Annotated in this window: 44 protein-coding genes, 2 pseudogenes and 1 riboswitch (1 of these 47 running past the window's edge); of the genes and pseudogenes, 31 read left to right on the top strand and 15 right to left on the bottom strand. The window is 72.7% G+C overall.

What is annotated here, in order from left to right; all coding sequences use genetic code 11:
* The 4 genes and pseudogenes from mqnE to ACWGIS_RS27535 all read left to right on the top strand — a co-directional run.
* A protein-coding gene (gene mqnE, locus ACWGIS_RS27550; protein ID WP_355783973.1) for an aminofutalosine synthase MqnE crosses the window boundary here: on the top strand, nt 1–1,081 show its 3' portion. The gene continues 83 nt to the left of window position 1, outside the view; 1,081 of the gene's 1,164 nt are visible here — the last part of the coding sequence; its start codon lies off the left edge, out of view; its stop codon occupies nt 1,079–1,081.
* Between the two features lie 7 nt (nt 1,082–1,088).
* Nucleotides 1,089–1,610: pseudogene (locus tag ACWGIS_RS27545) on the top strand (N-acetyltransferase family protein); the annotation flags it as partial.
* A gap of 134 nt (nt 1,611–1,744) precedes the next feature.
* The gene (locus ACWGIS_RS27540) at nt 1,745–2,047 is read left to right on the top strand and encodes a DUF4229 domain-containing protein (protein ID WP_453365143.1); all 303 of its coding nucleotides are present in this window, start codon (nt 1,745–1,747) and stop codon (nt 2,045–2,047) included.
* Nucleotides 2,048–2,097: 50 nt separating this feature from the next.
* The gene (locus ACWGIS_RS27535; protein ID WP_453365142.1) at nt 2,098–2,745 is read left to right on the top strand and encodes a TetR/AcrR family transcriptional regulator; all 648 of its coding nucleotides are present in this window, start codon (nt 2,098–2,100) and stop codon (nt 2,743–2,745) included.
* Here ACWGIS_RS27535 and ACWGIS_RS27530 read toward each other — a convergent pair.
* Nucleotides 2,742–3,728 (bottom strand): MaoC family dehydratase, encoded by a 987-nt coding sequence (locus tag ACWGIS_RS27530; protein ID WP_453365141.1) that lies wholly within the window; start codon nt 3,726–3,728, stop codon nt 2,742–2,744. The two genes, ACWGIS_RS27535 and ACWGIS_RS27530, sit on opposite strands and share 4 nt — an antisense overlap.
* A gap of 643 nt (nt 3,729–4,371) precedes the next feature.
* Nucleotides 4,372–5,688 carry a 3-oxoacyl-ACP reductase gene (locus ACWGIS_RS27525; protein ID WP_453365140.1) on the bottom strand — a complete coding sequence of 439 codons (1,317 nt, stop codon included), beginning with the start codon at nt 5,686–5,688 and terminating at the stop codon, nt 4,372–4,374.
* Nucleotides 5,689–5,773: 85 nt separating this feature from the next.
* Here ACWGIS_RS27525 and ACWGIS_RS27520 point away from each other — a divergent pair, with 85 nt between their 5' ends.
* Nucleotides 5,774–7,081 carry an acetyl-CoA C-acetyltransferase gene (locus tag ACWGIS_RS27520; protein ID WP_453365139.1) on the top strand — a complete coding sequence of 436 codons (1,308 nt, stop codon included), beginning with the start codon at nt 5,774–5,776 and terminating at the stop codon, nt 7,079–7,081.
* A 238-nt stretch (nt 7,082–7,319) separates the two neighbouring features.
* Nucleotides 7,320–9,215, top strand: a complete 1,896-nt coding sequence (locus tag ACWGIS_RS27515; protein WP_453365138.1) for an AMP-dependent synthetase/ligase — start codon at nt 7,320–7,322, stop codon at nt 9,213–9,215.
* 94 nt (nt 9,216–9,309) lie between these two features.
* On the opposite strand, the gene ACWGIS_RS27510 is transcribed toward ACWGIS_RS27515, so the two are convergent.
* On the bottom strand, nt 9,310–9,513 hold the full coding sequence (locus tag ACWGIS_RS27510; protein WP_010986243.1) for a cold-shock protein: 204 nt from the start codon (nt 9,511–9,513) through the stop codon (nt 9,310–9,312).
* Nucleotides 9,514–9,868: 355 nt separating this feature from the next.
* Between ACWGIS_RS27510 and ACWGIS_RS27505 the strand changes: the two genes are divergently transcribed.
* The 5 genes from ACWGIS_RS27505 to ACWGIS_RS27485 all read left to right on the top strand — a co-directional run bounded on the left by ACWGIS_RS27505 (nt 9,869) and on the right by ACWGIS_RS27485 (nt 15,259).
* A complete protein-coding gene (locus ACWGIS_RS27505; RefSeq protein WP_453365137.1) occupies nt 9,869–10,717 on the top strand; it encodes a menaquinone biosynthetic enzyme MqnA/MqnD family protein in 849 nt (282 codons plus the stop codon).
* A gap of 65 nt (nt 10,718–10,782) precedes the next feature.
* Nucleotides 10,783–12,585 (top strand): protein kinase domain-containing protein, encoded by a 1,803-nt coding sequence (locus ACWGIS_RS27500; RefSeq protein ID WP_453365136.1) that lies wholly within the window; start codon nt 10,783–10,785, stop codon nt 12,583–12,585.
* A 58-nt stretch (nt 12,586–12,643) separates the two neighbouring features.
* Nucleotides 12,644–13,381, top strand: coding sequence for a prepilin peptidase (locus ACWGIS_RS27495; RefSeq protein WP_453365135.1), 738 nt, complete (start codon nt 12,644–12,646; stop codon nt 13,379–13,381).
* A 71-nt stretch (nt 13,382–13,452) separates the two neighbouring features.
* Nucleotides 13,453–14,652, top strand: coding sequence for a cyclic dehypoxanthinyl futalosine synthase (gene mqnC / locus ACWGIS_RS27490; RefSeq protein WP_453365134.1), 1,200 nt, complete (start codon nt 13,453–13,455; stop codon nt 14,650–14,652).
* Nucleotides 14,653–14,659: 7 nt separating this feature from the next.
* Complete coding sequence (locus tag ACWGIS_RS27485; RefSeq protein ID WP_453365133.1) at nt 14,660–15,259, top strand: imidazolonepropionase-like domain-containing protein; 600 nt, start codon at nt 14,660–14,662, stop codon at nt 15,257–15,259.
* A gap of 20 nt (nt 15,260–15,279) precedes the next feature.
* Here the strand turns inward: ACWGIS_RS27485 and ACWGIS_RS27480 are convergent.
* Nucleotides 15,280–16,262 (bottom strand): annotated as a pseudogene (locus tag ACWGIS_RS27480) (hydrolase).
* Between the two features lie 7 nt (nt 16,263–16,269).
* Here ACWGIS_RS27480 and ACWGIS_RS27475 point away from each other — a divergent pair.
* Both ACWGIS_RS27475 and ACWGIS_RS27470 read left to right on the top strand, forming a co-directional pair.
* Nucleotides 16,270–16,965, top strand: coding sequence for a demethylmenaquinone methyltransferase (locus ACWGIS_RS27475; RefSeq protein WP_453365132.1), 696 nt, complete (start codon nt 16,270–16,272; stop codon nt 16,963–16,965).
* Nucleotides 16,966–17,111: 146 nt separating this feature from the next.
* Nucleotides 17,112–19,811: a zinc-ribbon domain-containing protein gene (locus tag ACWGIS_RS27470; protein WP_453365131.1), complete on the top strand. Its 2,700-nt coding sequence runs from the start codon at nt 17,112–17,114 to the stop codon at nt 19,809–19,811.
* A gap of 178 nt (nt 19,812–19,989) precedes the next feature.
* On the opposite strand, the gene ACWGIS_RS27465 is transcribed toward ACWGIS_RS27470, so the two are convergent.
* A complete protein-coding gene (locus ACWGIS_RS27465) occupies nt 19,990–20,496 on the bottom strand; it encodes a GNAT family N-acetyltransferase (RefSeq protein WP_453365130.1) in 507 nt (168 codons plus the stop codon).
* 47 nt (nt 20,497–20,543) lie between these two features.
* Between ACWGIS_RS27465 and ACWGIS_RS27460 the strand changes: the two genes are divergently transcribed.
* Nucleotides 20,544–21,878 carry a geranylgeranyl reductase family protein gene (locus ACWGIS_RS27460; RefSeq protein ID WP_453365129.1) on the top strand — a complete coding sequence of 445 codons (1,335 nt, stop codon included), beginning with the start codon at nt 20,544–20,546 and terminating at the stop codon, nt 21,876–21,878.
* Nucleotides 21,879–22,228: 350 nt separating this feature from the next.
* Here ACWGIS_RS27460 and ACWGIS_RS27455 read toward each other — a convergent pair whose 3' ends face one another.
* On the bottom strand, nt 22,229–23,056 hold the full coding sequence (locus tag ACWGIS_RS27455; protein WP_453365128.1) for a C40 family peptidase: 828 nt from the start codon (nt 23,054–23,056) through the stop codon (nt 22,229–22,231).
* Between the two features lie 713 nt (nt 23,057–23,769).
* Between ACWGIS_RS27455 and ACWGIS_RS27450 the strand changes: the two genes are divergently transcribed.
* The 15 genes from ACWGIS_RS27450 (at nt 23,770) to recQ (ending at nt 42,328) form a co-directional block, all read left to right on the top strand.
* Complete coding sequence (locus ACWGIS_RS27450) at nt 23,770–24,129, top strand: NADH-quinone oxidoreductase subunit A (RefSeq protein ID WP_007383963.1); 360 nt, start codon at nt 23,770–23,772, stop codon at nt 24,127–24,129.
* Nucleotides 24,130–24,142: 13 nt separating this feature from the next.
* Nucleotides 24,143–24,697, top strand: coding sequence for a NuoB/complex I 20 kDa subunit family protein (locus ACWGIS_RS27445; RefSeq protein WP_355779461.1), 555 nt, complete (start codon nt 24,143–24,145; stop codon nt 24,695–24,697).
* Entirely contained in the window at nt 24,694–25,434 is a 741-nt protein-coding gene (locus ACWGIS_RS27440; RefSeq protein ID WP_453365127.1) for an NADH-quinone oxidoreductase subunit C, read from the top strand. Before ACWGIS_RS27445 ends, ACWGIS_RS27440 begins: the two co-directional genes overlap by 4 nt.
* On the top strand, nt 25,431–26,771 hold the full coding sequence (locus ACWGIS_RS27435) for an NADH-quinone oxidoreductase subunit D (RefSeq protein WP_453365126.1): 1,341 nt from the start codon (nt 25,431–25,433) through the stop codon (nt 26,769–26,771). Before ACWGIS_RS27440 ends, ACWGIS_RS27435 begins: the two co-directional genes overlap by 4 nt.
* Nucleotides 26,772–26,800: 29 nt before the next feature.
* The gene (nuoE, locus tag ACWGIS_RS27430) at nt 26,801–27,622 is read left to right on the top strand and encodes an NADH-quinone oxidoreductase subunit NuoE (protein ID WP_453365162.1); all 822 of its coding nucleotides are present in this window, start codon (nt 26,801–26,803) and stop codon (nt 27,620–27,622) included.
* A complete protein-coding gene (gene nuoF / locus ACWGIS_RS27425; RefSeq protein ID WP_453365125.1) occupies nt 27,622–28,992 on the top strand; it encodes an NADH-quinone oxidoreductase subunit NuoF in 1,371 nt (456 codons plus the stop codon). Before nuoE ends, nuoF begins: the two co-directional genes overlap by 1 nt.
* Nucleotides 28,989–31,493, top strand: coding sequence for an NADH-quinone oxidoreductase subunit G (locus tag ACWGIS_RS27420; protein WP_453365124.1), 2,505 nt, complete (start codon nt 28,989–28,991; stop codon nt 31,491–31,493). The genes nuoF and ACWGIS_RS27420 overlap by 4 nt, the downstream gene beginning before the upstream one ends.
* Entirely contained in the window at nt 31,490–32,866 is a 1,377-nt protein-coding gene (gene nuoH / locus ACWGIS_RS27415; RefSeq protein WP_453365123.1) for an NADH-quinone oxidoreductase subunit NuoH, read from the top strand. Before ACWGIS_RS27420 ends, nuoH begins: the two co-directional genes overlap by 4 nt.
* Nucleotides 32,859–33,509 carry an NADH-quinone oxidoreductase subunit NuoI gene (nuoI, locus tag ACWGIS_RS27410; RefSeq protein ID WP_453365122.1) on the top strand — a complete coding sequence of 217 codons (651 nt, stop codon included), beginning with the start codon at nt 32,859–32,861 and terminating at the stop codon, nt 33,507–33,509. The genes nuoH and nuoI overlap by 8 nt, the downstream gene beginning before the upstream one ends.
* The gene (locus ACWGIS_RS27405) at nt 33,506–34,321 is read left to right on the top strand and encodes an NADH-quinone oxidoreductase subunit J (RefSeq protein WP_453365121.1); all 816 of its coding nucleotides are present in this window, start codon (nt 33,506–33,508) and stop codon (nt 34,319–34,321) included. The genes nuoI and ACWGIS_RS27405 overlap by 4 nt, the downstream gene beginning before the upstream one ends.
* Entirely contained in the window at nt 34,318–34,617 is a 300-nt protein-coding gene (gene nuoK, locus ACWGIS_RS27400) for an NADH-quinone oxidoreductase subunit NuoK (RefSeq protein ID WP_006133113.1), read from the top strand. The genes ACWGIS_RS27405 and nuoK overlap by 4 nt, the downstream gene beginning before the upstream one ends.
* 14 nt (nt 34,618–34,631) lie before the next feature.
* On the top strand, nt 34,632–36,596 hold the full coding sequence (nuoL, locus tag ACWGIS_RS27395) for an NADH-quinone oxidoreductase subunit L (RefSeq protein ID WP_453365120.1): 1,965 nt from the start codon (nt 34,632–34,634) through the stop codon (nt 36,594–36,596).
* A 5-nt stretch (nt 36,597–36,601) separates the two neighbouring features.
* Nucleotides 36,602–38,173, top strand: a complete 1,572-nt coding sequence (locus tag ACWGIS_RS27390) for an NADH-quinone oxidoreductase subunit M (RefSeq protein WP_453365119.1) — start codon at nt 36,602–36,604, stop codon at nt 38,171–38,173.
* Nucleotides 38,170–39,819: an NADH-quinone oxidoreductase subunit NuoN gene (gene nuoN, locus ACWGIS_RS27385; protein WP_453365118.1), complete on the top strand. Its 1,650-nt coding sequence runs from the start codon at nt 38,170–38,172 to the stop codon at nt 39,817–39,819. The genes ACWGIS_RS27390 and nuoN overlap by 4 nt, the downstream gene beginning before the upstream one ends.
* Nucleotides 39,820–40,054: 235 nt before the next feature.
* On the top strand, nt 40,055–42,328 hold the full coding sequence (gene recQ / locus ACWGIS_RS27380; RefSeq protein WP_453365117.1) for a DNA helicase RecQ: 2,274 nt from the start codon (nt 40,055–40,057) through the stop codon (nt 42,326–42,328).
* A 39-nt stretch (nt 42,329–42,367) separates the two neighbouring features.
* On the opposite strand, the gene ACWGIS_RS27375 is transcribed toward recQ, so the two are convergent.
* From ACWGIS_RS27375 to fahA, 7 genes are all read right to left on the bottom strand, one after another.
* A complete protein-coding gene (locus ACWGIS_RS27375; RefSeq protein ID WP_453365161.1) occupies nt 42,368–45,382 on the bottom strand; it encodes a fumarate reductase/succinate dehydrogenase flavoprotein subunit in 3,015 nt (1,004 codons plus the stop codon).
* Nucleotides 45,383–45,405: 23 nt separating this feature from the next.
* Complete coding sequence (locus ACWGIS_RS27370; RefSeq protein ID WP_453365116.1) at nt 45,406–46,353, bottom strand: ABC transporter ATP-binding protein; 948 nt, start codon at nt 46,351–46,353, stop codon at nt 45,406–45,408.
* Nucleotides 46,337–47,248 carry an ABC transporter permease gene (locus ACWGIS_RS27365; RefSeq protein ID WP_453365115.1) on the bottom strand — a complete coding sequence of 304 codons (912 nt, stop codon included), beginning with the start codon at nt 47,246–47,248 and terminating at the stop codon, nt 46,337–46,339. The genes ACWGIS_RS27370 and ACWGIS_RS27365 overlap by 17 nt, the downstream gene beginning before the upstream one ends.
* Nucleotides 47,245–48,603, bottom strand: coding sequence for an ABC transporter substrate-binding protein (locus ACWGIS_RS27360; RefSeq protein WP_453365114.1), 1,359 nt, complete (start codon nt 48,601–48,603; stop codon nt 47,245–47,247). The genes ACWGIS_RS27365 and ACWGIS_RS27360 overlap by 4 nt, the downstream gene beginning before the upstream one ends.
* A 36-nt stretch (nt 48,604–48,639) precedes the next feature.
* A complete protein-coding gene (locus ACWGIS_RS27355; RefSeq protein WP_030790138.1) occupies nt 48,640–48,867 on the bottom strand; it encodes a 4Fe-4S dicluster domain-containing protein in 228 nt (75 codons plus the stop codon).
* A 97-nt stretch (nt 48,868–48,964) separates the two neighbouring features.
* Nucleotides 48,965–49,744 (bottom strand): GntR family transcriptional regulator, encoded by a 780-nt coding sequence (locus ACWGIS_RS27350; protein ID WP_453365113.1) that lies wholly within the window; start codon nt 49,742–49,744, stop codon nt 48,965–48,967.
* A gap of 258 nt (nt 49,745–50,002) precedes the next feature.
* Nucleotides 50,003–51,235 carry a fumarylacetoacetase gene (gene fahA, locus ACWGIS_RS27345; RefSeq protein WP_453365112.1) on the bottom strand — a complete coding sequence of 411 codons (1,233 nt, stop codon included), beginning with the start codon at nt 51,233–51,235 and terminating at the stop codon, nt 50,003–50,005.
* Nucleotides 51,236–51,610: 375 nt separating this feature from the next.
* On the opposite strand from fahA, the gene ACWGIS_RS27340 reads away from it, so the two are divergent.
* On the top strand, nt 51,611–52,486 hold the full coding sequence (locus ACWGIS_RS27340; protein WP_453365111.1) for an HAD family hydrolase: 876 nt from the start codon (nt 51,611–51,613) through the stop codon (nt 52,484–52,486).
* Here the strand turns inward: ACWGIS_RS27340 and ACWGIS_RS27335 are convergent.
* Together ACWGIS_RS27335 and ACWGIS_RS27330 are read right to left on the bottom strand one after the other, a co-directional pair.
* On the bottom strand, nt 52,480–53,214 hold the full coding sequence (locus ACWGIS_RS27335) for a LysM peptidoglycan-binding domain-containing protein (protein WP_453365110.1): 735 nt from the start codon (nt 53,212–53,214) through the stop codon (nt 52,480–52,482). The genes ACWGIS_RS27340 and ACWGIS_RS27335 overlap by 7 nt on opposite strands.
* A 3-nt stretch (nt 53,215–53,217) precedes the next feature.
* Nucleotides 53,218–53,377, bottom strand: a riboswitch (cyclic di-AMP (ydaO/yuaA leader).
* Nucleotides 53,378–53,834: 457 nt separating this feature from the next.
* Nucleotides 53,835–55,859: a CocE/NonD family hydrolase gene (locus ACWGIS_RS27330; protein WP_453365109.1), complete on the bottom strand. Its 2,025-nt coding sequence runs from the start codon at nt 55,857–55,859 to the stop codon at nt 53,835–53,837.
* A gap of 523 nt (nt 55,860–56,382) precedes the next feature.
* Between ACWGIS_RS27330 and ACWGIS_RS27325 the strand changes: the two genes are divergently transcribed.
* Nucleotides 56,383–57,393, top strand: coding sequence for a polyprenyl synthetase family protein (locus ACWGIS_RS27325; RefSeq protein ID WP_453365108.1), 1,011 nt, complete (start codon nt 56,383–56,385; stop codon nt 57,391–57,393).
* Nucleotides 57,394–57,671 lie beyond the last annotated feature (278 nt).

Below are 57,671 nucleotides of genomic sequence, written 5' to 3'. Positions count from 1 at the left end.
CGAGTCGGACGACCTGGCCTGGCTCGGCGGTCTCGCGCACGAGGTGCGGACGCGCAAGAACGGCGACGTCGTCCACTTCAACGTCAACCGTCACCTCAACATGACGAACGTGTGCACCGCGTCCTGCGCGTACTGCTCGTTCCAGCGCAAGCCGGGCGAGAAGGACGCGTACACGATGCGCATCGAGGAGGCCGTCCGGCTCGCCAAGGCGATGGAGGGCGAGAACCTCACCGAGCTGCACATCGTCAACGGCCTGCACCCGAACCTGCCGTGGCGCTACTACCCGCGGTCGCTCAGCGAGCTGAAGAAGGCCCTCCCGGACGTCTCGCTGAAGGCGTTCACCGCCACGGAGATCCACCACTTCGAGACCATCTCCGGGCTGAGCGCCTCCGAGATCCTCGACGAGCTGATCGACGCCGGCCTGGAGTCGCTGACCGGCGGCGGCGCCGAGATCTTCGACTGGGAGGTCCGCCAGCACATCGTGGACCACCGGACGCACTGGGAGGACTGGTCGCGCATCCACCGCCTCGCGCACGAGAAGGGTCTCAAGACCCCGTGCACGATGCTGTACGGCCACATCGAGGAGCCGCGCCACCGCGTGGACCACGTGCTGCGCCTGCGCGAACTCCAGGACGAGACCGGCGGCTTCCAGGTCTTCATCCCGCTGCGCTACCAGCACGACTTCGTGGACGTGAAGGACGGCAAGGTCCGCAACCGGCTCCAGGCGCGCACGCAGATGGCGACCGGCGCCGAGGCCCTCAAGACCTTCGCGGTCTCCCGGCTGCTCTTCGACAACGTGCCGCACGTGAAGGTGTTCTGGGTCATGCACGGCGTGCAGACCGCCCAGCTCGCCCTCCAGCACGGCGCCGACGACATGGACGGCTCCGTCGTCGAGTACAAGATCACGCACGACGCCGACAACTACGGCACGCCGAACAAGCTGACCCGCGAGGACCTGCTCGACCTGATTCGCGACGCCGGCTTCCGCCCGGTCGAGCGCAACACCCGGTACGAGATCATCCGCGAGTACGACGGCCCCGACCCGGCGCGCCGCGAGTCCCCCCAGCCCATGCGGGTCTGACCTACCGATGGGACTGACCTTCCGCCTGGACCCGCCCGTGGGCCCGGAGCTCCGTGACGGCGTGCTCGCGCTGTGGACGGACGTCTCCAACGCGGGCGGCTCCGTGGGCTTCGTACCGCCCGTGACGGCCGAGGACATCCGGCCCGAGTGGCTCAAGCACCTCGCCGCGATGGCCGAGCGGCGCACCCGCCTCCTCGTCGGGTACGACGAGGACGGCGCGGTCGCCGCCACCGCCTTCCTCTCCCTCAACACGCACCGGCTGATGCGGCACTGGCTGTGGCTCTACACGGTGATGGTGCACCCCCGGCACCAGGGCCTGGGGTACGGCCGCGACCTGCTCGCCGCCGCCGAGGAGGCCGCCGCCTCCCTGCCCGGCATCGAGGCGATACGGCTCACCTGCCGCGGCGGGCAGGGCCTGGAGCGCTTCTACGCCTCCTGCGGCTACCAGGAGGTCGGCCGGGTGCCGGGCGCGATCCGGGTCGCGCCCGGCGACGACCGCGACGACGTCACGATGCTGCTGCCGCTGGCCGCCGCCGGCAACCGAGCCCCCGGCGAAAGATCCGCTTTGGGCCGTGCTTCACTGGAGAGTGCCCCTTCGGGACCTCCCCGCGCCCCCGGGAACGCGGGACGGGAGATCCCCACGGAACGGAAGAGTGGATTGAGATGCTCCGCTACACACTGATGCGCCTCGGTGTCTTCGTGGGTTGCTTCGTGGTCGTCTGGGGCCTCGTCTACTCCGGCATCGCCCCGCGCGGCCTCGGCGACTCCAACTACATGTGGGTCGTCCTGCTCGCCCTGGTGATCTCCGCGCCCATCAGCTTCGTCGTGCTGCGCGGCGAGCGCGACCGGGCCTCCGCGCAGGTCGTGGCCCGGGTCGACCGCGCCAAGGCCAACCTGGAGCGCAACCGCACGCAGGAGGACGTCGTCGACGACGCCGCCCGCGGCGCGCACGGCGGGGCCTCCTGACGTTCCGCTCCCGCCCCCGGGCGTGAGCGGCCCCTCGTACGCTTGCCCGTATGGGTGCTGTGAAGAACAAGCGGATGCCGCGTGCGGTGCGGGAGCGGCAGATGCTCGACGCCGCCGTACAGACCTTCGGTCAGCGGGGGTACCGGGCCGCGTCGATGGACGAGATCGCCGATCTGGCGGGCGTGTCCAAGCCGTTGGTGTACCTGTACCTGAACTCCAAGGAAGACCTGTTCACGGCATGCATCCGGCGTGAGGCGAAGGCACTGACCGCGGCGGTGCGGGCCGGCGTCCGGCCGGGGCTGCCCGCCGACCGGCAACTCTGGGACGGACTGCGGGCGTTCTTCGAGCACACCGCGCGCAACCCCGACGGCTGGGCGGTGTTGCACCGGCAGGCCCGTACGCACGGGGAGCCGTTCGCCGCCGAGGTCACCGCGATGCGGGAGGAACTCGTCGCGTTCGTCACCCAGTTGATCGTCATCGCGGCCCGCGAGGCGCACCGTGACCCCTCCCTCGCCGAGCGCGAGGTCGCCGGGCTCGCGGAAGCCCTCGTCGGCGCCGCCGAGTCCCTCGCCGCCTGGGCCAACGCCACGCCGGGCGTCTCCGCCAAGCAGGCGTCGGCCACCCTCATGAACTTCGCCTGGGCGGGACTCGGCGAGCTGATGGCGGGGCGTCCCTGGGCGCCCCCGTCGGAGCACTAGCCGTCGTCTCCGGTCGCCCGCCGCTGCCGCTCGCCGTCCGCCGGGAGGGTGCCGAGGTCGCGGGCCTCGCCGGTCAGGTGCAGGCGGTCGCCCTCGCCCCGGAGCGCGAAGGCGGTCCCCTCCGACGTGTACGTCACCGTGCCCGGAAGCAGGACGGGAGCCTTGAACTCGGCGCGTACGTGGAGTGCGCCGCCGGTCGGGTGCTCCGCCAGGCAGCGGGCGACCGTCCACATCCCGTGGGCGATGGCCCGCGGGAAGCCGAAGAGGCGGGCGGTGAGGGAGTGCAGGTGGATCGGGTTGCGGTCGCCGGAGACGGCGGCGTAGCGCCGGCCGGTGTCGGCGCCCACCCGCCACGTGGCCATGACGGGCGGGCGCTCCGACCCGGGTGACGCGGGCGCCCGCCTACCGGGCGCCTGCCTCTCGGGCGCCTGCCTCGCGGGTGGCGGCGGAGGGGCGGGGTCGGCCGGGTGGGCCGTGCGGTGGCGGGCCAGGTAGGTGCTGCGCGACTCCCAGACGACCGTGCCGTCGGTGGCCGCCTCGGTCACGACGACCGCCTGCGTGCCCCGGCGGTGCGGCGCCAACTCCTCGATGAACACCGTCAGTTCGTACTCCGCCCCGGTGCCGAGGGGCTGGTGCCGGGTGATCTCGATCGAGGTGTGCACGAGGCCGAGGAGCGGGAGCGGGAACGAGCGGGCCGCCATGAGCCGCATGGCGAGCGGGAAGCCCAGGACGTGCGGGTACGTCACCGGAAGGGCGTCGGCGCCGGTCGCGAAGCCGCACACCCGCTCGTACGCCGCCAGGCGGGCCAGGTCGATGCGGACGCCGGGCAGGGTCAGGCGCGTCGGCGTGTGCGCGGCCCCGGGCCGGGGGCGCCGCTTGAGCAGGGAGAGGGCGGCGCCCCGGGCGAGGAGGGGCGTGAGTGCGGGGGGTGCCGTCAGGACGGTGCGGTCGGTGGGGGCGGTGCGGGCGGTGCGGTTCTGCACGGGGGCTCCTGGGCGTCGGTGCGTGTGGTGCGGTGTCCTCTGGTGGGCGTCGGGCGCTTTCCCCCGGTGGGTGGGTCGGGGCCGTGCCGGTACATCCGGCAGTCGGTTGTTGGTGTCGGCGTCCGTCACCGGCGTTCCTCGGTTGCTTACGTCCCGTGCCCGACGGCCATGTGATGTACCGGCACGGCCCCTTCGGTGCCAGGGCGGCTTGCGGTCCGTGGGCGGCTGAGCCACGGGGGCCCGGGCCCGGTGGCTCGGGTGCGGGGCCCGCCCTGGCCGAGGGCGGGGGTCTCTCCGCTTCCGCTGCGGGCAATCGTGCCGCTGGGGGCGATGGGGGAGGGTGGGCGCAGGCGGCTCCCCGCCGGCGCCGGGCTCGCCGACCCACTTCGACGCGGGCCCGAGTGCTGGGTGCTGGTGGAGGAGAGGGGAGTTGGCCACTCGGGCGGTGCGGCGGGGGCGCCGGGTGTGCCGGCCCGGCTCGTCGCCGACTGCAGCGCCGGGTGACGGTGCGGGCGAGGCGAGTTGGCCCGCCCGGGCGGTGCGGCGGGGGGCGCCGACCCGCCTCGATGTCCGCTGCAACGCCCGGGTGCTGGGCGGGGGAGGGGAGCAAGCCGGGCTCTCCGGTGGGCCGGGCGCGTCAGCCCTACGCTCCGAGGAGGCTCTGGCCGCACACCCGTAGCACCTGCCCGTTCACGGTCCCGGAGGCGGGATGGGCCAAGTAGGCCGTCGTCTCGGCGACGTCGACCGGCAGGCCGCCCTGCCCGAGGGAGTTCATCCGGCGCCCCGCCTCCCGGATGAGCAGCGGCACCGCGGCCGTCATCCGGGTCTCGATGAAGCCCGGGGCGACCGCGTTGACCGTGATGCCGTGCTCGGCGAGCGCCCGCGGGGCCAGTGACCGGACGAGTCCGGCCACGCCCGCCTTCGCGGCGGCGTAGTTCGTCTGGCCCGCGTTGCCGGCGAGTCCCGCGATGGACGCGGTCGCCACGATCCGCCCCCCGCGCCGCAGCGCCCCGGCGGCCAGCAGCGCGTCCGTCGTGCGCAGCACGCTCGCGAGGTTCACGTCGAGGACCGGACTCCACCGCTCCGCGGGCATGTTGACGAGCCGCCGGTCCCGGGTGACGCCCGCGTTGTGGACGAGGACGTCGAGCCCGCCGGGCAGCGCCCCGGCGATCCGGGCGCCCGCGTCGGCCGCGGTGATGTCGAGCGCCAGCGCGCTGCCGCCGAGCCGCTCGGCGACCGCCGCCAGTTCGGCGCCCGCGGAGGGGACGTCGAGGCACACCACGGTGGCCCCGTCCCGGGCCAGCGTCGCGGCGACCGCCTCGCCGATGCCGCGCGCGGCTCCCGTGACGAGCGCCGTCCGCCCGGCGAGGGGCCGCGACCAGTCCTCGGGCGCCGTCACCTCGCCGCCGCCGACCTCGATCACCTGCCCGCTGACGTAGGCCGACTTGGGGGAGAGGAGGAAGCGGAGCGTCGATTCCAGGGCGGCGGCCGTCGCGGTGCGGGTGACCCGAACCAGCGTGACCGTGCGGCCGCCGCCGATCTCCTTGCCCAGCGAGCGCACGAACCCCTCCAGCGCCTGCTGGGCCGCGGCCCGGTGGTGGTCGGCCGGGTCGGGCGGCGTGCCGAGGACCACGACCCGCCCGCTCGCGGCGATGGAGCCGGCCACGGGATGCAGCGCGGCGTGCACCTCGGCGAGTCCGTCGAGGTCGGCGACGCCGGTGGCGTCGAGCAGGACGGCCGCGGGCCGGGCGGCCTCCGCCCGCACCTCCAGACCCGTGCGGGCCGGCACGTCCGCGAGGTCGAAGCCCGGTTTCCCCGCCGTCAGGTGCAGCAACGGCCCTTCCAGGGCGGGACGTTCGGCCGACCAGCGGTGCAGCGCGGCGGGCTGCGGCAGCCCGAGTCCGCGGGTCAGGAAGCGGCCCGGCGCGGTGCCGGCGAAGCGCAGATAGCGGTCGGCCATTGTCCAACTCCCAGCGAGGACGTTACTTTACTCCGGAGTAAGGTTACCGCTGGTAAGGCTACGTCAGGGTCAGGAGCAGGTCGAGATGAATCCCATCGGTCCGGCACGGGCGCCCCTCGGCGCGGCGGCCGCACGCCCCGTCGCGGTCGTCGGCGGCACCCGCATCCCCTTCGCCCGCTCCGACGGCCCGTACGCGACGGCCTCGAACCAGGAGATGCTGACCGCCGCCGTCGACGGCCTCGTGGAGCGCTTCGGCCTCCAGGAGGCGAGCGCCGTCGGGGAGTTGGTCGCCGGCGCCGTCCTCAAGCACAGCCGCGACTTCAACCTCGCCCGCGAGACCGTGCTCGGCTCGCGGCTGGACGCCCGCACCCCCGCGTACGACATCCAGCAGGCCTGCGGCACCGGCCTCCAGGCGGTGATCGCCGCCGCCAACAAGATCGCCCTCGGTCAGACGGAGTCCGCCGTCGCGGGCGGCGCCGACACGGCGAGCGACGCGCCCCTCGGGGTCAACGACGCGCTGCGCCGCATCCTGCTCGAAGCGCGCCGCGCCAAGTCGCCCGGCGCGCGCCTGAAGGCGCTGGCCCGCATCCGGCCCCCGCACCTCGTCCCCGACGTCCCCCGCAACGCCGAGCCGCGCACCGGCCTGTCCATGGGCGAGCACGCCGCCGTCACCGCCCGCGCCTGGGGCGTCTCGCGCGAGGCGCAGGACGAACTCGCGGCGGCGAGCCACCGGCGGCTGGCGGCCGCGTACGACCGGGGCCTGTTGGACGGTCTGGTGGTCCCCTTCCGCGGGCTCACCCGGGACCAGAACCTGCGGCCGGGTTCCACGGTGGAGAAACTCGCCTCGCTCAAGCCGGTGTTCGGGACCGGAGCCCCCGGTCCGACCATGACGGCGGGCAACTCGACGCCGCTCACGGACGGCGCGGCGGTCGTCCTGCTGGCGAGCGAGGAGTGGGCGGCGGCCCGGGAGCTGGAGCCGCTCGCGTACCTGACGGCGTACGAGACCGCCGCGGTCGACTTCGTCGGCGGCGACGTCGCGGGCGGCGAGGACGGGCTGCTGATGGCGCCCGCCCACGCGGTGCCGCGGATGCTGGAGCGGGCCGGACTCGGCATCGAGGACTTCGACTTCGTCGAGATCCACGAGGCGTTCGCCTCCCAGGTCCTCGCCACGCTGGCCGCCTGGGAGAAGCGCGGACTCGCCCCGGTCGACCGCGCCCGCCTCAACGTGGCCGGCTCGTCCCTGGCCACCGGCCACCCCTTCGCCGCGACCGGCGCCCGCGTCGTCGCCACCCTCGCCGCGCTGCTCGCGGAGCGGGGCACCCCGGGCCGCGGACTGATCTCCGTCTGCGCCGCCGGCGGGCAGGGGGTGACGGCGATCCTGGAGCGCCCCTGACGGCCGCGGGCGCCCGGCAGCCGCGATGCCCGGCCGTCACGGCGCCCGGGCCTACCGCCGGTAACAACTCGCACGCCGCCCGCCCCGGAGCCCCACAAGCCCCACACGCGAGCGCCGTACGATCCCCGTCTCACCCGGCGCGGCGGACGCCGCCCGCCTGAACTCCCCGACCCCCGGCGCCGTACGAGGGAGCGCGACCCTCGTCCCTCCCGGGTCCCCGCAGCCAAGGAGCCGCCCCGTGTCCAGCCTGTACGCGTCCCCGCCCCCGCCCGCGGAACCGGAGATCAAGCGGCTGGACGGCGTCGTGCGCGAGGTGTCCCTGCCGCCCCTCGTCGCACCGGTCACCCACGGCTCGCTCGCGGACATCCCCTTCGACAACGCGGTGGCCGCGCCCGGCGCCCCCGTCCTCAGCCGCAAGGACCAGGACGGCCGCTGGCGTGACGTGAGTGCCGCCGAGTTCGCGGCGGAGGTGCTCGCGGTCGCGAAGGGCCTGATAGCCGAGGGCCTGGTGCCGGGCGACCGCATCGCCATCATGTCGCGGACCACGTACGAGTGGACGCTCCTGGACTTCGCCGCCTGGGCGGCCGGCCTGGTCACCGTCCCCGTCTACCCGACGTCCTCCGTCTTCCAGACCCGCTGGATCCTCCAGGACTCGGGGGCCGTCGCCCTCGCCGCGGAGTCCGTCGCCCAGGCCGCCGCCCTCGGCCCCGAGCGCGACCGCATCCCCGACCTGCGGCACATGTGGGTCTTCGAGAAGGGCCACCTGGAGCGGCTCGCCGAGCTGGGCCGCGAGATCCCCGACCAGGAGGTCGCCGTACGCCGGGGGGTGCTCGGCCCGGACACCCTCGCCACCCTCATCTACACCTCGGGCACCACCGGCCGCCCCAAGGGCTGCGCCCTCACCCACGGCAACTTCTTCGCCGAGATCGACAACGCGATCGAACTGCTCTACCCGATCTTCAAGGCGCGGACCTCGGAAGCCGCCTCCACGCTGCTCTTCCTGCCCCTCTCGCACGTCTTCGGCAGGATGGTCGCCATCGCCTGCCTGCGGGCCCGGGTCAGACTGGGCCACGCCCCGAGCCTGCGCACCGACGATCTCCTCGCCGACCTGGCCGGCTTCAGGCCCACCTTCCTGCTGGCCATCCCGTACGTCCTGGAGAAGGTCTTCAACACCGGCCGCGCCACGGCCGAGAAGCTGGGCCGCGGCTCCTCCTTCGACCGCGCGGCCGCCATCGCGCGCCGCTACGGCGAGGCCCTGGAGGCCCGCCGCCACGGCACCGGTCCGGGCCCCGGACCCGGCCTGCGCGCGGCCCGCGCCCTCTACGACCCGCTCGTCTACCGCCGGATCCGCAACGCCCTGGGCGGCCGGGTCCGCTACGCGATCTGCGGTGGCTCCCCGCTCGGCCGCCGCATGGCCGCCTTCTACGCCGGCGCCGGCATCGAGATCTACGAGGGCTACGGCCTCACCGAGACCACTGCGGCCGCCACCGTCACCCCGCCGGCCAAGCCCCGGCTGGGCACCGTCGGCCTGCCCGTGCCGGGCACCCGGGTGCGCGTCGCCGCCGACGGCGAGGTGCTGCTGAGCGGCGGACAGGTCTTCCGCGGCTACTGGGACCCGCACGCGGGCGGGGTCGTCGACGCGGCGCCGGACGGCTGGTTCGCCACGGGCGACCTCGGCGAACTGGACGACGACGGCTATCTGACCATCACCGGCCGCAAGAAGGAGATCCTGATCACGGCCGGCGGCAAGAACGTGGCTCCGGCCCCGCTGGAGGACTGGCTCCGCGCCCACCCGCTGATCGCCCAGTGCATGGTCCTCGGCGACCGCCGCCCCTACATCACGGCCCTCATCACCCTGGACCCCGAGGGCATCACCCACTGGCGCCAGATGAACGGCAAGCACGGTGTGCCGCCGCAGCTCCTGCTGGACGACCCGGACCTGCACGCCGTGCTCCAGCGCGCCGTCGACGAGGCCAACAAACTCGTCTCCCGCCCGGAGTCCATCCGCCGCTACGCCATCCTGCCCGGCGCCTTCACGGAGGAGGCGGGTCAGCTGACCCCGTCGATGAAGCTGCGCCGCGAGGTGATCCTGCGGGACTTCTCCCGCCAGGTGGAGGCGATGTACGAGCGGTGACGACAGGCAGGAGCCCCGCACCGGGCTGGTGCGGGGCTCCTTGGGTACTACTGATTGTTCCGGATCAAAGCACTGGGCTCATGGAGCCGAAGGCTTAGAGCGGGGTGACGTTCTCCGCCTGCGGACCCTTCGGGCCCTGGGTGACGTCGAAGGAAACCGACTGGTTCTCTTCGAGAGAGCGGAAACCGCTCGCGTTGATGGCGGAGTAGTGGACGAAGACGTCCGGGCCGCCGCCTTCCTGGGCAATGAAGCCAAAGCCCTTTTCGGCGTTGAACCACTTCACGGTTCCGGTAGCCATAAGCCCTCCTTGGGCCCAAAGGGTTGCCCTGCTCCAGAACCTGCAAGGTGTAAACAACAGCGTGTTGACAACTGCATTCATCTGAAAACGACGAGAGCCCGCGGTCACATGCTCCGCAGGCTCTGTACTGCAAGGGAAACCAAACTGCAACTTGCGGCGAGCCTAGCATGCGGGCAGCCGAAAGCAACAGAGGGAAAGATCACGTCACCCGGATGTTTGACGATCCTCTGATCGGGGTTGACGTCGCGGTGCCGACTCGCTGTCACGAGGGTTGACACAAGAGGTCCGGAGGGTTTCCGCAACCACTCGGGGACCCGGAGCCTGCACCGTACCGCATGGGGGCTAGCCTCGCGATGTGGACAATTCTCGCACCCGGCCGCGCGTCGGCCACATCCAGTTCCTGAACTGCCTGCCCCTGTACTGGGGGCTCGCGAGAACGGGCACGCTCCTCGACTTCGAGCTCACCAAGGACACCCCGGAGAAGCTCAGCGAGAAGCTGGTGCGGGGAGATCTCGACATCGGGCCGATCACGCTCGTCGAGTTCCTCAAGCACGCCGACGAGCTGGTCGCCTTTCCCGACATCGCGGTCGGCTGCGACGGCCCGGTGATGTCCTGCGTGATCGTCTCGCAGGTGCCCCTGGAGCAGCTGGACGGTGCCCGGGTCGCCCTCGGCTCGACCTCGCGCACCTCCGTGCGCCTCGCCCAGCTGCTGCTGGCCGAGAAGGTCGGGGTCCAGCCGTCGTACTACACGTGCCCGCCGGATCTCAGCCTGATGATGCAGGAGGCCGACGCCGCCGTCCTCATCGGCGACGCGGCGCTGCGCGCCAACCTCCTGGACGGCCCGAAGTTCGGCCTGGAGGTGCACGACCTGGGCGCGCTGTGGAAGGAGTGGACGGGCCTGCCGTTCGTCTTCGCGGTGTGGGCGGCCCGGCGCGACTACCTGGAGCGCGAGCCCGTCGTCACCCGTAAGGTCCACGAGGCCTTCCTCGCCTCCCGGGACCTCTCGCTCGACGAGGTCGCCAAGGTCGCCGAGCAGGCGGCCCGCTGGGAGGCCTTCGACGAGAGCGTCCTGGAGCGGTACTTCACGACGCTCGACTTCCGCTTCGGCGGCCCGCAGCTGGAGGCCGTCACGGAGTTCGCCCGCCGGGTCGGCCCCACGACCGGGTTCCCGGCCGACGTCGAGGTACGGCTGCTGGAGCCCTGAGGCTCCCGGCCCCGGCGGCACTACCCTGCTGGGGAACGCACGCGTACGGGGGAGAGGTGGGCGTGATGCAGCCGCTGGAATCCGGCGAACCCACCGTCGTGGGGCCCTACCGGCTGCTCGGCCGGCTCGGCTCCGGCGGTATGGGCCGGGTCTATCTGGGCCGCAGCGCGGGCGGGCGCACGGTCGCGGTCAAGATGGTGCACCCGCACTTCGCGCTGGACGAGGAGTTCCGGGCCCGCTTCCGGCGCGAGGTGGACGCCGCGCGCCGGGTGGGCGGCGCCTGGACGGCCCCGGTGCTGGACGCCGACCCCGGGGCGCCGGTGCCCTGGGTCGCGACCGGGTACGCGGCGGGTCCCTCGCTGGCGGGCGCGGTCGCGGACGGCGGAGCGCTGCCCGAACACTCCGTACGGGTGCTCGGCGCGGGCCTCGGCGAGGCGCTCGCCGCGGTGCACGCGCTCGGGCTGGTCCATCGCGACGTCAAACCGTCCAACGTGCTGCTGACCCTCGACGGCCCGCTGCTGATCGACTTCGGCATCGCCCGGGCCACCGACGGCACGGCCTCCCTGACCTCGACGGGCGTGTCGGTCGGCTCGCCCGGCTACATGGCGCCCGAGCAGATCCTCGGCAGGGGGGTCGCCGCCGCCGCGGACGTCTTCTCCCTGGGCGCGGTGCTGGCGTACGCGTCGACGGGCCGGTCGCCCTTTCCCGGCGAGTCCTCCGCCTCGCTGCTCTACAAGGTGGTGCACGAGGAGCCCGAACTCGGTGAACTGGCGGGCGAGCTGCGGGAGCTGGTGTCCCGCTGCCTGGCGAAGGACCCCGGTGCCCGGCCCGCCCCGGAGGAGGTCGCCCGGCGGCTGGCCCCGCAGGGCGCGGCCCGGCTGGTCGCGACGGGCTGGCTGCCCGGGCCGCTGGTGGAGCAGGTCAGCCGGAGCGCCGTCCAGCTGCTGAACCTGGAGGCGGGCGACGCGGCGCCCTCGGGTCCGGTCGGCTTCACCAGCCCCTCGGTGGGCGGGGTGCCCGGACCGCTGTCCGCGGCGGGCGCGGGGTCCGCCCGGGACGCGGTGCCGTCCGAGGGGGCCTTCGCGGCGGGAGGCTCCGGCGGGCGGTTCGGGCAGCCGCCCTCGGGGGTGTTCGGGCCGCCGCCCGCGATGCCCTCCGGGTCCGTGCCGGTGCCGCGCATCCCCGACGGGCCGCCGCGTCCCTTCCCGGCGGCGGCGGGCACCGCGGGGCCCCAGGACTCCGTACCGGCCCGTGAGCACACGGGCCCGCAGCAGGACGGCCGGCCCGGCAGGCTCTCCGTGAGCGTGGCCGCGACCTCCACGACCGGGGCCAACGGGCGCGGCAGGAAGCTGAGTTGCACGGTCGCGCTCGGGGTCGTCGGGGCGCTGGCCGCGGTGACGGTGGGGTCGGTGTTCCTCCTCCGCCTCATCCAGGGCGACGGCTCGGGCGGCAACGACACGGCGGGCGGGAGCCCGTCGGCCTCCGCGAGCACGCCCTTGCCCGGCGGCGCCGCCGGCCGCATCCCGGCGTCCTACCTCGGCACCTGGGAGGGGGACGCCCGCGCGCTCGACGGCGCCCTCGCCGCCGGCACGATCCGCGTCACCGTGCGCCAGGCGTCGCCCGGGGAGGAGTTCGGCACGTTCCGGCAGACCGACCAGCTCGGCGGGACCTGCGACGACGTCCTCGTCCTGAAGAAGGTCACCGCCAAGCAGCTCGTCGCCACCAGCGTCGCCGACAAGTCCAACGGCTCGCACTGCACGACGGGCCGGCACGAGGTGCGGCTGACCCCGACCGGCGACGACCTCGCCTACGAGACGGACAACCGGGCGGCCGGCGACCCGACCGCGCGGATGTCCCGGGTCAAGTAGCGGGCCCGGGGCGGTTTTCGGGGTTCATCCGCGCCACCCGCCCTCGTAGGGTGGGCGCGTGGATCTCGACGTGTGGCTCACCGCGCTCGCCGCCGGATGGGGTGCGGCCGCCGGGCTGCTGGTGCCGCGGGCCGCGTACCGCTTCGCCGTCGCGCCGGACGAGCCCTGGCGGGACCGCTGCCCCGACGGACACGCGATCACCGGTGTCGCCGGCGGCTGGCTCGGCCCGGCGCGCTGCCCGGACGGCGGCCGGTACGGGCCCGCGACCGCCGCCGTCTGCCTGGCCACCGCCCTGGTCTGCGCCGCCCTGGCGCTCGCCACCGGGACGCGGCCCGAGCTGCTCGCCTGGCTGCTGCTCGCGCCGCTCGCGGTGCTGCTCGCCGTGGTCGACTTCCGGGTGCAGCGGCTGCCCGACGCGCTCACCCTGCCGCTCGCGGGCGCCGCGCTCGCCCTGCTCGGCGTGGCCGCGCTGGCGCCGGAGCACGCGGGGGACTGGCCGACCGCGCTCCTCGGTTCGCTCGCGCTCGGCGTCGCGTACTTCGTCCTCTTCCTCATCAGCCCCCGGGGGATGGGCTTCGGGGACGTGAAACTGGCCCTCGGACTCGGCGCCGTGCTCGGCTGGTACGGGTGGAGCGTGCTGTTCCTCGGGACCTTCGCCGGGTTCCTGTTCGGCGGTCTGTACGGGCTGGCTCTGGTCGTGGCGCGGCGGGCCGGGCGCAGGACGTCGATCCCCTTCGGCCCGTTCCTGCTCGCGGGAGCCTTCGCGGGCCTGCTGATCGGGGCGTACGCGGCCTGACGTCGGGGCGCCGGGAGCGCTGGCGTAGGCTGGTTCGGTCCGTCCACACCCTTACGAAAGGGACACACCCGGTGACCGAGAAGGCCGACCTCCAGTCCGTCCTCGACCGTGCCGCCGAGGGTGGGCGGATCACCCCCGACGAGGCGCTCGACCTCTACCGCGACGCCCCGCTGCACGCGCTGGGCGCCGCCGCCGACGCCGTACGCCGCCGCCGGTACGCCGGGACCGAGCAGATCGCGACGTACATCATCGAGCGCAACATCAACTACACGAACGTGTGCGTCACGGCGTGCAAGTTCTGCGCCTTCTACGCGGCCCCCAAGGACACCGCCAAGGGCTGGACGCGCGACCTCGACGACATCCTGCGCCGCTGCGCGGAGACGGTCGAGCTCGGCGGCACGCAGATCATGTTCCAGGGCGGGCACCACCCGGACTACGGCGTCGAGTACTACGAGAAGCACTTCGCCGCGATCAAGCAGGCGTACCCGCAGCTCGTCATCCACAGCCTGGGGGCCAGCGAGGTCGAGCACATGGCCCGCATCTCCGGGGTCTCCGTGGAGGAGGCGATCCAGCGCATCCACGCCGCCGGGCTCGACTCCTTCGCCGGGGCCGGCGCCGAACTGCTGCCCGCGCGGCCCCGCAAGGCGATCGCCCCGCTGAAGGAGAGCGGCGAGCGCTGGCTGGAGATCATGGAGATCGCGCACGGCCTGGGCGTCGAGTCGACGTCCACCATGCTGATGGGCACCGGCGAGACGAACGCCGAGCGCATCGAGCACCTGCGGATGATCCGTGACGTGCAGGACCGCACCGGCGGCTTCCGCGCCTTCATCCCGTACACCTACCAGCCCGAGAACAACCACCTCAAGGGCCGGACGCAGGCCACGCTCTTCGAGTACCTGCGCATGATCGCCATCGCCCGGCTGTTCCTCGACAACGTCGCCCACATCCAGGGCTCGTGGCTGACCACCGGCAAGGAGGTCGGCCAGCTGTCGCTGCACTACGGCGCGGACGACCTCGGCTCGATCATGCTGGAGGAGAACGTGGTCTCCTCGGCCGGTGCCAAGCACCGCTCCAACCGCATGGAGATCATCGACCTGATCCGCAAGGCGGGCCGTGTCCCGGCCCAGCGGACCACGACCTACGAGCACATCGTCGTGCACGACGACCCGGCGGACGACCCGGTCGACGAGCGCGTCGTCTCGCACATCTCGTCCACGGCGATCGAGGGCGGCACGGCTCATCCCGAGCTGAAGCTGCTGGCCTCCAACTAGGCGCAAGGTGCTGACACTTCACGTAGCCGAGCAGTCGCCCGAGGCGGCGGTCCTGGTCGACGGGGCAACCGTCGCCGCCGTCGGCCCGTACGAGGAACTCGCCGCCGCCCACCCGGACGCGAAGGTGCGGCGCTGGCCCGGCATCCTGACGCCGGGACTGCTCAACCCGTACGCCCCGGAGCTCCTGGAGGCCATGTACCACCCGGACCCGCGCGAGGCCGACGGCTTCGGCACCGAGCCCATCGGCGGGGAGCGGGCCCGGCGGATCTTCCGTGCCGATCCCGCACGCGTCGGCGCGAGCGCACGGCGCGGGATCCAGCGGCTGCTGGCGCACGGCACGGTGGCGGTGGCCGGGGAGCTGCGGTCGCGGGCCGTGGCCGACGCGGTGCGCAGGGTCGGCCTCGCGGTGGGACGGCGGCCGGACCGGCTCCCGGGTCCGGCGGCACTGTCCCCGGCCCCGCTGATCGTGCTGCCGGCGCTGGTGCCCGGCGGTCCCGCCCGGTTCGCCGTGTTCGACGTCGCGGACCGCGCCGAACTGGTCCGGCGTGGTGCGGGGACCTGCGTGGCGACCGTGATCGGCGGACGGCTGGTGTACCGGAGCCGCTGATCACGGCATCCGGCGCCGGCTCAGCCCGTGAACGCCTCCGCGAAAGCGCCCGGGCTCTGCTCCACCCCAAGTCGGTGGCCGCGTCGTCGGACGAGGAGTCGTCCTCGTCGCACGGGCGGTCGCGGAAGGCGGACCACATCGACAGCCACGCGAGATCCTTGTGCACGGCGAACGCGCGCACCTGCGCCGCGTCGGCGAGGGTGAACGTCTCGCCGGCGACGTCGTTGACGCCGATCATCGAGGTGAGGGCGAGGCCCCGTCAGGCCGCCGCCGACGAGAGGCCGAAGACGTCCGCCGGCTGGTCGTGGGCGGCCTCGGCGGAGGCCAGGGCGTAGTCGCCCTTGTCACCGGCGTACGAACTGCCGTAGTTCATCGTCATGATGTCGACGGTGGAGACCTTCACGGCGTGGTCGTTCGCGGACTCCAGGAGCGCCAGGCCGTCGGCGTCGAGGCCCGACGGCATCACGGGCAGCGTGAACGAGACCTCCAGGTCGCCGCGTTGCTCCTGGAGCAGCCCGATGGCCTCCGAACGCCGGGCGACGGAGGCGGAGTCGGTCAGTTCGTCGCCCTCGATGCCGAAGTCGGCCCGGGTGGCCCCGGCCGCGTCCGGCGCGGCGCCGTAGGCGGCGGCCAGTTCGGCGGCGCTGCCGCAGGTGGACGCCAGTTCCTTGCCGGACGCCCCGCCGAAGGAGACGCGGACCTCGGCACCGGTGTCCGTGAGCGCCCGGAGGCGGGACGTCACCGCCGGGTCTCCGATGGCGTGCGTCCCGTTCCACTCCGGCGTGCGGCGGCTGCCGTCGGAGATCACGAACGCCAGGTTGTACGTCGCCGGTGAGCCGGCGGTGTCCGGGGCGGCGGCGGCCGTGGCGCTGACGTAGGGCTCGCCGGGTGGGTCGAGGACGTCGCGGCGCGCAGGAGGCCCCGGCTGCTGCCCTGAGCGGCGGCCCGATCGACCGGCGTACGGGCCGGGCGCCTGGGACGCGCCCGGCCCGTACTGCCACAATGGGCGCGTGACCCGCGCATCCCTGGACAAGCAGCCGCACGAAGTCGCCTCGATGTTCGACGACGTGGCGGAACGGTACGACCTGACGAACGACGTGCTGTCGCTCGGTCAGGCCCGGCTCTGGCGGAAAGAGGTCGCGAAGGCGGTCGACGCCCGGCCCGCCCAGAAGGTCCTGGACCTGGCGGCCGGCACCGCCACCTCCTCCCTCCCCTTCGCCCGCACCGGCGCCTACGTGGTGCCCTGCGACTTCTCGCTCGGCATGCTCCAGGTCGGCAAGCGGCGCAACCCCTGGCTGCCGCTGACGGCGGGCGACGCGACGAAGCTGCCCTTCCGGGACGACACCTTCGACGCGGTGACGATCTCCTTCGGGCTGCGCAACGTGCAGGACACGGACGCCGCCCTGAGCGAGCTGTACCGGGTGACCAAGCCCGGCGGGCGCGTCGTGATCTGCGAGTTCTCGCACCCGACCTGGGCGCCCTTCCGGACCGTCTACACGGAGTACCTGATGCGCGCGCTGCCGCCGGTCGCCCGCTCGGTGTCCTCCAACCCCGACGCGTACGTCTACCTCGCCGAGTCCATCCGCGCCTGGCCCGACCAGCCGGCCCTGGCCCGGCGCCTGCAGAAGGCGGGCTGGTCGAAGGTGGCCTGGCGGAACCTGACGGGCGGGGTCGTGGCGCTGCACCGGGGCCACAAGCAGGGCTGAGCGCGCGTCCGGGGCCCGAGGCGACGTCAATTCACCCGTACGAGTGGGGCGTTGTCGGGAACCGGTCAATGGGAAACTCGTGTCCGTTGATAACGCCTGACTTCGTCCGGTCACGGCCCGAGTTCTCTGGATGACGGAGCGTTCCCATGGCGTCGTACTGCCCGCACTGCGGTGCACCCGCTCCCGACGAGGCGCGCTTCTGCATGAAGTGCGGCCGTGAGCGGCTGCCGGTACCCGCGGGGGATCCGCCGCCGGCACCGCCGGCCGCCGCCCCGGAGCCGTCGGCCGCTCCGGCCGCCCCGGAGTCACCGGCCGCACCGGAGGCGCCGGCCGTGCCGGAGGCGCCGCCCGGGCCGCCCGCCGTCGCGCCCGCTCCCGAGGCGTTCGCCGCGCCCGGTGCTCCGCCGTTCCCGGGAGCCGTGCCGCCGGGACCGCCGCCACCCTTCCACCCGCCCACGCCCTCCGGACCGTCACCCGTCGGCGCCTTCCTCGGCCGTGCGCTCAAGGGCGACTGGGCCGGGTCCGCGCAGGCCGCGCTGTGGCCGGTCGGGCTGCTGCTCGTCGCGGCCGTGGCCCTGGCGATCCCCTCCTACGGGCAGGGCGACGACGTGGTCGTCGGGTTCGGCGACCGGATGCGGATCGCCCTGGCCGTGCTGCTCCAGGCCCTCGGCGGCGGATTCGAGGTGAAGGAGGCCGCCGACCCGATGTTCGGCACGGACGGCGGCAGCGGGTTCGGCTCCGAACTCGGCGGCGGGGCGCAGCTGTCGCTGGTCCCGCTGACCGTCACCGCGCTGTGGCTGGCCGCGTACGCGGTCGGTGTGCGGACGCTGCGCGGGCGGCTGGCCGTACGCCCGGAGCGCGGCGCGACCGCCGGGCTGGAGGCGGCCCTGCGGGTGGCGCTGCTGGTGACCGGCGCCGTGCTCGTGTTCGGGCTGTTCGCGCAGCCGACGGTGGCCGACGAGGTGGAGATCTCGGCCTCGCCGTGGCCCGCAGCGCTCGGTGCCCTGCTGCTCGGACTCGCCGTCGGCGGCGGGATGCTGCACCGCGACGACCTCGCCCAGTGGCTCGCCGTCCGGCCGGGGCCGCGGGCGTTCGTCCGCGCGACCGGCACGGCCCTGCGCGCGCTCGCCGTCGTCCTGGTCCTGTGCTCCCTCGTCGCCCTCGTCCGGCTGGCCCAGACGGACGACTTCGGCGACGGGTCCGAACTCGACGGCTCCGGCGTCTCCCCGTACCTGATCGTGCTGCTCCTGCTGCCCAACCTCGCGGTACTGGTCCTCGGTCTGTCCTGGGGCGCGCCCGTCGAGGTGGAGGCCCGCGGCAGCTCACCGTACGGCGGCGGGTACGAGCACCGCGCCTTCGGGCTCTCCGACCTGGGGGACGCCGTCAACTCCTGGGCCGTCGTGGGCGCGCTGGCCCTCGGCCTCGTCTGCGCGCTGACCCTGGGAGTCCTGGCCGCGCGGCGCTCCGCCGACCGGCGTGAGCAGCTGCTGTCGGCGGGTGTCTTCCTCGGGCTGTTCCTGCTGCTGGCCGGGACCGGGGGCCTGGGCGTGGAGGCCGCGGGCGGTCTGTCCGGCGGCTCGGACCAGGGCTCGGGCTTCGGCTCGGGAGACGCGCTCGCGGGCGGCTTCGGCATCGGGGTAAGCGTCCCGGACGCGCTGCTCTTCGGGCTGCTCTGGATCTTCGCGGCGGCCCTCCTGGCGCCGTACCTGCTGCGGATGACCGGGGCGCGGACGGCCCCGACCGCCCCGCCGCTGCCCCCGCCGCCCGCGGGCCCCGCCGGATTCGGGGCACCCGGGATGCCTGGGGTGCCCGCGCCCGCCTCCGCTCCCGGCGACCCGCACACCGTGCGCCTCGGCCACCAGGCGCCGCCAGATCAGGCCCCGCACGACCGGACTCAGGCCGATCGGGCCGCGCACGACCAGGCCGCGCACGGCCAAGCCGCGCACGGCCAGTCGGGGCCCGGGGAGGCCCCGCACGGCCAGGCCGGGCACGACCGGACCCCGCCCGTCCCACCGGTGCCCTACGTCCCCGCCATCCCGGCGCCCCACGCGGCCCCGGCACTCCCCGCACACGCGCTGCCCGTCCCGCCGGGGGCTCCCGCCGCCTTCGCCCCGTCCTCCCTCTCCGCGGGCCCCGTCACCCCGAAGCCGCGGGGCAGGGCACTCGTCTGGGTGGTCACCCTCGTGGTGGCGTTCGTCGTCGGGGGAGGTGCCGCGGCCGGCGTGCTCGTGTGGCAGGACAGCGAGTCGGAGGGCACTTCGGACAAGGCGCCCACGAAGGTGACGCCCGCGGACGAGAACACCCCCGCTCCGCCCGCGGAGTCCGGCGGGTCCCCGTCCCCGTCTCCGTCTCCGTCGCCTTCGGACGAGGCCACGGAGGGGCCCGCGGCGGCCTCCGGACTCCCCGACGGCTACCAGCGGTTGACCGACCCGATGGGCTTCTCCTTCGGCGTCCCCGAGGTGTGGGGCCGCGAGGGCGTCAAGAACGGCAACCAGGTGACCTACGCGGGATCGACCGGGATCGCCCACCTCCAGGTCGGGGTGATCGCGAACGCGGGCTACACCTCGTACGACAACTTCGTGACCCTGGAGAAGACCGCGAAGCGCAAGAACACCGGCTACAAGCGGGTCAAGCTGGAGCGCAACACCTTCCAGGGGCGGGCGGGGGCGATCTGGGAGTACACCTACACGGACGAGACCGGCCGGACCGTCCGCGCGAAGGACCAGGGCTACGTCGCCGACAACGGCACCGAGTACGCGATCATGATCGTCGGCCTCGACGAGCAGTGGGACACCGGCCTCTCGGAGACCTTCCGTATCGCCCTGGAGTCCTGGCGACTCACCTGAGCACTACGAACGGGCCGCCCGGTCCGTCCGGTTCGCGGCGCGGGCCGGACGGCGGCGGACCGGGCGGGCGCCGCGCGGGCCGCCCGTCCCGCCCGAGCCCGGCCGGGACAGGCACCGCCGGGTACCGCTGGGCACCGCCCCCGGTCCGGAGGCGCCCCCGCGGGCCGGCCGGAACCGTTCAGAGGGCCAGCCGGTAGCAGTGGCCCTCCTGGCGCGAGGCCGGGGTCGTGAACCGCTCGGCGAGCTCCATGCCCAGACGTCTGGTCACCGAGATGGACCGCTCGTTGCGGGCGTGGACCATCGCCACGACGCCCGGTACGCCCGCCGAGCGCACCCGGTCCAGCGTCGTGCGCGCGGCGGCGGTGACGTAGCCCCGGCCCCAGAACCGGCGCCCGAGCCGCCAGCCGATCTCGACCTCGCCCCGGGGCCCCCACTCGTGCGGCCAGGGCTGGGCGCCGGTGAAGCCGAGCACCTCGCCGTCGGCGCCGGTCACCGTCCACAGGCAGAAGCCGCGCTCGGCGTCGTGCCGGCGCTGCCGCGCGGTCAGCTCCTCGTACACGGACACCTCGGCCGGCACGCCCCCGTGGAACTCCATCACCTCCGGGTCGGCGAAGAGCCGGTGCCAGGCGAAGGCGTCCTCGTCGGTGGGTACACGAAGCCGTACTACGGGGAGAGCTCGGTTCACGGGGCAGCCCTTCAGCCGGGTGATCAGTACCGCTGCATAGACTGCCCATGTCCAGTGCCCGTCAGCACGCAGTTTCCGAACCTTGGGGAGAACCCGCCGTGACCGAGCCCCTCTCCGAAAACACCGCCGATGTCATCGTGGTCGGGGCCGGGCCGGCCGGTTCCGCGACCGCGTACCACCTGGCCAAGGCCGGACTCGACGTCCTGCTGCTCGAGAAGACCGCGTTCCCGCGGGAGAAGGTGTGCGGCGACGGCCTGACCCCGCGCGCCACCAAGCAGCTCGTCGCGATGGGCATCGACATCTCCGAAGAGGCCGGCTGGCTGCGGAACAAGGGCCTGCGGATCATCGGCGGCGGCGTCCGGCTCCAGCTGGACTGGCCGGATCTCGCCTCCTTCCCCGACTACGGACTCGTCCGCAAGCGCGACGACTTCGACGAGCAGCTGGCCCGGCAGGCGCAGAAGGCGGGCGCCCGGCTGTACGAGCGCTGCAACGTCGGCGCCCCGGTCCTGGACGACCGCACGGGCCGCATCACGGGCGTGCACGCCAAGCTGGGCGAGGAGAAGCGCGAGGTCACCTTCCACGCGCCGCTCGTCGTGGCGGCCGACGGCAACTCGACCCGGCTGTCGCTGGCGATGGGCCTGCACCGCCGCGAGGACCGTCCGATGGGCGTCGCGGTGCGCACGTACTTCACCAGCCCCCGGCACGAGGACGACTATCTGGAGTCCTGGCTGGAGCTGTGGGACCGCCGGGGTGCCGAGGACCGGCTGCTGCCCGGCTACGGCTGGATCTTCGGGATGGGCGACGGCACGTCGAACGTCGGCCTCGGTGTCCTGAACACCTCCGACTCCTTCAAGGAGCTGGACTGGCGCGAGGTCCTCAAGGCGTGGTGCGCCTCGATGCCGGAGGACTGGGGCTACACCCCGGAGAACATGACCGGCCCGATCCGCGGCGCCGCCCTCCCCATGGCCTTCAACCGCCAGCCGCACTACACCAAGGGGCTGCTGCTCGTCGGCGACGCGGGCGGCCTGGTCAACCCGTTCAACGGCGAGGGCATCGCGTACGCCATGGAGTCCGGCCAGATCGCCGCGGACGTCATCGTGCAGGCGCACGCGCGCTCCACGCCCGGCCAGCGCGAACTGGCGCTCCAGCGCTACCCGCGCGTCCTGAAGGACACCTACGGCGGCTACTACACGCTGGGCCGCGCCTTCGTGAAGCTCATCGGCAACCCGAAGGTCATGAAGATCGCGACGCAGCGCGGTCTCAGCCACCCGATGCTGATGAAGTTCACCCTGAAGATGCTCGCGAACCTCACCGACCCGACGGGCGGCGACGCGATGGACCGCATCATCAACGGCCTGTCGAAGGTCGCGCCGAAGGCGTGATCGCCCGCTGAGCCGGGTCATCCCGGACGCACCGGCCCGCCCGCCCCGGCAGACCCGCCGAGGCGGGCGGATCCGTGTTCAGGAGGCTTGAGAGGGGCCGGAGTTGCCTCGTGTGCCGCTTCGGCCTCATAAGACACCTAAGTCCCATCTGCCCAATTAGCCCCACCGAACGCGGGAACGGCCGCGTCCGCCGCCCCCGGAGGCGTGGGGGCGGTGGGCCGCCGCCTCGGCCCGGCGGAGCCGCTGAGGGCCCGCCGAGGGCCGTTTGGGACCCGCGGACCCCGGGGCCGGACGCACGCGAAGGCCACCTTCCCGCCCGGAAGGTGGCCTTCGATGTGAAATGCCCCTGGCTACAGCACCCGCACCGCGCCGGTGGCCGGGTAGCCCGAGAGGTCCTGGATCACCACGCCCTTGGAGGGGTTGGCGGCGTCCAGGTACTGGCCGTTACCGATGTAGACGCCGACGTGGTACGCCGATCCGGCCGAGCCCCAGTACAGGATGTCCCCCACCTGCACGTTGGAGAGCGACACGGGGGTGCCGGCGGTGGACTGGGCCTCCGAGACGCGCGGCAGGTCGACGCCGACCTGCTTGAACGCGGCCTGGACGAGCCCGGAGCAGTCCCAGGCGTTGGGGCCGGTGCCGCCCATGACGTAGGCGTCGCCGACCTGTGCCTTCAGGAAGGCGACGACGGTCGCGACGCTGCCGGTGGCGGCGACGGGGACGTCGGCGTCGGCCGACGCCGCGAGGGTGGTGCGCTGGGACGACCGCGAGGCGGCCTGGGTGGCGGCGGCCTTGCGCTCGGCCTCGGCCTTCTTCCGGGCCTCCGCCTTCTTCTTGGCGTCGGCGAGGTCGGCCTTGGCCTGCTTCGCGGCCTTGGCCGCGGCCGCGTCGCGCTCGGCCTGCAGCTCGTAGTTGGCCGCCGCCTGCTGGGTGGCGTCCGCGGACTGCGCGACCTGAGTCGACAGGTCGGCCGTCAGGGTCGGCAGTTCGATGGTCTGCGTCACGGGCTCGGCGGCACTCGCCGCACCGGACGCCCCGGCCACTGCCAGGGTGCTGAGAACGCCACCGGCAACTCCGGCGCGCATCGCGAGACTCGACGCGTTGCGGCGGGGCTTCCGGTGGCTGCGTATGTGAGCGGTGTGGGACATGGGTACAAGCGGTACCAGGGGCTCCTCCATACCTTCAAGAAACGTGTGGTGCGCCACAGTTGTTCAACGGAGGGCCGAAAAGCGGGCGCTGCGCCCCTCATTGACGCCGTAACGGGCATTGCGGACAGAGTCGATCACGCCTGTGATCATGGGCTTTCGGAATTACGCCCGAATTGCCCCGCGCCTACCACTGGTTGAGGCCAGTGGCCAAGCCCCGTTTATCCGGAGCCGACGCCGGTGTGACGCACGTCACGGAACGGCGCCCCCGGCCGACGCGTCCCGCGCGAAAACGCGACCGCCCTCCGCTCGTGAACGGGTGCACGTGTCCACATCCGTCCGTCCCGCTCCCCCTGATGTGTGAACGGGCCCCTCTATCAAGGGATCTGGTCCAGCGCCAATTTGCCTGCGATCGCGGCGGCTTGATAATGCGCCAGGGCTCCGACCAGCGGTGACGAGCGAAAATGTCACCTCTTGGTGATCACTTGACTGCTTCGCGTATGAAGATCACCGCTCATCCGACTTCATGATCCTTCGACTGGTGGTGGAGATCACAAAGTCCTTGGTGACCCCCGTGTCGCAGATCACAGACCGGCAGGCATAGGATGCGGGGCAGTTGGGCTTGTGACCTGCTTCACATGTACGCGATCTTCGTCGGGACGCACGGGGTTCGTGGGACGGGTGGGGCGGGGGCTCGCCCGGCACAACCGCCAGCAGTCAGTGCCGACTGAGAGGAGCGAGGAGCGGTGAACGCGTATGCGCCCATCCTCGTACTGGGAGCCCTCGGGGCAGGCTTTGCGATCTTCTCCGTGGTCATGGCCACGCTGATCGGTCCGAAGCGGTACAACCGGGCCAAGCTCGAGGCCTACGAGTGCGGCATCGAGCCGACCCCCACGCCGGCCGGCGGCGGGCGTTTCCCCATCAAGTACTACCTGACGGCGATGCTCTTCATCGTCTTCGACATCGAGATCGTCTTCCTCTACCCCTGGGCCGTCACCTTCGACGCCCTGGGTGTTTTCGGGCTCGTGGAGATGCTGCTCTTCGTGCTCACCGTCTTTGTCGCGTACGCGTACGTATGGCGGCGCGGCGGCTTGGAATGGGACTGAGGGGCCTTAAGCCATGGGACTCGAAGAAAAGCTGCCGAGCGGCTTCCTGCTGACCACCGTCGAGCAGGCCGCGGGCTGGGTGCGCAAGTCGTCCGTCTTCCCCGCCACGTTCGGACTCGCCTGCTGCGCCATCGAGATGATGACGACCGGCGCGGGCCGCTACGACCTGGCGCGCTTCGGCATGGAGGTCTTCCGCGGATCTCCGCGCCAGGCGGACCTGATGATCGTCGCCGGCCGGGTCAGCCAGAAGATGGCGCCGGTGCTGCGGCAGGTCTACGACCAGATGCCCGACCCGAAGTGGGTGATCTCCATGGGGGTGTGCGCATCGTCGGGCGGGATGTTCAACAACTACGCCATCGTGCAGGGCGTCGACCACATCGTGCCGGTCGACATCTATCTGCCCGGCTGCCCGCCGCGGCCCGAGATGCTGATGGACGCGATCCTCAAGCTCCACCAGAAGATCCAGACCTCCAAGCTCGGCGTGAACGCCGAGGAGGCGGCCCGCGAGGCGGAGGAAGCGGCGCTCAAGGCGCTCCCCACCATCGAGATGAAGGGCCTGCTGCGGTGAGCGACGCGAACGGCAACGGGGTGAACCCCGAGAAGGACCTCGGCGCCTCCAACCTCCCCGGCCAGCGGGGCGACCAGGGCGAGGAGATCCGCGTCCAGCGCGGCATGTTCGGCGCGCACAACGGCGGCGACACCTCCGGCTACGGCGGCCTGGTCCGCTCGATCCGGCTGCCCGGCCCGGCCACCCGCCCCTACGGCGGCTGGTTCGACGAGGTCGCCGACGAGCTGGAGGGCGCCCTGGAGGAACAGGGCCTCGTCCCGGAGAACGCGATCGGCAAGACGGTCGTCGACCGCGGCGAGCTCACCTTCCACGTCGAGCGCGAGCACCTGGAGCGCGTCGCGCGGACCCTGCGCGACGACCCGGCCCTGCGCTTCGAGCTGTGCACCGGCGTCTCCGGCGTGCACTACCCCGAGGACAAGGGCCGCGAGCTGCACGCCGTCTACCACCTGCGCTCGATCACCCACAACCGGCTGATCCGCCTGGAGGTCAGCGCCCCGGACTCCGACCCGCACGTCCCCTCGCTGGTCGCCGTCTACCCGACGAACGACTGGCACGAGCGCGAGACGTACGACTTCTTCGGGCTGATCTTCGACGGCCACCCGGCGCTGACGCGGATCATGATGCCGGACGACTGGCCCGGCTTCCCGCAGCGCAAGGACTATCCCCTCGGCGGCATCCCCGTCGAGTACAAGGGCGCCCAGATCCCGGCTCCGGACCAGCGGAGGTCGTACTCATGAGCACGCAGACCCCTTCCGGGGCATCGGCCGCCTCGGCCCGCGAGACGACCGAGGGCACCGTCTACACCGTCACCGGCGGCGACTGGGACGAGATCGCCCAGGCCGCGGCCAAGTCCGACGACGAGCGCATCATCGTCAACATGGGGCCGCAGCACCCCTCCACGCACGGCGTGCTCCGGCTCATCCTGGAGATCGACGGCGAGACCGTCACCGAGGCCCGCTGCGGCATCGGCTACCTGCACACCGGCATCGAGAAGAACCTCGAGTACCGGACGTGGACGCAGGGCACGACGTTCGTGACGCGCATGGACTACCTGACGCCGTTCTTCAACGAGACGGCGTACTGCCTCGCGGTGGAGAAGCTCCTCGGCATCGAGGACCAGATCCCCGACCGCGCCACGATCGTCCGGGTGCTCCTGATGGAGCTGAACCGGCTCTCCTCCCACCTGGTGTGCATCGCCACCGGCGGCATGGAGCTCGGCGCCACGACGATCATGATCTACGGCTTCCGCGACCGCGAACTCATCCTCGACATCTACGAGCTGATCACCGGCCTGCGGATGAACCACGCGTACATCCGGCCCGGCGGACTCGCCCAGGACCTGCCGCCCGGCGCGGTGGACCAGATCCGCGAGTTCGTGAAGAAGATGCACAAGAACCTTCCCGAGTACGACAAGCTCGCCACCGGGAACCCGATCTTCAAGGCCCGCATGCAGGACGTCGGCTACCTCGATCTGGCCGGCTGCATGGCCCTCGGCGCCACCGGACCCGTCCTGCGCTCGGCGGGCCTGCCGCACGACCTGCGCAAGACCCAGCCGTACTGCGGCTACGAGACCTACGACTTCGAGGTCCCGACCGCCGACACCTGCGACTCCTACGGGCGCTTCCTGATCCGCCTGGAGGAGATGCGCCAGTCGCTGCGCATCGTCGAGCAGTGCCTGGACCGGCTCCAGCCCGGCCCGGTCATGGTCGCCGACAAGAAGATCGCCTGGCCCGCCCAGCTCGCGCTCGGCCCCGACGGCCTCGGCAACTCGCTCGACCACATCAAGAAGATCATGGGCACCTCCATGGAGGCCCTCATCCACCACTTCAAGCTGGTGACCGAAGGCTTCCGCGTCCCGCCGGGACAGACGTACGCGGCCGTCGAGTCGCCCAAGGGCGAACTGGGCGTGCACGCCGTGTCCGACGGAGGCACCCGCCCCTACCGGGTCCACTTCCGCGACCCGTCCTTCACCAACCTCCAGGCCATGGCGGCGATGTGCGAGGGCGGCCAGGTCGCCGACGTCATCGTCGCCGTCGCGTCCATCGACCCCGTGATGGGAGGCGTCGACCGGTGACCACCACTCCCGAGGGTGTCAGCCTGGGCATGCCGCAACTGCCCGCGCCCGACTACCCGGACGACGTCCGGACCCGGCTGGAGACCGACGCGCGCGAGATCATCGCCCGCTACCCGGACTCCCGCTCCGCGCTCCTGCCGCTGCTGCACCTCGTGCAGTCCGAGGAGGGCCACGTCACGCGCACCGGACAGCGGTTCTGCGCCGAGATGCTCGGCCTGACCACCGCCGAGGTCACCGCGGTCGCCACCTTCTACTCCATGTACCGCCGCCGGCCCAGCGGCGACTACCAGGTCGGCGTCTGCACCAACACCCTGTGCGCGGTGATGGGCGGCGACGCGATCTTCGAGGCGCTCCAGGACCACCTGGGCGTCGGCAACGGCGAGACCACCGGCGACGGCAAGGTCACCCTGGAGCACATCGAGTGCAACGCGGCCTGCGACTTCGCCCCGGTCGTGATGGTCAACTGGGAGTTCTTCGACAACCAGACCGTGGACTCCGCCAAGCGCCTCGTCGACGACCTGCGCGCCGGAGCCCCGGTCGAGCCGACCCGCGGCGCCCCCCTGTGCACGTTCAAGGACACCGCCCGGATCCTGGCGGGCTTCCCCGACGAGCGCGAGGGCGCCGTCGAGGCCGGCGGCAGCGCGGGCCACGCCTCGCTGACCGGTCTGCGGCTGGCCAAGGGCGAGACCGGCGCCGCTCGGGTCGTCCACCCGCGGGGCTCCGGCCCCAAGGACGCGCCCCCGCACGAGCCGTCGCCGACCGAACACCTCAGCTCGCACGACGCGCCGCAGGACACGTCGGCCTCCGACCCGTCCCACCCGGCGGGTCCGGCAGCCGAGGAGGGGGAGTGATGACCGTGTCCACTCAATACGGAGGAACCTCCCAGCCGGAGGCCGGCGGCAGCCCCGAGAAGCTGCTCGCGCCCGTGCTGTCGGCGTTCTGGGACGAGGAGAAGTCCTGGACCCTGGACGTCTACCGGCGGCACGAGGGCTACGAGGGACTGCGCAAGGCGCTCGCCATGTCGCCGGACGACCTCATCGCCTACGTCAAGGACTCCGGTCTGCGCGGCCGCGGCGGCGCCGGCTTCCCCACCGGGATGAAGTGGCAGTTCATCCCGCAGGGGGACGGAAAGCCGCACTACCTGGTCGTCAACGCCGACGAGTCGGAGCCGGGGACCTGCAAGGACATCCCGCTCCTCTACGCGAACCCGCACAGCCTCATCGAGGGCATCGTCATCGCCTGCTACGCGATCAGGTCCTCGCACGCCTTCATCTACCTGCGCGGCGAGGTCGTCCCCGTCCTGCGCCGGCTGCACGAGGCGGTCCGCGAGGCCTACGCCGCCGGCTACCTCGGCGAGAACGTCCTGGGCAGCGGACTCGACCTCGAACTCACCGTGCACGCCGGAGCGGGCGCGTACATCTGCGGCGAGGAGACCGCGCTGCTCGACTCGCTGGAGGGCCGCCGCGGCCAGCCGCGCCTGCGTCCCCCCTTCCCCGCGGTCGCGGGCCTCTACGCCTGCCCCACCGTGGTGAACAACGTCGAGTCGATCGCGTCGGTTCCCGCCATCCTGAACAAGGGCAAGGAGTGGTTCAGGTCGATGGGCAGCGAGAAGTCCCCGGGCTTCACGCTGTACTCGCTCAGCGGCCACGTCGCGAGCCCCGGCCAGTACGAGGCGCCGCTCGGCATCACCCTGCGCCAGCTGCTCGACATGAGCGGCGGGATGCGCCCCGGACACCGGCTCAAGTTCTGGACCCCGGGCGGCTCCTCCACCCCGATGTTCACCGACGAGCACCTCGACGTCCCGCTGGACTACGAGGGCGTCGGCGCCGCGGGCTCCATGCTCGGCACCAAGGCGCTCCAGTGCTTCGACGAGACCACCTGCGTCGTCCGGGCGGTCACCCGCTGGACCGAGTTCTACGCCCACGAGTCCTGCGGCAAGTGCACCCCCTGCCGTGAGGGCACGTACTGGCTCGTCCAGCTGCTGCGCGACATCGAGGCGGGCAAGGGCGCCATGTCCGACCTCGACAAGCTCAACGACATCGCCGACAACATCAACGGCAAGTCCTTCTGCGCCCTCGGCGACGGCGCGGCCTCGCCGATCTTCTCCTCGCTCAAGTACTTCCGCGAGGAGTACGAGCAGCACATCACGGGCCGGGGCTGCCCCTTCGACCCGGCCAAGTCGACCGCCTGGGCGGACAAGCACGCGGAGGTGAACGCATGACAGTGACCACCAGCGCTCCCTCCGGAGGCGGCGAGGCGGCGATCCCGCCGGAGGACCTGGTCTCGCTGACGATCGACGGCGTGGAGATCAGCGTGCCCAAGGGCACCCTGGTCATCCGGGCCGCCGAACAGCTCGGCATCGAGATCCCCCGGTTCTGCGACCACCCCCTCCTCGCCCCGGCCGGCGCCTGCCGCCAGTGCATCGTCGAGGTCGAGGGCCAGCGCAAGCCCATGGCGTCCTGCACGATCACCTGCACCGACGGGATGGTCGTCAAGACGCACCTCACCTCGCCGGTCGCCGAGAAGGCCCAGCACGGGGTGATGGAGCTGCTGCTCATCAACCACCCGCTGGACTGCCCGGTCTGCGACAAGGGCGGCGAGTGCCCGCTGCAGAACCAGGCCATGTCCCACGGACAGTCCGAGTCCCGCTTCGAGGGCCGGAAGCGGACGTACGAGAAGCCCGTCCCGATCTCCACGCAGGTGCTGCTGGACCGCGAGCGGTGCGTGCTGTGCGCGCGCTGCACCCGCTTCTCCAACCAGATCGCCGGCGACCCGATGATCGAGCTGATCGAGCGCGGCGCGCTCCAGCAGGTCGGCACCGGAGAGGGCGACCCCTTCGAGTCGTACTTCTCCGGGAACACGATCCAGATCTGCCCGGTCGGCGCGCTCACCTCGGCGGCGTACCGCTTCCGCTCGCGGCCCTTCGACCTGATCTCCTCGCCGTCGGTGTGCGAGCACTGCTCCGGCGGCTGCGCGACCCGCACCGACCACCGGCGCGGCAAGGTCATGCGGCGCCTGGCCGCCGAGGACCCCGAGGTCAACGAGGAGTGGCTGTGCGACAAGGGGCGGTTCGGCTTCCGCTACGCGCAGCGCCCCGACCGGATCGACACCCCGCTGGTGCGCGGTGCCTCCGGTGAGCTGGAGCCCGCCTCCTGGCCGGAGGCACTGGAGGCGGCGGCCCGCGGGCTGACGGCCGCGCGCGGCCGGGCCGGGGTGCTGACCGGCGGCCGGCTGACCGTCGAGGACGCCTACGCGTACAGCAAGTTCGCGCGGGTGGCGCTCGACACCAACGACATCGACTTCCGCGCACGCGTGCACAGCAGCGAGGAGGCCGACTTCCTGGCCGCCCGGGTCGCCGGCCGCGGCCGGGACCTCGACGGCACGGGGGTCACGTACACCGCCCTGGAGAAGGCGCCCGCCGTGCTGCTCGCGGGCCTGGAGTCGGAGGAGGAGGCGCCCGGCGTCTTCCTGCGGCTGCGCAAGGCGTGGCGGGGGCACGGCCAGCGGACCTTCTCGCTCGCCACGCACGCCACCCGGGGTCTGGAGAAGGCGGGCGGCACGCTGCTGCCCGCCGCGCCCGGCACCGAGACCGAGTGGCTGGACGCCCTCGCGAGCGGCGTCGGCCTGGAGGGCGACGGGGCCGCGGCGGCCGAGGCGCTGCGCGCCGAGGGCGCGGTCATCGCGGTCGGCGAGCGGCTCGCCGCCGTCGCGGGCGGCCTCACCGCCGCCGTACGGGCCGCGACCGCGACCGGGGCCCGGCTGGTGTGGATCCCGCGCCGGGCCGGGGAGCGCGGCGCGATCGAGGCGGGCGCGCTCCCGTCGCTGCTGCCGGGCGGACGTCCGGCCACCGACCCGCGCGCGCGGGACGAGGTCGCCGCCGTCTGGGGCGTCGCCGAACTCCCGCACCGCTACGGCCGCGACACCGGTCAGATCGTCGACGCCGCCGCCGGCGGGGAACTGCGGGCCCTGGTGGTGGCGGGCGTCGAGGTCAACGACCTGCCCGACCCGGTACGCGCGCGTGCCGCCCTCGCCGAGGTGCCCTTCCTGGTGTCGCTCGAACTGCGCCCCAGCGAGGTCACCGACCACGCCGACGTGGTCCTGCCGGTCGCCGCGGTCGCCGAGAAGGCGGGCACGTTCCTCAACTGGGAGGGCAGGGTGCGGCTCTTCGAGGCGGCGCTCAAGCCCGACCAGATGACCCGCCGTCTCGCGCCCACCGACGCACGCGTCCTGCAGATGCTGGCCGACGCCATGGACGTCCACCTGGGCCTGCCGGACCTGCGGACCGCGCGCGCCGAGCTGGACCGCCTCGGCGCCTGGGACGGGCCGCGCGCCACCGACCCGCTGGAGACGTCGGCGCTGCTGCCGCGGCCCGCCGCCGGGGAGGCCGTGCTCGCGGGCCACCGGCTGCTGCTCGACCAGGGCCGCCTCCAGGAGGGCGACGAGGCGCTGGCCGGGACCCGGCACGCCGCACAGGCGCGCCTGTCGGCCGCCACGGCCGCCGAGGCGGGCGTCGAGGAGGGCGGTCTCCTCGCCGTCACCGGTCCCGCCGGGGTCGTCGAACTGCCGCTCCGCATCACGGAGATGCCCGACCGGGTCGTCTGGCTCCCGCTGAACTCCACCGGAGGGGGCGTCGCCTCCGACACCGGGGCGCTGCCCGGCGCACTCGTCCACATCGGCCCGGCGACGCTCGCTGCCGAGGCCCTCAAGGAGGTGGAGGCATGAGTCCGTACCTCGCCGCTGAAGACCTCTCGATGTTCGGCACCGACCCCTGGTGGCTGGTCGTCGTCAAGGCGGTCTTCTGCTTCGCCTTCCTGATGATCACCGTGCTCTTCTCCATCGTGTGGGAGCGCAAGGTCGTCGCCTGGATGCAGTTGCGCATCGGACCCAACCGGCACGGCCCCTGGGGCATGCTCCAGTCGCTCGCCGACGGCATCAAGCTGATGCTCAAGGAAGACGTCATCGTCAAGCGCGCGGACAAGGTGGTCTACGTCCTCGCGCCGGTCGTCGCGGCCATCCCGGCGTTCATGGCGATCGCGGTGATCCCCTTCGGGCCGGCCGGCAACGAGGTCTCGATCTTCGGCCACCGCACCGCGATGCAGCTCACCGACCTGCCGATCGCGATGCTCTACATCCTCGCGGTCGCCTCGGTGGGCATCTACGGCATCGTGCTCGCGGGCTGGTCCTCCGGGTCGACGTACCCGCTGCTCGGCGGCCTCCGCTCCTGCGCCCAGATGATCTCGTACGAGATCGCCATGGGCGCCGCGTTCGCCTCGGTCTTCCTGTACTCCGGGTCGATGTCGACGTCCACGATCGTGGAACAGCAGCACGACCGCTGGTACATCGTGCTGCTGCCGGTCTCCTTCGTGATCTACGTCGTGACGATGATCGGCGAGACCAACCGCGCCCCGTTCGACATGCCGGAGTCCGAGGGCGACCTGGTCGGCGGCTTCAACACCGAGTACTCGTCGATCAAGTTCGCGATGTTCATGCTCGCCGAGTACGTGAACATGGTGACGGTCTCGGCCGTCTCCACGACGCTCTTCCTGGGCGGCTGGCGGGCCCCGTGGCCCGTCAGCACCTTCTGGGAGGGCGCCAACCACGGCTGGTGGCCGATGCTCTGGTTCACGGTGAAGGTGCAGCTGCTGCTGTTCTTCTTCATCTGGCTGCGCGGCACGCTGCCCCGGGTCCGCTACGACCAGCTGATGAAGCTCGGCTGGAAGGTCCTGATCCCGGTCTCGGTGGTCTGGCTGATGCTCGTCGCGACCGTGCGGACCCTGCGCAACGAGAACTACGACTTCGCCGACATCGCCCTGTACGTGGGCGGCGGTGTCCTCGTCCTGCTGCTGCTCTCGTTCGTCGTGGACATCTTCCGCGACCGGGGTGCCAAGGAGCAGGAGGCGCCCGCCGAGCCGGCCGCCTTCGACCCGATGGCCGGCGGATTCCCCGTGCCCCCGCTGCCCGGCCAGGAGTTGCCGCCGGTACCGCGGCGCCCCTCGCGCCGCGAGCGGGAGTTGATTGTCAGTGGTGGGTCCGATACTGCGAGTGACGGATCACTCGGCGGGACTCGTGACGGAAAGGAGGGGTCCGATGGCTGAGGAGCCGAAGGAGACCGGGCAGAGCAAGCCCGGCTTCCAGAACCCCGTCGCCGGCTTCGGTGTGACCTTCAAGGCCATGTTCAAGAAGCGGCTGACCGAGCAGTACCCGGAGCAGCCGAAGACCACCGCCCCGCGGTTCCACGGCCGGCACCAGCTCAACCGCCATCCGGACGGCCTGGAGAAGTGCGTCGGCTGCGAGCTGTGCGCCTGGGCCTGCCCCGCCGACGCCATCTACGTGGAAGGCGCGGACAACACCGACGAGGAGCGCTACTCGCCGGGCGAGCGGTACGGCCGCGTCTACCAGATCAACTACGCCCGTTGCATCCTGTGCGGCCTGTGCATCGAGGCGTGCCCCACGCGCGCGCTGACGATGACGAACGAGTTCGAGCTGGCCGACAGCAGCCGCGCCAACCTGATCTACACCAAGGAGCAGCTGCTCGCCGGACTGGAGGAGGGCATGGTCGACAGCCCGCACTCGATCTTCCCCGGCACGGACGAGCAGGACTACTACCGCGGACTGGTCACCGAGGCCGCGCCGGGTACGGAGCGCCAGGTGGCCGTCTCCCGGGGCGAGGTGCCGCAGGAGGCCGCGTCCACCTTCGGAGAGGACGAACCGGCGTCGGAGAAGGTGATCCGCCGATGATGCCGCTCGCCGCCTACTCCACCTCCACCGGAGAGGCCGTCCAGTTCTGGATCCTCGGCACCGTCGCCGTGATCGGCGCCCTGTGCACCGTCTTCATGAAGAAGGCCGTGCACAGCGCGCTCTGTCTCGCCGGGACCATGATCGTCCTGGCGGTGTTCTACCTCGCCAACGGCGCGTACTTCCTGGGCGTCGTGCAGATCGTCGTCTACACGGGCGCGATCATGATGCTGTTCCTCTTCGTCGTCATGCTCGTGGGCGTCACCGCGGCGGACTCGCTGAAGGAGACCATCAAGGGCCAGCGCTGGCTGGCCCTGCTGTGCGGGCTCGGCTTCGGCATCCTGCTGTTCGCGGGCATCGGCAACGCGTCGGTGAAGGACTTCAACGGCCTCGGCCGGGCGAACGCGAACGGGAACGTGGAAGGCCTCGCCTCCCTCATCTTCACGAAGTACGTGTTCGCCTTCGAGATCACCGGCGCGCTGCTCATCACCGCCACCATCGGCGCCATGGTGCTGACGCACCGCGAGCGCACCGAGCGGGCCAAGACCCAGCGCGAGCTGTCCGAGGAGCGCGTCCGCGAGGGCAAGCACCTGCCGCCGCTGCCGGCGCCCGGTGTCTACGCCCGGCACAACGCGGTGGACATCGCCGGCCTGCTGCCCGACGGCACGCCGTCGGAGCTCACGGTCAACAAGACGCTGCGCGAGCGCGGCCAGATCCGTGACGTGTCGACCGAGGCACTGAACGACCTGAAGGCCCTGGAACAGCGCGCCGAGGAGCGCCTGGAGCGCACGAAGACAGGGGAGGGTCCCAAGTGAACCCGGTCAACTACCTGTATCTCGCCGCCCTGTTGTTCACGATCGGCGCCACCGGTGTGCTCATCAGGCGGAACGCGATCGTGGTGTTCATGTGCGTCGAGCTCATGCTCAACGCCTGCAACCTCGCGTTCGTCGCCTTCTCCCGCCTGCACGGCAATCTCGACGGCCAGATCATCGCCTTCTTCACGATGGTCGTCGCCGCCGCGGAGGTCGTGGTCGGGCTCGCGATCATCGTGTCGCTGTTCCGTTCCCGCCACTCGGCCTCGGTCGACGACGCCAGCCTGATGAAGCTGTAAGGGGTCGCTGAATCGTGGGTAACTTGATTGCGCTGCTGGTGGCGGCGCCTCTGCTCGGAGCGGCCGTACTGCTGTGCGGCGGCCGGCGGCTGGACGCCGTCGGGCACTGGATCGGGACGGCCCTGGCCGCCGTCTCCTTCGTGATCGGCGCGGTCCTCTTCGCCGACATGCTGGGGAAGTCCGGTGAGGACCGGGCCATGTCCCAGCACCTGTTCAGCTGGGTGCCGGTCGAGGGCTTCCAGGCGGACGTCGCCTTCCAGCTCGACCAGCTGTCGATGACGTTCGTGCTGCTGATCACCGGCGTCGGCTCACTGATCCACCTGTACTCGATCGGGTACATGGAGCACGACGAGCGCCGCCGCCGCTTCTTCGGCTATCTGAACCTGTTCCTCGCGGCGATGCTGCTGCTGGTCCTCGCGGACAACTACCTCCTGCTGTACGTCGGCTGGGAGGGCGTGGGTCTCGCCTCGTACCTGCTGATCGGCTTCTGGCAGCACAAGCCCAGTGCCGCCACCGCCGCGAAGAAGGCCTTCCTGGTCAACCGCGTCGGCGACGTGGGCCTGTCCATCGCCATCATGCTGATGTTCACGACCTTCGGGACCTTCGCCTTCGGCCCGCTGCTCGGCGCGGAGGGCGAGGCCGGTGCGGCCGGGGACGCGACGGAGGGCAGGCTGACGGCCATCGCCCTGATGCTGCTGCTCGCGGCCTGCGGCAAGTCCGCGCAGGTTCCGCTGCAGTCCTGGCTCGGCGACGCGATGGAGGGCCCGACCCCGGTCTCCGCCCTCATCCACGCAGCGACCATGGTGACCGCCGGCGTCTACCTGATCGTGCGGTCCGCGGCCGTCTTCAACGGCGCCCCGGACGCACAGCTCGTCGTCACGGTCGTCGGCGCCGTCACGCTCCTCTTCGGTGCGATCGTCGGTTGCGCGAAGGACGACATCAAGAAGGCGCTGGCCGGCTCGACCATGTCGCAGATCGGCTACATGGTGCTGGCGGCCGGACTCGGCCCCATCGGCTACGTCTTCGCGATCATGCACCTGGTGACGCACGGCTTCTTCAAGGCCGGGCTGTTCCTCGGCGCCGGTTCGGTCATGCACGGCATGAACGACGAGGTCGACATGCGCAGGTACGGCGGCCTGCGGAAGTACATGCCGGTCACCTTCGTGACGTTCGGCCTCGGCTACCTGGCCATCATCGGATTCCCGGGCCTGTCCGGCTTCTTCTCCAAGGACAAGATCATCGAGGCGGCCTTCGCCAAGGGCGGCACCGAGGGCTGGATCCTCGGCGGGGTGGCCCTGCTGGGCGCCGCCATCACCGCGTACTACATGACGCGCGTGATGCTGATGACGTTCTTCGGGAAGGAGCGCTGGCGCGACGCGCCGACGCCGTCCCCGGCGGAACCGAGCGTGGAGCCCGCCGCCGAGGAGCGCGGCGAGCACGCCGAGCCGCACCCGCACGAGTCGCCCAGGACCATGACGATCCCCATGATCGTGCTGGCCTTCGGATCGGTCTTCGCGGGCGCCTTCTTCAGCATCGGCGACCGCTTCCTGCACTGGCTGGAGCCGGTCACCGGGCACTCGCACGGCGACTCGCCGGTCAGTGCCCTCACGGTCACCCTCGCCACGATGGCGGTGCTCGTCGTCGGCGTCGCCGTCGCCTACGTCCAGTACGGGCGCCGCCCCGTCCCGGCGGTCGCCCCGCGCGGCTCCCTGCTCACCCGGGCCGCCCGGCGCGACCTGCTCCAGGACGACTTCAACCACGTCGTGCTGGTGCGCGGCGGGGAGCACCTCACCCGCTCCCTGGTGTACGTCGACCACAGCCTGGTCGACGGCGTCGTCAACGGCACGGCGGCCTCGGTCGGCGGGCTCTCCGGGCGCCTGCGCAAGCTCCAGAACGGCTACGCGCGCTCGTACGCGGTCTCGATGTTCGGCGGTGCGGCGGTCCTCATCGCCGCGACCCTGCTGATGAGGGCGGTCTGATACCGATGTCCTTTCCCCTGCTGACAGCGACGGCGGCGCTCCCGGCCCTCGGGGCGATCGCCACGGCCGCGGTGCCGGCCGCGCGACGCGTCGCGGCCAAATGGCTGGCGCTGCTCGTCTCGCTCGCCACCCTGGTCCTGGCCGCGGTCGTCCTGGTCCGTTTCGAACCGGGCGGCGACCGCTACCAGCTCACCGAATCCCACTCCTGGATCAAGGACTTCGGGGTCAGGTACGAGCTGGGTGTGGACGGCATCGGGGTGGCGCTCGTCGCGCTGACCGCGCTGCTGATCCCGTTCGTGATCCTCGCGGGCTGGCACGACGCCGACCCGCACGAGACCGGAAGCAGCCGCTGGCGGCCGACCCAGGGCTTCTTCGCCCTGATCCTGGCCGTCGAGGCGATGGTGATCATCTCCTTCGAGGCCACCGACGTCTTCCTCTTCTACATCTTCTTCGAAGCCATGCTCATCCCGATGTACTTCCTCATCGGCGGCTTCGGGGACCGTGCCCACGAGCACGGCGACGCGGTGGCGGCGACGCAGCGCTCCTACGCCGCCGTGAAGTTCCTCCTGTACAACCTGGCGGGCGGCCTGATCATGCTGGCCGCCGTCATCGGCCTCTACGTGGCCGCCGGGAACTTCTCGCTCCAGGAGATCGCCGAGGCGCGGGCCAACGGCACGCTCGACATGGCGACCAACACCGAGCGGTGGCTGTTCCTCGGCTTCTTCTTCGCCTTCGCGGTGAAGGCGCCGCTGTGGCCGCTGCACACCTGGCTGCCGAACGCGATGGGCGAGGCCACGGCCCCGGTCGCCGTGCTGATCACCGCGGTGGTCGACAAGGTCGGCACCTTCGCGATGCTGCGCTTCTGCCTCCAGCTGTTCCCGGAGGCCTCGAAGTGGGCGACGCCCGTCATCCTCGTACTGGCGCTGATCAGCATCATCTACGGGGCGCTGCTCGCGGTCGGCCAGCGCGACATCAAGCGGCTGGTGGCCTACGCGTCCATCTCGCACTTCGGGTTCATCATCCTCGGCATCTTCGCGATGACCAGCCAGGGCCAGTCCGGCGCGACGCTCTACATGGTCAACCACGGGATCTCGACCGCCGCCCTGATGCTCGTGGCGGGCTTCCTGATCTCGCGGCGCGGCTCGCGCCTGATCGCCGACTACGGAGGGGTGCAGAAGGTCGCCCCGGTGCTCGCCGGCACCTTCCTGATCGGCGGGCTCGCGACCCTCTCGCTGCCCGGACTCGCGCCCTTCGTGAGCGAGTTCCTGGTCCTGGTCGGCACGTTCTCGCGCTATCCGGTGATCGGCATCATCGCCACGTTCGGCATCGTCCTCGCCGCGCTCTACACGCTCGTCCTCTACCAGCGGACGATGACGGGCCCGGTGAAGGCCGAGGTCTCCACGATGCCCGACCTCAGGGTGCGCGAGCTCCTGGTCGTCGCCCCGCTGATCGCGCTGCTGATTTTCCTGGGCGTCTACCCGAAGCCGCTCACCGACATCGTCAACCCGGCGGTCCAGCAGACCATGTCAGACGTACACAAGAAGGACCCCAAGCCCGAGGTGGAGGCGGCCAAGTGAGCGCAGTAGCCGTCCACAGCCTGTGGACAAACGCGGCCGACCCGATCTCCAAGATCGACGCGCCGAAGATCGAGTACGGGCAGTTGTCGCCCACCCTGATCGTCATCGGGGCGGCGGTCATCGGGGTCCTGATCGAGGCGTTCGTGCCTCGCAAGTCCCGGTACTACGCGCAGGTGTTCGTGTCCGTCGTCGCGCTCGCCGCCGCGTTCGCCGCGGTCGTGGCGCTCGCCGCCGGCGGCTACGGCACGACGAAGGCGCACATCGCCGCCATGGGCGCGATCGCCGTCGACGGCCCCGCGCTCTTCCTGCAGGGCACGATCCTGCTGGCCGCGGTCCTCGGCGTCTTCACCTTCGCCGAGCGCCGGCTCGACCCGGAGGCGCACGGCAACCGCGTCGACTCCTTCGCCGCGCAGGCCGCGTCCGTGCCCGGCAGCGACAGCGAGAAGGCCGCCGTCAAGGCGGGCTTCACCACCACCGAGGTGTTCCCGCTGCTGCTCTTCGCGGTCGGCGGCATGCTGGTCTTCCCCGCGGCGAACGACCTGCTGACCCTGTTCATCGCGCTGGAGGTCTTCTCCCTCCCGCTGTACCTGCTCTGCGCCGTGGCCCGCCGCAAGCGGCTCATGTCGCAGGAGGCCGCCGTCAAGTACTTCCTGCTCGGCGCCTTCGCCTCCGCGTTCACCCTGTTCGGCATCGCCCTGCTGTACGGCTACGCGGGCTCGGTGTCGTACGCGACGGTCGCCCAGGTCGTCGACGGCACCGTGCAGACCGTGGACCCGGCGCTCGCCGGCACCATGGGCAACGACGCGCTGCTGCTCATCGGCGTCGCGATGGTCGTCATGGGCCTGCTGTTCAAGGTCGGCGCCGTGCCGTTCCACATGTGGACCCCGGACGTCTACCAGGGCGCGCCCACCCCGGTCACCGGCTTCATGGCCGCGGCGACGAAGGTGGCCGCCTTCGGCGCCCTGCTCCGCCTGCTGTACGTCGTCCTGCCCGGCCTGCGCTGGGACTGGCGGCCGGTCATGTGGGCCGTCGCGATCGTCACCATGCTGGGCGGCGCGATCGTCGCGATCACCCAGACCGACATCAAGCGGCTCCTGGCGTACTCGTCCATCGCGCACGCCGGCTTCATCCTCGCCGGTGTCATCGCCACGACGCCCGACGGGGTCTCGTCCGTGCTGTTCTACCTGGGCGCGTACTCCTTCGTCACGATCGGCGCGTTCGCGGTCGTGACCCTGGTCAGGGACGCGGGCGGCGAGGCCACGCACCTGTCCAAGTGGGCGGGCCTCGGACGCAGGTCCCCGCTGGTGGCGGCCGTGTTCGCGGTCTTCCTGCTGGCCTTCGCGGGCATCCCGCTGACCTCCGGCTTCGCGGGCAAGTTCGCCGTGTTCAAGGCGGCGGCGGAAGGCGGTGCGGGCGCGCTGGTCGTGGTCGGCGTGATCTCCTCGGCGATCGCGGCGTTCTTCTACATCCGAGTGATCGTGCTGATGTTCTTCAGCGAGCCGCGGCCGGAGGGCCCCACGGTCGCCGTGCCGTCGCCGCTGACCATGACGGCGATCGCGGTCGGCGTGGCGGTCACGCTGGTGCTGGGGGTGGCGCCCCAGTACTTCCTGGACCTGGCCGGCCAGGCGGGTGTCTTCGTCCGCTGACCCGACCGCGTACACGCACGGGCCCCGGCCTCCGCAGGGAGGACCGGGGCCCGCGCGCGTTCCGGACGCGGTGCCGGGGCGGACAGCGGCGCGGGATCGCGGGGCGCCGGTGCGTGGCGCAACGGAAGGGAACGGTCGCAGCCTGTGGACAACTCCCGGGGCTGTCGGTGCGGAGCCCTATGGTGGCTGTCGTGGGGGAAGCACGGCAGACGGGGGACGACGGGCGATGAGCGGGATGGGCGGAACAGCTGTGGTGACCGGAACGGACGCGATGACGGGACCGGCGCGGAGCGAGGCGCTGGCCACGCTGCACCGGGTCTTCGGGTACGAGGCCTTCCGCGGCGAGCAGGGCGCCGTCATCGACCACGTGGTCGACGGGGGCGACGCCGTCGTCCTCATGCCGACCGGCGGCGGCAAGTCCCTCTGCTACCAGATCCCGTCCCTGGTCAGACCGGGCACGGGCGTCGTCGTCTCCCCCCTCATCGCGCTGATGCAGGACCAGGTGGACGCGCTGCGGGCGCTCGGCGTGCGCGCGGGCTTCATGAACTCCACGCAGGACTTCGACGAGCGGCGGACGGTCGAGGCGGAGTTCCTGGCCGGCGAGCTGGACCTGCTCTACCTGGCCCCCGAGCGGCTGCGCCTGCAGGGCACGCTGGACCTGCTCTCGCGCGCCAAGATCTCGGTCTTCGCCATCGACGAGGCGCACTGCGTCGCCCAGTGGGGCCACGACTTCCGCCCGGACTACCTGGCCCTCTCCCTCCTCGGCGAGCGCTGGCCCGACGTCCCCCGCATCGCCCTCACCGCGACCGCCACGCACGCGACGCACAAGGAGATCACCCAGCGCCTCGGCATGCCGGACGCCCGCCACTTCGTGGCCAGCTTCGACCGGCCCAACATCCAGTACCGCGTCGTCCCGAAGGCCGACCCCAAGAAGCAGCTGCTGTCCTTCCTGCGCGAGGAGCACCCGGGCGACGCGGGCATCGTCTACTGCCTCTCGCGCAACTCGGTCGACAAGACCGCCGAGTTCCTCTCGCGCAACGGCATCGAGGCCGTGCCGTACCACGCGGGGCTCGACGCGGGCACCCGGGCGGCCCACCAGTCGCGGTTCCTCCGGGAGGAGGGGCTCGTGGTGGTCGCGACCATCGCCTTCGGCATGGGCATCGACAAGCCGGACGTGCGGTTCGTCGCCCACCTCGACCTCCCCAAGTCCGTCGAGGGCTACTACCAGGAGACCGGCCGCGCGGGCCGCGACGGGCTGCCGTCCACGGCCTGGATGGCCTACGGGCTCCAGGACGTGGTGCAGCAGCGCAAGATGATCCAGGGCAGCGAGGGCGACGAGGCGTTCCGCCGCCGGGCCGCCGCCCACCTGGACTCGATGCTGGCGCTGTGCGAGACGGTCCAGTGCCGCCGCTCCCAGCTCCTCGCCTACTTCGGCCAGGACCCGCAGGCCGACCGCTGCGGCAACTGCGACACGTGCCTGGCCCCGCCGGAGACCTGGGACGGCACGGTCGCCGCGCAGAAGCTGCTCTCGACGATCGTCCGGCTCCAGCGGGAGCGGGGGCAGAAGTTCGGCGCGGTCCAGATCGTCGACATCCTGCTGGGCCGGCGCACGGCCAAGGTGATCCAGTTCGACCACGACCAGCTGTCCGTGTTCGGCATCGGCGAGGAGCTGTCCGAGTCCGAATGGCGCGGTGTGGTCCGGCAGTTGCTGGCCCAGGGCCTGCTCGCGGTGGAGGGGGACTACGGCACGCTGGTATTGACCGAGGCCAGCGGGACGGTGCTGCGACGCGAGCGCCAGGTTCCGCTGCGCAAGGAGTCGGCGAAGCCGGTCACGTCCCGGTCCGGTTCAGGACGGGGCGAGAAGAAGGCCAAGGCCGCCGTCGCCGAGCTGCCCGCCGAGCTGGTCCCCGTCTTCGAGGCCCTGCGCTCCTGGCGCGCGGCCCAGGCAAAGGAGCAGGGCGTCCCCGCGTACGTCATCTTCCACGACGCCACCCTCCGGGAGATCGCCACCGCGGCACCGGCCTCGGTGGCGGAGCTGGGCCGGATCGGCGGCGTGGGCGAGAAGAAGCTGGCGACGTACGGGGAGGGAGTCCTGGCGGCGCTCGCCGAGGCGGGCGGCACGACAGCCGCCCCGGCCCCCGCCTCCACCCCGGACGCCGGTTCCGGTTCCGGCGACGACTCCGACTCCGGCTCCGGTGTCGGTCCCGCCCGCGGCTCCGGGGTCGGCTCCGGTGCCGGTTCCACCCGCGACTCGGGTGACAACCCCGCCCGCGGCTCCGGTGTCGGCTCCGTCCGCGACTCCGGTTCCCGTTCCGGTGACGGGAGCACCCGTGACTCGGGTGGCGGCGACGCGGCCCGTTCCGGGCACGGCACCGCCTCCCAGCACGCCCCGGCCTCGGCCCCCGCCTCCGACGACGCGGGGCGCACCTCCGGTCCCGCTCACGTGCCGGACCCGGACTGGCCCGAGCTGGACGGGGGGCACGAGCCGGAGCCCGAGGACTGGATGTAGGCCGGCGCGGCCCTCGCGGGTGCGTTCACCTCGTCGGTGTCACAGGGCCCGTGCGGCGTACGCCCTGACGTCCGCGTCGGTGTCCGAGGTGGCCGTGGCGAGGGCGGCGCGGGCGGTCTCGTGAGCCCCGGCGTGCCGGACCAGTGCGAGGACGGCTGCCTTGCGGACGTCGGCGTTCGGGTCCCGCAGTGCCTCGGCCAGGGCGGGGACGGCGGCCCCGGGGTCAGCGGCGGACAGCGCGGTCGCGGCGCCCGACCTGACCTGCCAGGCCGGATCGGTACGGGCGGCGACGGCGCGGGCGGCGAGCGCGGGCGGGCAGCCGGTGGTGGCCAGTGCCTCATAGGCGGCGGCGCGGACCAGGGCGTCGGAGTCGACGGTGAGCCGGTCGAGCGCGTCCTCGACATGGCCGGACGGGCTCACCCCCGCCAGGGCCTTGGCCACGGTGACGCGGACCTCGCGGGACGGGTCTTCGACGGCGGCGAGCAGTGGCCCGGCGGCGTCCACCGCGACCAGGCCCCGGACGCCCGCGATGCGTACGGCGATGTCGGGGTCGCGCAGGGCGTCGGCGTAGACGCCGGGGGAGCCGAGCCGCAGGGCGCGCAGGACGTCGAGAGCCGTGGTGCGGACGAGGGGGTCCTCCCCGGCGAGGGCGTGCACCAGGGTGTCGTGCAGGGCCGGTTCGGGGGTGAGGGTCTCGACGAGTTCGCGCAGCGACGCGGCGGCGGTGGCGCGGACGTCGCCGTCGGGGTCGCGGAGGGCGGCGCCGATGGCGGGACCGGTGCCGGGCGGAGTCGTCTCGGTGAGGAGGGCGACGGCGGCGCGGCGCACGGCGGGTTCCGGGTCGGCCAGATAGGGCCGTACGCAGGCGAGTTCGGGCTCGTCCTCGGTGAGGGCGAGGAGTTCCAGGAGGCGGGGCGAGGCCGCCGCGCCCGCGGCACCGGCGGTACCGGCGACACCCACGTCACCGGCATCACCTGCGGCACCCAGCTCACCTGCGGCACCCAGCTCACCTGCGGCACCCACCTCACCGGCGGTACCCACGTCACGGGGGTCACCTGCGGCACCGACATCACCGACGGCACCCGCGTCACCGATATCACCGGCGTCACCGGTTCGGTTGGGCGAGTGGTCCGACGCCGACTGTGCCGTCGAAGCCCCTGAAGCCGTCGCCGCGCCCGGAGCCGTCGAGGCCCCCGTAGCTGTCCCCGCCGGTGGAGCGGACGCCGCCACCGGGGCCGCGTCGCGGGCGCCGGCCGTGGCCACGCCCTCCGGGTGGACCTCGCCGAGGTGGCGGGGCGGGCCGCCCGACGGGGTGAAGCCGTCGACGGGGACCAGGTAGGGGGCCACGGGGCGGGCCGTGAACTCCATCGCGCCGGAAGGGGACTTGCGCAGGTCGAGGTGGTGGAACCAGGCGTCGTCGTCCCGCGCCGGATGGTCCGTGCGGTCGTGGTAGAGGCCCCAGCGGGACTCCGTGCGGGCGAGCGAGGCACGGGCGGCCATCTCCGCGCAGTCACGGATGAAGGTGACCTCGGCGCACCGCATGAGCTCGTGCGGGGTGCGGGCGCCCATGGCGGCGACGTCCGCGCGCATCCGCTCGAAGGCGTCGAGGGCGAGTGAGAGGCGGGCGCCGGACTTGGGCGGGGCGACGTAGTCGTTGACGAAGCGGCGGAGCTTGTACTCGACCTGGGGCTGCGGCGGGCCGTCCGGGTTGCGCAGCGGGCGGTAGATCAGCTCGTGCGCCTCCCGGAGCTGGTCCCGCGGGAGCGTGCCCTCGTAGGCGCGGTGGCGGGCGGCGTCCGCGCCGGCCAGGTCGCCGAAGACGAACGCGCCGATCATGTAGTTGTGGGGGACGCAGGCCAGGTCCCCGGCGGCGTACAGGCGCGGCACGGTCGTACGGGCGTGCTCGTCGACCCGTACGCCGGACGCGGAGTGGCCGCCGCACAGGCCGATCTCGGAGATGTGCATCTCCACGTCGTGGGTGCGGTAGTCGTGGCCGCGGCCCGCGTGGAAGGTGCCGCGGGTGGGGCGCTCGGTGGAGTGCAGGATGGATTCGAGCGCGCTGATCGACTCCTCGGGGAGGTGGCTCAGCTTGAGGTACACCGGGCCCCGGTCGCTGGCGACCTCCGCGGCGAACTCGGCCATCATCTGGCCCGACCAGTAGTCGGAGTCGACGAAGCGCTCGCCGTGCCGGTTGACCTGGTAGCCGCCGAAGGGGTTGGCGACGTAGGCGCAGGCGGGACCGTTGTAGTCCTTGATCAGCGGGTTGATCTGGAAGCACTCGATGCCGGTGAGCTCGGCGCCCGCGTGGTAGGCCATGGCGTAGCCGTCCCCGGCGTTGGTGGGGTTCTCGTAGGTGCCGTAGAGGTAGCCGGAGGCGGGCAGCCCGAGCCGGCCGCAGGCGCCGGTCGCGAGGACGACCGCCCCGGCGCGCACCGTGACGAACTGCCCGGTGCGGGTGTTGAAGCCCGCCGCGCCGACCGCGCGCCCCTCCGCCGTGAGGACCCGGACGGGCATGACGCGGTTCTCGATGCGGATCCGCTCGCGCATCTCGCGGCGCCGCAGCTGCCGGTAGAGGACCTTCTTGACGTCCTTGCCCTCGGGCATGGGCAGCACGTACGAGCCGGAGCGGTGCACCTGGCGGACCGCGTACTCGCCGTGCTCGTCCTTCTCGAACTTGACGCCGTAGGACTCCAGGCGCTGGACCATCGCGAAGCCGCGGGTGGCGGTCTGGCGGACGGTGGACTGGTCGACGATGCCGTCGTTGGCGCGGGTGATCTCGGCGACGTAGTCGTCCGGTTCGGCGCGGCCGGGGACGACCGCGTTGTTGACGCCGTCCATGCCCATGGCGAGGGCGCCGGAGTGGCGGACGTGCGCCTTCTCCAGGAGGAGGACGTCCGCCCCGTGCTCGGCGGCGGTGAGGGCCGCCATGGTGCCGGCCGTGCCACCGCCGATGACGAGGACGTCGCAGGTGAGCTCCTCGGCGTCCGCGAGGGAGGGGATCGCCGGGAGGGTGTCCGTCGGGGACTGCCGGCCGGTGTCCGCAGGGGTGTCCACGGGGGTCTGCACGGGGGTGCCTTTCAGTTGCCGAGTGACGTGAGGACCTCGCGCCGCAGGGCGAGCCGCGCCGGGTCGTCGTGTGCGGAGCGCTCGCGGGGCCGCGGTACCGGGCGTACGGCGAGGAGGCCGCCCGCGGTGCCGGCGGGGCGCCCCCGCCCGGACCCGCTGGTGTCGCCCCCGCCGGTGCGGGCGGTACCGAGCAGGGCCACCCGGTCGCCGAGGAACAGGGCCTCGTCCACGTCGTGGGTGACGAAGACGACGGTGGCGCCGGTGCCGTGCAGCACCTCCACGAGGAGGTCCTGCATGCCGGCCCTGGTCTGGGCGTCGAGAGCGCCGAAGGGTTCGTCCATCAGGACGGCACGGGGGCGTCCGGCCAGGGCGCGGGCGAGCTGCGCGCGCTGGCGCTGGCCTCCGGAGACGCGGTGCGGCAGTTGCCGCGCGCGGTCGCCGAGGCCGACCCGGGCGAGCCAGGCGTCGGCCTGGGACCTGCGGTCCGCGCGGGACAGGCCCCGGATGGCCAGCGGGAGTTCGATGTTGGCGCGCAGGGTGCGCCAGGGCAGGAGGGCGTCCTCCTGGAAGACGAGGGCGCGGTCGGCGGAGGGCGCCACCAGGGGGCGGCCGCCCTCGGTGACCGTCCCGGCGAGGGCGGGCAGCAGTCCGGCCAGGGTGCGCAGCAGGGTCGACTTGCCGCAGCCCGAGGGGCCGACGACGGTCAGGATCTCGCCGGGCGCGACGTCCAGGGCGACGTCTTCGAGGACGGGGGCGCCGGGGCGGCCCAGTGCGGCGCCCGCGAGGGTCAGCCGGGTTCCGTGCGGCGCGGCGGAGGACCCGGCTACCGAGACCCCGGCCACCCCGGGCGACCGGGCCTCGCCCGACACCCCGGACTCCCCGATGGTGCCGGACACGCCAGCCGTGCCGGTCGCCCCGGACTCCTGGGCCGTGCCGGTCGCCCTAGACGAGGTGCTCATCCCGGGCCTCCTTTCCGGGGACGGGGGCGGTCGCCCTCGTGGGCGGGGAGACGGGGGCCGGCCCCGGGGTGCGCGTCCGGGCTCCGGGGACGTACTCCGTGCGGGGCAGCCACCGGGTGGACCACCGGCCGAGCTGTTCGACGGCCGTCGAGGTGAGCCAGCCGAGCAGGCCGATCGTCACCATGCCGACGAAGACGCCGGGGTAGTCGACGACCGTGTAGTCCTGCCAGGTGCGGTAGCCGACGCCGTACTCGCCGGAGATCATCTCGGCGGAGATCACGCAGATCCACGAGACGCCGATGCCGACGGACAGGCCGCCGAAGATCCCGGGCAGCGCGCCCGGCAGCACCACGGAGCCGAGGATCCGCCACCGGCCGCCGCCCATCGTGCGCACGGCCTCCTCCCAGACGGGGGCCAGCGCGCGCACCGCGTGCCGGGTGGAGACCAGGACGGGGAAGAACGCGGCGGTGCAGGTGATGAAGACGATGCCCTGCTCGTTGCTCGGGAACAGCAGGATGGCGACGGGGACCAGCGCGATGGCCGGGACGGGGCGGACCACCTCAAGGACGGGACCGAGCAGGTCCTCGGCGAGCCGGGAGCGCGCCACCGCCACGCCCGTGGCGATCCCCAGGACGGCGGCCAGGAGGAAGCCGGTGAGGATGCGGGTGAGGCTGTCGGTGAGGTCCGTCCAGTAGTCGGCGCCGCCGAGCCGGCCGCCGAACGCGCGCGCCACGTCGGCGACGGTCGGGAACTGCGAGAAGCGCAGCCACAGATCGACGTCCAGGCTGGTCAGCAGCTGCCAGGCGGTGAGCGCGGCGGCGAGCGAGCCGGCGCGCAGCGCGTACCGGCCGGCCTGGCCCCGGGCCCTCCCGCGGTGCTCGGGGTGCCCGGTCACGAGGCCCGCTCCAGGGCCTCGGCGTAGGTGAGGGTGCGGGCGCCCGGGTGGCCGGTGACGTACGCCCGTGCGGTGGCGGCCGTGACGAACGGCCGCAGGTCGTCGCCGTCCGCCACCCACACCGCCCTGTCCGCGAACCAGGGGGTGCCGGTCGTGGCGTCGGAGACGTACGCGGCGCGGACGGCCGCGCGGTGCCGGGACACGTGGCGCAGGAGGGCGGCGGCGGAGGTGAACGTACGCGTCGTGGTCGCGTCCTTCTCCCACACCTCCCCGGCGGCCGGCGAGGGACCGGCGGCGAGGGCGTCGGCGTAGGCGGCGGCGCCCAGCGCCCTCTTCACGTACCGGTCGTCGACGAAGGCGTCCACGTCGACGTCCCCGACGAGCTTCGCGGACCTCAGGACGGAGACGTCCTTCTTGAGCGCGGCGACCAGTGACGGTTTGAGGGCGGGGCCGAAGGTGGCGATGCCGTGCGCGCCGTTGTAGAGGTAGACGACCTCGGCGGGCAGGCCGGTGGCCTTCGCGACCTTCTCCGCGGCGGTCACCGGGTGGCCGTGCAGGTAGTCCGTCGCCTTCGACTGGGCCTTGAGGAAGGCCTCCAGCACGGCGGGTCGGCGCCGCGCGAAGTCCTCGCGGGCGGTGACGCCGTGGAAGGTGGGCAGCTTCAGCGCGGCGCCGTCGTACAGGGCCTTCGCCTTGCCCTGGTAGGCGAGGAGGCCGGGCCAGGCGACGAACTGGGAGAGGGCGTCCGTACTGCCGGCGGAGAGCGCGGAAGCGCCCACCGCGGGCTGCTGGTTGAGTTTGCGGATGTCCTTCTCGGGGTCGATTCCCGCGCGCCGCAGCGCCCGGACGAGGGTGCCGTCGGCCGCCGAGCCGACGCTCGTCGACACCTTCCTGCCGCGCAGGTCGCTGAGGGAGTCCAGTCCGGAGTCCGGCGCGGTGACGACGGTGTTGAGGCCGCCGTCCAGGTTGTAGCCGGTGACGGAGACGAGCCGCGTCGGGCGGTCGAGCTGCCGTCCGCGGGCGGCGTTGATGAGGAGCGGGAAGTCGCCCATCGAGCCGATGTCGATCTTCCCGGCGGTCATCTGGGCGGTGATCGGGGCGCCGGTCGCGTAGTCCTGCCAGGCCACCTTGTAGGTGGTGCCGTCGCCGAGGGCGTTCAGTTCCCGCTCGAAGTAGCCGAGGGAGCGGAGCAGGGTGCCCGCCGTGACGGTGTTGATTGTCTTGGACTGGTAGCCGACGGTCACGGTGACGGTGGAGCCGTCGCCGGCCTCGGCGTCACCGCCGCAGCTGGCGAGGGGGAGCAGGATCAGGGCGGCGGTCACCGCGGCCGCGGTGCGGCGCAGGGGAGTTCGCATGGGAGTCGGGGCCTTCCACCGGTGCGGTTCGAGGGGTCAGCGGAGCAGGTAGGGCATGTTGACCGTGACGGCCCCGGTGGGGCAGCGGGCCGCGCACGGGCCGCAGTACCAGCACTCGTCGACGTGCATGTACGCCTTGCCGTTGCTCTCGTCGATGGCGAGGGAGTCCAGCGGGCACATGTCGACGCAGAGGGTGCAGCCGTCGATGCACTTCGACTCGTCGATGGTCACGGGCACGTCGGCCCGCTGGGGCACCAAGGGCATGGCTGTCTCCAGGAATCGGTACGCGGGAGGGTGGCCGCGGGCAGGCGCGGCACCGGGAGCGGGAGCGCCGCGGCGAGGCCGACCGCGGCGGGCGGGGCTACAGCAGGCGGCGCAGTTGGCCGCTCATGGTGATGCGGTCGCCGCGGAAGCGGATGAACTCCAGGTCGACGGGGCGGCCGTCGGAGAGGTGGGTGAGCCGTTCCAGCATCAGGACGGCCGTGCCGCGCGGTGCCTCCAGTACGGCCGCGGAGTGCGCGTCGGCGTTCACGGCCTCCAGGGTGATCTCGGCGTGGCCGAGCGGGCGGCCGGTGATCGACTCCAGGAGCCGGAAGACGTCCGTGTTCTCCAGGTCGGCGCCGAGCAGGGCGGTTCCGATGTCGAGGGGGATGTAGGTGAGGTCGAGGGAGAGGGGGAGACCGTCCAGGCGGCGCAGGCGCTCGATGTAGAGGACGTCGGAGCCGGACGGCACGCCCAGGCGTTCGGCGACCGGGGCGGGCGCGGCGACCGGGCCGGCGGTCCGCACCTCGTTGCTGACCTGGCCGTGTTCGCGCAGGGTCTCCGCGAGTCCCATCAGCCGGTCGAGTCCGTGGGCGTACTTCTGGGCGGCGACGACCGTGCCGACGCCGGGCACCCGGGTGACCAGGCCCTCGGCGCGCAGCAGGTCCAGGGCCTGGCGGACGGTGTTGCGGGAGGCGCGGTAGTCGTCGCCGATCGCCGCCTCGTGCGGGAGCGTGCCGTCCGGGAAGCCGCCGGTCAGCACCTGGTGGCGCAGCAGGTCGGCGAGCTGCCTCGCCCGGTCCGCGCGCAGCCGCCGCCGGCGGGCGGCGACGGTGGTCGCGCCTGCTCCGGCGTGCTCTCGGATGCGTTCGGTGGGCATGCGACGGACCATACCCACGGGGTGCGGGCCGTGGTGTTGCCGCAGTGTTGCGCCACCTGCGTCACCCACGGACACCGGGCTGACCTGCGGTTTCCCTCACCCGCCGGGCAAGATCTGCCACCGCGGGGCCACCACCGGTCCGGCGTCGGCGCACTGCCCGTCCACCGCCGGCGCCACCGTCCGTCCAACACCACGGCCGGCGCCCGCCTCACCACCGTCGCCCGCATCACGGCCGTCACCGCCGCGGCCCGCCGGTGTTCAGCCCCTCGGGACGATCCTGCCGGTCACCTCGCCCAGGCCCACCCGGGTGCCGCCGGGGCCGGGTGCCCAGGCCGTGAGGGTCACCTCGTCGCCGTCCTCCAGGAACGTCCGTTTGCCGTCGGGGAGTTCGAGGGCGTCGTGGCCGTTCCAGGTGAGCTCCAGCAGGGAGCCGCGTTCGCCCTCGCCGGGACCGCTGACCGTCCCCGAGCCGTACAGGTCGCCGGTCCGCAGGGACGCCCCGTTGACCGTCATGTGCGCCAACTGCTGGGCCGCCGTCCAGTACATGGTGGAGAAGGGCGGCTCGGACACCGTGTGGCCGTTGATCGCCACGGAGATCCGCAGGTCGTAGCCGCCGGGGTCCTCGGCGGAGTCGTCCAGGTAGGGCAGCAGCGGGTGGGTGCGCTCGGGCGGCGCGACCCGTGCGTCCTCCAGCGCGTCGAGCGGGGTGATCCAGGCCGACACCGAGGTGGCGAAGGACTTGCCGAGGAAGGGCCCGAGCGGGACGTACTCCCAGGCCTGGATGTCGCGCGCGGACCAGTCGTTGAGGAGGCAGAGGCCGAACACGTGGTCGCGGAAGGCCGACAGGGGGACCGGGGTGCCCGGCGCGGAGGGGGCGCCGACGACGAAGCCGACCTCCGCCTCGATGTCCAGGCGCACCGACGGGCCGAAGACCGGGGCCGCGTCCGCGGGGGCCTTGCGCTGGCCCGACGGGCGGATCACGTCGGTCCCGGACACCACGACGGTGCCGGACCGGCCGTGGTAACCGATCGGCAGGTGCTTCCAGTTGGGCGTGAGGGAGTCCTCGGCGTCCGGACGGAAGATCTGCCCGACGTTGCGGGCGTGGTTCTCGGAGGCGTAGAAGTCGACGTAGTCCGCGACCGCGAAGGGCAGGTGCAGGGTCACCTCGGAGAGCGGGTGCAGCAGGGGCTCGATCGTCTCCCGGTGGGCCGGGACCGTCACCCACGCGGTGAGGGCGCGCCGTACGTCGGACCAGGCCGTGGGGCCCGCCGCCAGCAGGGGGTCGAGGCCCGGCTGCGCGAGCAGGGCCTCGTAGGGGGAGCCGAGGGCCCGCGCCGCGGCGCCCGCGTCGAGCACGCGGTCACCGAGCCTGACCCCGACCCGCCGCGCGCCGGGGGCCGCCGAGTCGCCGGAAGCCGCCGGGGAGAACACGCCGTACGGAAGGTTGTGCGGACCGAAGGGGTCGCCCTCGGGGACGTCGAAGGGGGGCATCGGGTGCTGCCTCGCTTTCGTGCTCGCCTGTGATCCATGTGTTCCACGCGTTCCATGTGGTCGCGGCACACGTTACGTGGGAGGAAGGACCGGAGACAGGTTCCGTGGCCGCCGCGGCGCCGCGACCGGTCACCGGGCCGGCGTCGGCGCGACTCCCTCGGTCAGGGCCGTGTACGAGCAGGCGGTGGGCAGGGGCGCCTCTGGACTCCACGAGGGCCACCGGTCTTCGCGGCCGGGCCGCGCGGCACCAGGCGGTCGCCCCGGGGTGGTGGTCCCGTCGACTCCCGTACCGGTGAACGGCGTTGCTGTCGGGATACCGGACGTCGTCCGGTTCCCGCCGGGCCCTTGGGGCGCGGGGTCCGTATTCTTCGGATCATGGCCGCTCCGACTGCATATTCACTCATCGCCACTGACCTGGACGGAACGCTGCTGCGCGGCGACGACACCCTCTCCGGGAGGTCGCGGGAAGCGCTGGCGCGGGTGGCCGGGGCGGGCGGCCGGCACCTGGTCGTGACCGGGCGCCCGGCACCGAGGGTGCGCCCGCTGCTGGAGCAACTCGGTGGCGAGGGGCTGGCGGTGTGCGGGCAGGGCGCGCAGCTGTACGACGCCGGCACCGGCCGTCTGCTGTGGTCGGTGACCCTGGACCGGGAGCTGGCCGAGATCGCGCTCGGCAAGATCGAGGCCGAGGTCGGGCAGGTCCACGCGGCCGTGGACCAGGACGGGGTGGACGGGCTCACCCTCATCGAGCCGGGTTATCTGATGCCGCACCCGACGCTGCCCGCGGTGCGGGTGCGGCGCCGTGACGACCTGTGGACGCGGCCCATCAGCAAGGTGCTGCTCCGCCACCCCACCTTGTCCGACGACGAGTTGGCGTCGGTGGCGCGGATGACGGTCGGTTCGCTGGCGACCGTCACCATGTCGGGTCCCGGCACCGTCGAACTCCAGCCATACGGCGTGACCAAGGCGACGGGCCTCGCGCTGGCCGCCGGTCACCTCGGCCTGTCGCCGGCGGACACGATCGCGTTCGGGGACATGCCCAACGACATCCCGATGTTCGACTGGGCCGCCCACGGCGTCGCCATGGCCAACGCCCATCCCGAACTCCGGGCGGTGGCTGACGAGATCACCCTCTCGAACGAGGAGGACGGCATCGCGGTCGTCCTGGAACGGCTGTTCCCCGGCCCTGGGGACCGGGGAACAGCGGGTCTCGCGGTCCGGGGGGCCGCCGCCGCCCCGGGCCCGGCTCAGTAGGCGCCGAAGACGTTGTCGATCGAGCCGTACTTGTCGGCGGCGTAGTTGCAGGCCGCGGTGATGTTCGCGACCGGGTCGTACGGGTCCATCGACGTGCCGTCCACGTGGTACGCGGCGAAGGTCGGGTCGATCACCTGGAGCAGGCCCTTGGAGGGCGTGCCGGCCACGGCGTTGGAGTCCCAGTTGTTGATGGCCTGGGGGTTGCCCGAGGACTCCCGGATGATGTTGCGGTGGATGCCGTCGTAGGAGCCCGGTATGCCCTTCTGGGCCATGATGTCGAGGGCTTCCCTGATCCAGCCGTCCAGGTCGTTCGTGTACGTCTTCGCGGTCGCGGGCGCGGCGGCCGTCTTCGTCGTCGCGGCGGCCGTCGTGGCCGCCCCCTTCAGGGTCTTCGTGCCCACGGTCAGCTTCAGGCCCGGCCGGATCAGCGACGGGTCGCTGCCGATGACGGCGCGGTTGGCGTCGTACAGCTTCTTCCAGTCGCCGGTCTTGGCGTGGTCACGGGCGATCTTGGACAGGGTGTCGCCCGAGGCCACCTTGTAGGTGACGAGCTGGACCTGCGGGACGGCGGCCGGCACGGACTGCGCGGCCTGGGCCGGCTGTGCCGCCTGGGCGCCGGTGGCGCCGATGAGCGGGAGTACGAGTGCGGCTCCGCCCGTTCCGGCGGCGACGAACCCGCGGGTGAGGGCGTTGTTTCTGGGACGGCGGTGCTTGCCTCGAGCGGCCATGGCGCGTTTCCTCTCCGATGCCTGCGAGGTGAGCTGTCGGGTTCGGGCTGGGAGGTGCCCGGCCGCACATGACGTGCGACTTGACCCCAAGCCGTTCCGGGCGCTGCCGGACCGGCGCTTACGTGGGTCCCCCGCTCCTGCCGTGCGTGGGTGGGTGGGGTCACCGAGCGGCGGCAGGATTAGGCGGGGTCCGCTCGGATCGACGTGAACGTATGCGAGAGCACATGTCCGAAACAAGGCCCGATTTCCCGTGCCACGGCATTTGATCTACCTCTGACCAGGGGGGAAATGGTCCGATTAGACCGGAACGTGAAACTCAACTTGCCTTTAGCAAAGGCGGACTTGCGAGGCTCGATCGGCCGGAAGATCGATTGGGGCGTGACCCATTTCACGCGGCCAAGACATGTCAAAGCATCGGCAACACAGGCAAGTCGGTCATTAACGGGCGGCCGGGAGGCGCCGCCGGTTCACCGCGAGCCTCGGGACGACCCGCGCCACGGGCTCCCGGGGCGACCCGCGTCGCGTGGCCCCGGGGCGGACGGACGGCGAGGGGCGTGGACGCGCGCCGGGCACACCACGCACCCTGATCCGGGCAACGGGGGCGGACCCAGCGGGTGCGCCTAACCCGCCGTGCGCGGGATGCGCCGCTCCCACGTCCGGTGGAAGACCACCTCGTCGCCGTCCGTGCAGATCACCTCGTTCGAAGTGATGAACTCGCCCGCGTCGCAGCTGACTTCGGAGTGGGTCTCCACGCGGGCGTCCCATCCGGTGTCCGGCCGGTGCAGCCGGATCGACCAGTCCGAACGGGTCCGCGCGGACAGCGGATCCCACTCACCGGTCGTGAACGTCTCCAGGGCGTCCTCCGTGACCTCCAGGCCGTCCGGGTACACCCGGGTGTCGCCGTGGCGCGGGTCGACCTCCAGGCGCCAGACACCCGCGGCGACATCGCGCACGACCAGCCGTTCCGGCCGGGGTTCGTCCAGGGTCGCCGGGACGACCGCGCCCAGCGGCTCCGACTCCTCCGGTTCCCCGAAGGTGATGGAGGGGTCCGACTCCCGTACCCGCACCGGCAGTTCGAGGGAGCTGCCCTCCGGGTGCAGGGTGAAGCCGGTGTCCGAGTCCGGCTGCGGCCAGATCCACGGCCAGTACGCCGAGGAGACGGCGAGCCGGATGCGGTGCCCCGGCGGGAAGGCGTGACCGATGGCGCTCAGCTCGAACGTCACGTCCCCGGTCGCGCCCGGTGGCCACTCCACCACCCGGTCCGTGCCCTCCCGGGCGCCGAGGTTCAGGACGCCCCGGGTGACGAGCGCCGACGCCCCGTCCGGGAACACGTCGCAGACCCGCGCGACGACCTGCCCGCGCGGCACGGGCGACGTCAGCCGCAGCCGGACCCTGGGCCGTCCCAGTACCCAGGTCTCCTCCCGCACCTCGAACTCGAAGCAGGCCGACTTCGCGTCCTCGTCCCGCTGGTCCGGCGGCAGGTCCCCGTCGTCCCCGACGGGCAGGAAGCGGCCGGCGTCCAGGCCGGTGTGCAGCGGGGAGCGCACCGGCACCGGCACACCCCGCAGCGCGTACGTCACCGGCGTCACCGTCGGCGCGGGCCAGGCGTCGTCCCCCACCCAGCGGCCGGCCAGCACCGGGTGGACGGTGGCCGGACGGTGCGAGTCGCAGACGTAGGCGCGCAGCAGCGGCTCGGACATCACACCGGCGCCCGGGGCGTCGGCGCCTTCGGAGCCGGGCCGCAGCCAGTGGTCCCACCAGCGCAGAGTCTCCTGGAGGAAGCCGATCGCGGGGCCCGGCGGCAGCCCCCGGTCGGGGTACTGGTGCGACCAGGGCCCGATCAGCCCCCGTACCCGGTCGGCCGGGAGGTGCTCGACCAGCCGCAGCACCGTGTCGCGGTACGGGTCGTGCCAGCCGCCGACCGCCAGCACCGCGGCCCGCACCGAGCCGTAGTCCTCGCGCACGCTGCCGCGCCGCCAGTACGCGTCCCGCGTCTGGTGCGCCAGCCAGGTGTGGACGAACGGGTCCACGGCCTCCAGCCGCCGCACCCACATGTCGCGCCACATCACCTGGCCGACGTACCGCGGGTCCGGCGGCCGGCAGGCGAAGGCGAGCAGTGCCGCCGCGCGGGCCGGCATGTCGCCGGCCAGGACGGACCCGCCCAGGTAGTGCCGGTCGTTGTCGTAGCGGTCGTCCGTCGCGCAGACCGTGACGACGGCCTTCAGCGGCTCGGGGGCCAGGGCCGCGACCTGGAGCGCGTCGAAGCCGCCCCAGGACAGCCCGAACATGCCGACCCGCCCGCTGCACCACGGCTGGGCGGCGAGCCAGTTCACGACCTCGACGCCGTCGTCCGCCTCCACGCGCGCGTGCTCGTCCGCCGGCAGCCCCTCCGAGTTGCCGTGGCCGCGCACGTCCACCCGGACCGAGGCGTAGCCGTGGCCCGCGTACCAGGGGTGGCGCTGCCAGTCGCGCGGCGCGGTCCAGTCCGTCAGCCGGTGCGGGAGGTACTCCAGGAGCGCCGGGACCGGCTCGTCGGTGACCGGGCGCCACACGCGCGCGTAAAGGCGCGTCCCGTCGGGCAGCGGGATCAGGACGTCCTCGTGCGTCGTCCGGTGGGGGAACGACGTACGGATGCGGGTGCTCATCGCGCCGGCCCCGCCGGACCGGCCGCCCGCTGCCGGGGCCGGACACGCGGGGCGCCGGACGCGTGCACCCGGCCAGGTGACGGGGGCGGCGCCGGACACGCCGGGACACTCCGCACCCGCCCGGTCCCGCTGCGCACCCCTCCGCCGGTCCGCGGCGGACGGCCGCCGGGACCGGGCCCTCCGGGGCGGGTACGGGGGCCCGGGCCGGGCACCGGGCCCGGCCCGCGGCCCGGTCCGGCGGTGACACTGCGTCGCGACACGAGAGCCTTCCCGTCAAGTCCGTACATGTCCGGTCGTATCAGGTGATCAAGAACATACCGTTCGTGAGGGTGGGCCGCCCGGTCATGACTGCGCCTCCCGGGGGAGGGAAGTCGTAGGTGGGGGCGGTGGGCGCTCGTGGTGATCGAAACGTGACCGGATACGCTGACTTGAGTGATGGCAGCGACACATCGACAAACCGTGTCATCGACCGAATGATCGACCGAGTTCGCCATGTGATCGTCAGCAGACAGGAGAACCTCTCGTGACCGTCGTCGGGCCGTTCGGGCTGAGCGTGCGGGACCAGGCTCTCGAAGCCGATGTCCAGGCCGGATTGACGGCTGTCGAGGAGGGCCTGCTCGAAGCCACCAAGAGCGAGGTCCCCTTCATCACGGAGGCCGCCCAGCACCTCGTGCGGGCCGGCGGCAAGCGGTTCAGGCCGCTGCTCGTGATGCTCGCGGCGCAGTTCGGGGACCCCTACGCGCCGGGCATCGTGCCCTCGGCCGTCGTCGTCGAACTGACCCACCTGGCGACGCTCTACCACGACGACGTGATGGACGAGGCCGAGGTGCGCCGCGGGGTGCCCAGCGCCAACACCCGCTGGGGCAACTCGATCGCCGTCCTCACCGGCGACTTCCTCTTCGCCCGCGCCTCGCACATCCTGGCCGACCTCGGCCCGGAGGCCGTCCGCGTCCAGGCCGAGGCGTTCGAGCGGCTGGTCACCGGCCAGATCTTGGAAACCGCGGGACCCCGCGACGAACGCGACCCGATCGACCACTACCTCGACGTGCTCAGCGGCAAGACGGGCTCCCTCGTCGCCGTGGCGTGCCGCTTCGGCGCGATGATGTCGGGCGCCGACGAGACGGTCGTCGACGTGCTCACGCAGTACGGCGAGCGGCTCGGTGTCGCCTTCCAGCTCGCCGACGACGTCCTGGACATCGCCTCCGACTCGCACGAGTCCGGCAAGACGCCGGGGACGGACCTGCGCGAGGGCATCCCCACGCTGCCGGTGCTGCGGCTGCGCGAGCGCGTGGCCCGCCTCGGGCTTCCCGAGGACATCGCGCTGTGCGAGCTGCTCGACTCCGACCTGACGGACGACGCCCGGCACGCCGAGGCGCTGGCCCGGCTGCGGACGCATCCCGCGCTGGAGCAGGCCCGCCGGGACACCGTGCGGTACGCGGAGGACGCGCGGGCGGCGCTGGCGCCGCTGGTCGAGTGCGACGCCAAGGCGGCCCTGCTGGAGCTGTGCGACGCCGTGGTCCACCGCGCCGGCTGACGCCGGGCGGTCGCCCGGCGACCGCCCCCCCCGCTCCGTGCTCCCGCACGCCTGCCCGTATACGCCGTACGGGGCATTTCGGTGTGACGCAGGTCACCTCGCTCACCTTGAGTGCCGTCCCGTATCCGTTGCGTAGCTCTCCGTGGAGGCCGGCGCAGGAGCGCCGACCGGGACACGGGGAGCAGCGGAATCATGGGACCGAACGTCACGCCCGCGAGGCGTCGCACGCACCTGGTCAGAGGCGCAGCCGCGCTGGCGGCGGGCGCCCGGGTCGGCGG

This window comes from Streptomyces sp. NPDC054842 (assembly GCF_053611025.1).
Note: the sequence above shows the minus strand (reverse complement) of the source record. Positions and strands in the feature narration are given on the sequence as shown.

Bases quoted from the DNA above. Each gene is read 5' to 3' on its own strand.
- ACWGIS_RS27510 (WP_010986243.1), bottom strand. From the start codon at position 9,513: ATGGCTACCGGAACCGTGAAGTGGTTCAACGCCGAAAAGGGCTTTGGC.
- ACWGIS_RS27360 (WP_453365114.1), bottom strand. From the start codon at position 48,603: ATGCGAACTCCCCTGCGCCGCACCGCGGCCGCGGTGACCGCCGCCCTG.
- ACWGIS_RS27535 (WP_453365142.1), top strand. From the start codon at position 2,098: ATGGGTGCTGTGAAGAACAAGCGGATGCCGCGTGCGGTGCGGGAGCGG.
- ACWGIS_RS27460 (WP_453365129.1), top strand. From the start codon at position 20,544: ATGTCCAGTGCCCGTCAGCACGCAGTTTCCGAACCTTGGGGAGAACCC.
- ACWGIS_RS27520 (WP_453365139.1), top strand. From the start codon at position 5,774: ATGAATCCCATCGGTCCGGCACGGGCGCCCCTCGGCGCGGCGGCCGCA.
- ACWGIS_RS27455 (WP_453365128.1), bottom strand. From the start codon at position 23,056: ATGGAGGAGCCCCTGGTACCGCTTGTACCCATGTCCCACACCGCTCAC.
- ACWGIS_RS27355 (WP_030790138.1), bottom strand. From the start codon at position 48,867: ATGCCCTTGGTGCCCCAGCGGGCCGACGTGCCCGTGACCATCGACGAG.
- ACWGIS_RS27435 (WP_453365126.1), top strand. From the start codon at position 25,431: ATGAGCACGCAGACCCCTTCCGGGGCATCGGCCGCCTCGGCCCGCGAG.
- ACWGIS_RS27500 (WP_453365136.1), top strand. From the start codon at position 10,783: ATGCAGCCGCTGGAATCCGGCGAACCCACCGTCGTGGGGCCCTACCGG.
- ACWGIS_RS27330 (WP_453365109.1), bottom strand. From the start codon at position 55,859: ATGAGCACCCGCATCCGTACGTCGTTCCCCCACCGGACGACGCACGAG.
- nuoF (WP_453365125.1), top strand. From the start codon at position 27,622: ATGACCGTGTCCACTCAATACGGAGGAACCTCCCAGCCGGAGGCCGGC.
- recQ (WP_453365117.1), top strand. From the start codon at position 40,055: ATGGGCGGAACAGCTGTGGTGACCGGAACGGACGCGATGACGGGACCG.
- nuoE (WP_453365162.1), top strand. From the start codon at position 26,801: ATGCCGCAACTGCCCGCGCCCGACTACCCGGACGACGTCCGGACCCGG.
- ACWGIS_RS27340 (WP_453365111.1), top strand. From the start codon at position 51,611: ATGGCCGCTCCGACTGCATATTCACTCATCGCCACTGACCTGGACGGA.
- nuoH (WP_453365123.1), top strand. From the start codon at position 31,490: ATGAGTCCGTACCTCGCCGCTGAAGACCTCTCGATGTTCGGCACCGAC.
- ACWGIS_RS27445 (WP_355779461.1), top strand. From the start codon at position 24,143: ATGGGACTCGAAGAAAAGCTGCCGAGCGGCTTCCTGCTGACCACCGTC.
- ACWGIS_RS27390 (WP_453365119.1), top strand. From the start codon at position 36,602: ATGTCCTTTCCCCTGCTGACAGCGACGGCGGCGCTCCCGGCCCTCGGG.
- ACWGIS_RS27350 (WP_453365113.1), bottom strand. From the start codon at position 49,744: ATGCCCACCGAACGCATCCGAGAGCACGCCGGAGCAGGCGCGACCACC.
- ACWGIS_RS27525 (WP_453365140.1), bottom strand. From the start codon at position 5,688: ATGGCCGACCGCTATCTGCGCTTCGCCGGCACCGCGCCGGGCCGCTTC.
- ACWGIS_RS27405 (WP_453365121.1), top strand. From the start codon at position 33,506: ATGATGCCGCTCGCCGCCTACTCCACCTCCACCGGAGAGGCCGTCCAG.
- ACWGIS_RS27370 (WP_453365116.1), bottom strand. From the start codon at position 46,353: ATGAGCACCTCGTCTAGGGCGACCGGCACGGCCCAGGAGTCCGGGGCG.
- nuoI (WP_453365122.1), top strand. From the start codon at position 32,859: ATGGCTGAGGAGCCGAAGGAGACCGGGCAGAGCAAGCCCGGCTTCCAG.
- ACWGIS_RS27335 (WP_453365110.1), bottom strand. From the start codon at position 53,214: ATGGCCGCTCGAGGCAAGCACCGCCGTCCCAGAAACAACGCCCTCACC.
- fahA (WP_453365112.1), bottom strand. From the start codon at position 51,235: ATGCCCCCCTTCGACGTCCCCGAGGGCGACCCCTTCGGTCCGCACAAC.
- ACWGIS_RS27540 (WP_453365143.1), top strand. From the start codon at position 1,745: ATGCTCCGCTACACACTGATGCGCCTCGGTGTCTTCGTGGGTTGCTTC.
- ACWGIS_RS27420 (WP_453365124.1), top strand. From the start codon at position 28,989: ATGACAGTGACCACCAGCGCTCCCTCCGGAGGCGGCGAGGCGGCGATC.
- ACWGIS_RS27470 (WP_453365131.1), top strand. From the start codon at position 17,112: ATGGCGTCGTACTGCCCGCACTGCGGTGCACCCGCTCCCGACGAGGCG.